This is a genomic window from Lamprocystis purpurea DSM 4197 (genome assembly GCF_000379525.1).
GTDB classification, from domain to species: domain Bacteria; phylum Pseudomonadota; class Gammaproteobacteria; order Chromatiales; family Chromatiaceae; genus Thiodictyon; species Thiodictyon purpureum.
The window spans coordinates 1-57,671 of sequence record NZ_KB902499.1; the positions used below are offsets into that span (position 1 = coordinate 1).

Consider the following 57,671-nt stretch of genomic DNA (forward strand, 5'->3'; position numbering starts at 1 on the left):
GGGAAGCCGGCCTCGAGATAGGCTGAAGCCCGCTCGGCCAAGGCTTCGACCTGGGGTGTGGCCACGAAGGTGTCGCTCGCCTCGGGCTGCACATTATCACTGTTCATCGCGGGGACCTGGCCGGCAGCTTCCAAGGGTTCGACGCTCATTCTGGTTATCCTGGCTTGTAGGTATGGGGTATGACGAACGCATCGCACACCCCGGCGAATGATTTGGTTTCCGTTTGGTTGTTCCTCGCTGCGTCGAGGCTCCGGTCAATCCTTTGACCTGGAAACTGCAATGCAGACCTCCGCGTCCGGTACCTGGGCGCGCCGGTCCTGGCGCGACCAGTGTCTTGACGCGAAAGGCAACCGCGATAGACCCAGGTACCCAGTCTACTCCGACTAGTCCTCGCTGACATCCTCTCGCTGCGTCCGCGACGGTGCGGCATCAGTCACGATCGGCGTCGGCGCGGGTTTCTCCGCGGGCTTTGGCGCTGGTTCCTTGTGCGCGGCAGCCTTGTGCTGGGCCTTGGGTGCGGGTTTAGCCGCGGCCTTGGGGCTGACAGCGGGTGGCGGCGGGGCCGCCGGTTTCGTCGGTTCGCCGCGCCAGGCTTGACGAGCCGCATGGCGCTCGCCGGCGAAGTCGCCGACCAATTGCTGCGTCTGCTGCTGGATGTCGGCGACGGCATGCACGATCTCGGAGACGAACGACTGGCCGGCGGCCCGGACGTCCATCGCCATCACGCCGCGGGCGTGCCGGAAACCGTCCTGCATCTGGGCGACCTCATCGCGTAATGCGGCGGCGGCTTGGTCTCGTGCGGTACGGGACTCGGCGGCAGACTGGGCAAGCGCTTCCCGGACGCTGGCCTGGCGGCTGGCGGCCGCGACGCGGATATCGGCGACAGCGCCCCCCAAGCGGGCGAGAAAGGCGTTGCGGTCGGCCCGCGCGGCCTCGGCCATATCGGCGTGTTGATCACGGAAGTTGGCCTGGAGCGACTCCACATTGCTCTTCAAATCGCTGATGAAGGCGTGCGCGGTGTCGGTGACTTCCTGGCGGGTGTCGGCAATCAGGGTTTGGCGGGCGATGCGATCGGATTGGATCTCGTCGCGCAGCCGCCCCATGTCTTCGGTAAAACGGCCCATTGTTTGCTCCTAACTATCACATTGCGGAATTGGACCTGGAGCAGGCGGGTCCCCGCGCAGCCCAATCACCAGGTTCGGCGCGGCTTGCCACCTGACCCGGTGGGAAGTGTCGCTCGGGGTCGATGCCTCATGCATCGGAGCGACACCCCCAAGGCACGAGACGCTCGATCAGGCCGGAGCGGCTGCCGGAGCGGTGAGGCCGATGGCCTCGGCATACTTCAGGTAGGTCTCGACCGACGCGATGACCACACGGGCTTCAACGGCGAGCAGCTCGATACCGACCAGGGAGACCTTCAACCACGCATCGATCACGATGCCCTTGTCGAGGATGCGGTCAACAACTTCGGCCAGGCTGGAGGAATCAGTAGAGTTGGCGACTTTTGCCATTTTCGTAGACCTCTGAACGTCGAAATAATTGCACGGGATGTGCGCCTTAAGCGATGCTGCCGGCCTTTGAGTCAACAGCGCGGGTCCGTTCGCACCAGCCCCAGCCGATCGTACCCCGTGGACCGCTGCAGACTGCTTGCGGGTTCAGGGAATGTCGGTGCGGCATCCTGCCGGTCTGTTCGCTTGTCTGTATTTAAGCATTCGCCGTGCCAAGGCTTGATACGCTCTGTCTCGGAATGTGACACATCGCTCAAGCAATGACTTAGCGGGATCTTTACAGGGAGGGGTGATGACCCGCGCCGGATTCGCAGTGCCGGGATATGGAGTGTCTTCCATAAACGGGGTGACGGTTCCATAGTGACCCGGCTAGGCCGCGACCACCCGATCGATCAGCGCGAGGATCTCCTGATGGAGGAAAGGCTTGGCGACGAAGCCCTGAATCAGCCCGCTCTTGAGGGCTTGTTCGACGACCGGATCATCGGAAAAGAAGTAACCGGAGATCAGAATCACGAACGGATCGTGCTGGACGCGTCGCAGGTGCTCGATGAGCACCGGACCTTCGATATCCGGCAGTTTCGCATCCACGAACACGGCGCAGTAGCGATTATGGCGGCTCAGTTCAATCGCTTCCTGACCACAGCCGGCGTGATGCGAGCGAAATCCGCGCTGCGCAATCAGTCGCCCCAGTATCCAGTTGATATCCGGTTCGTCGTCGACGGTGAGAAAGGTGGGGGTCTCCGGCGCGAATACCGGGGGCGGACCTTCTGCGACTGCCGAAGATGTGGTCATACGAAAACGCAACGGTCAGCGATCATTAAAGACGTGGCCATCCTCGAGATCATCGATGTCCTCAAGCCAATGGCAAATGAACGCAGAAGCAGGTGCCGATCCCGGGTTCGCTTTCCACCTCGATGCGTCCGTGGTGTTGTTGGATGATCGAGTAGCAGATGGAGAGGCCGAGCCCGGTGCCTTTGCCGACGGGTGAGCGGGTGTAGAACGGGTCGAAGATCTTGCCGATATCCGCGGGATCGATGCCGACGCCGGTGTCGACGATGCGCACCAGGACTTCCTCACCCTCACCGTCCAGCGACAGGCTCAGCAGACCGCCGTTGGGCATGGCGGCGATGGCATTGAGCAGGATATTGATGAAGGCCTGTTCGAGCAGGCTGGGTACGCCGCGTACCGCCAGGGATTGAGGGCAGAATTCGGTCTCGATGTCGAGCTGGTTGAGATGCGCCTGGTGACTGACGACGGACAGCGCCTGGGTAAGCAAGGCCATCGGGTCGATCCGGGTCATTTTCTCAGCGGCCGACGAGCGGGCGAAACGCAGCAGGTTCTCGATGATCTCGGACGCCTTATGGATGCCGGCGATGGTCTTTTCGACACATTCGCGGCGCAGTTCCGGGTCCAGGTCGTCATCACGCAGGAACTGGGCCGCGGATGAGCACACCGCCAGCGGGTTGCGGATCTCGTGGGCGATGCCGCCGGCCATGACCCCCAGGGCGGCGAGTTTCTGGGATTGGAGTAACTGGGTTTCCAAACGATGGCGCTCGCTGAGATCCCGTCCGGCGGCCACCATGCCGGTGGTCTCACCGTCGGCGTTGCGCATCGGCGCGAGCGTCCAGGATACCGCGATGCGCTCCTCGGACAGGGTGATCAGTGCCCACTCGGCCATCCGGCTGGCCGTCAGCGTGGGACTTTCCGCGAGCGCCTGTTCGATCTCCCGGCGGTCCGTCGGGGCGAAGAACTCCGACAGGCCGCGACCGATCACCTCGGCGGCCAGATAGCCCGTGAGCCGTTCCGCGGCCTTGTTCCAACTGAGGATGTGGCCGCGGTTGTCGGTTGAGACGAGGATATCGCTGGCGCTTTCCACCACGCTGGCAAGATGGCGCTCCACGCGTTGGATGTCCTGGCTGAGCCGCACCTGCTCGGTGATGTCCTCCATGAGAAACAGGGCGTACTGGACCTGATCGTTCCAATTGAAGGGCAAGGCACGGAAATGGTAGGTCCGCATCGGCACGCCGGGGGCGCGGAAAGTCATCCGCTGGGAGCGGCTTTGCTCGTTGCGTTCAAACACCCGCCGCACGCAGTCGAGGATGCGGGTGCGCTCGACGATCGTCGGTGGGAAGACGTCCTCGAAGCGGTGGCCGATCGTGTCCTTGGGCGTGCGATTGCCTTTTTGCAGGAAATTGCGATTTGCCATGACGATGCGCAGTCGGCTGTCCACCAGCAGGATCGAGGATGGAATCGCATCGAACAGTGTGCGAAACAGATTCTCGTAGGGTTCCCGGGCACCGTCCGCGTAGGCGCGGCCCGGATCAAGTGAAGGATCGGAGATCATCGTCGATCGCTCCCACGAAATTGTAGGGCGGCCAGGGGCCGGTGATCAGACCGGTACCCGGGACCGCCGACTGATCCTGCTGTAAGCCCGCGACAAAGCGGGCGCTGACCTCGCGCGGCACGAGGAAATAGAGCGATAACAAGGAGTGCCCACCAATTTGTCCGAACTCTTCGCGCAGTTCACGGAAGAGCCCGGGCACGGCCCGTTCGAGCGTGCCCTTGGCGGCTTGTGCCCGCGCGATGGCTTGGGCCTCGCCGTTCAGGCGCTGGCGGATGGCGGCCAAGTGGCCGTGGCCGGGGCGCGGGTCCTGATCCGGCCGGGCCTGAGCGCCGGAGTGAGGGGGCGCAGGACGGGAACCGGTCGCCGCCAGAGTGGTGGCCGGCGGGTCAGGAAGCATCAGCCGGACGCCGAACTCAACGCAATCGGCGAGATGATCGAGCAGTGTGAGTAGCCGATCGCGGTGTTTGTCCAGGAGTGTCAGAATCGCCTGATCGCTCGCCAGGACGCAGCCGAAGCGCATGGGGATCAGGGTCTCGGTCTGGTGAATGCGCGCGATCAGGTCGGCATAGGCGGTCAGCCGGTCACTGTCGGCGCGGCGGATCGCGTCGGGTTCCACGTCGGCGACCAGCGCGCCCAAGTGATCCAGCGCGAGCATCCGCAGCCCCGCGGGTAGCGCCGGCGCGCGCGGCGGGTCACGCAGGATGCAGTGAAGCATCGGACGGGTGGTGGTCGTCATGGTGCAACGCAGAAACTATAGAGGGGCCAGGGGCCGGAGCAATGCAGTTCGAGACCGTGCTCCGCGTAATCGATGCTGATCCGCGCGATTTCGGCATGGAGTGCCGGGGCGTTCACCGCGTCCACCAGACAGGCCCGATTGGCCACTGCCGGGTCGCGCGCCGGACGTTTGAGGACCGACGCGCAGTGTTGGAGCAGGCGTGGGTCGAGGTCGGCGATGAGTTGATTGAGCCAGGGGCCGATCGCCTGTTCGGCTTGGACCTTCTGGCGCTGACGTAAGAGGTAACCCCGCCCGCCGGAGGGTGCATCCGTAGTCTCGGGAAACAGCGCGCGCATCCGTCCGGCCAGTGCCCGGTCCTGGTCCAGCAGGACCTTGATGGCCCATTCTTCGCGCCCGGCCATGCGTGCGAAAAAATCGAGCAAGGTCCGCCGCCGGTGCGCGACCTCGATGGCGAGGGCCTGATCGGATGAGAAGAGGGTGGCGAACCGCAGGGGAAAGACGGTGGCGTGCGCCATGACCTGGGTGATCACGCGGTCGTGGGCCTCCAGGCGCGGCATCAGCCATTGCAGGTCCGCCAGCCGCCGTTCGGCAGCGTCGCCGGTGTAGCGATCCTGCGGGACCTCGCACAGGACAGCGTTCAGACCGGCGAGGGGGCGAACGACGATCGGGTCCTCCCAACCGCAGGCTGCGAAATCCAGATCAGTCGGCAGTGCGGCGGGAGCGAAACAGAAGCAATAAATGGCGCCCATGGCGCTCCCTTAGGCGCTCAACCCGTAGGTCTTGAGCTTGGTATGAACCGTCTTGTAGTCCACCTGGAGCAGCCGGGCGACCGCCGCCTTGTTGCCGTGGAGACGCTGCAGCGCCTCGAACAACACCTGACGCTCCACGTCCGCCATGCGTTTATGCACGATATCCTTGAGGGACATGCCGGCATGGAACAGGTTGGCCACGGCGGACTCGGGCCGGTCGGAGTCAGTCTCCGGCAATGCCAGGTGCTCGATGTCGATGGTATGGTTGGCAATCAGCACCGCCCGCCGGACGACGCTGCGCAACTGGCGCACGTTCCCCGGCCAGCGGAAGGCGAGCAGGGCCGCCGCGGCCTCGTCGCTGAACTTGCTGACCTGCTTGTCCAGTTCGCGGTTGGCCTCGGCCAGAAAATCGTGCGCAATGTGCATGATATCGTCGGTGCGGGCGCGCAGCGGCGGGAGCGTGATGCGATAGTCGCACAGCCGATAGAGCAAGTCCTCGCGGAAGGTCCCCTTGGTGACCGCATCCGCCAGGTCCCGGTTGCTGGCCGATACCAGGCGCACGTCGACCGGGATCGATTTGGTCCCGCCGACCCGGTAGATGACCCGCTCCTGCAACACCCGTAACAGCCGCGCCTGGGCGGACCAGGAGAGGTTGCCGATCTCGTCCAGGAAGAGGGTTCCGCCCTGGGCCGCCTCGAATTTGCCGGGCTGCTGCCGCTCCGCGCCGGTGAAGGCACCGCGCTCGTGACCGAACAGTTCGTTTTCGATCAGGGTGTCGGGAATGCTGCCGCAATCTACTGCAATGAAGGGAAATTTGCCGCGTGGGCTCAGGTCGTGGACCGCTCGCGCCACGACCTCCTTGCCGGCGCCGGTCTCGCCGAAAATGCTCACCGAGAAATCGGTGGGCGCCACCCGCTCGACGTCTTCGATGGTGCGGGTGATCGCCGGACTCGGTCCCATCCGTGCGCGCAAGCTGCCCGGTGCGCCCAGTCGGGGTGAGGGTCGCGGACAGCAGGTCAGCGCTTCCCGCACCTTGGACAACAGTCCTTGATTATCGAAGGGTTTGGCGAGATAGTCGAAGGCGCCTTCCTTGATTGCCACCACCGCGTTGGCAAGATCGGCAAAGCCGGTCAGCAGGATCACCGGGAGCCGTGCATCCGCGGTCTTGAGTCGGCGCAACAAATCGAGCCCGGTCATATCCGGCAGACAATAGTCGAGGATCGCGAGCCGCGGCCCACAGGTGCGGGCCAGAGAGATCGCTTCCTCGGCACTGCCGGCGGCGATGACCTGATAGCCGCCGCGCTGGAGCACCAACTGCAGCATCCGGCGTATGCCCTCCTCGTCATCGACCACCAGGACGACATCGCCTGGACCGCTACTGGAACTGTTCATGCTGTACTTCTCGCCGCGTGCTTATGAGCACTCCCGCTGGTGGGGAGGCCGACCGGTCTTACGCCGGCATCATCAGGTCCAAAGAGTCGTGCGGGACCGCTTTGGACGGGCAAGGGATCGATCCTGTAGACCTGAGCCCTGGGCTCGGCCTGAGCCCCGGCCGTGGATCGCCGCCGCCATCCCGATGCTTCCGGGTTTGCCGACGCTTCCATGATTTGAAACAAGCGATCTTTCTGTAGCTGATCGGCCTGTCTTTGCTCTAGTCTAGCAAGATCCGCCCCCGACCGCCCGCACTCCCTGTCACGCTCGGCCGGCAGCCAGGGCCGCCCGGTCCCTGGATAGGGGGCGTGCGCGTGCCGCCCCGGGCGACTTGGCCGCGGGACAGCCGACAGAACGCCGGAGGCGCTCTCGCCAGGGCGGGTGACCCCAGGGGACGTGGTTGGGCGCCTCGGGGCAAAGGCGGTCTGCGGATCAACCGCTCGCTACCGTGCCCGAGCGAGTCACGACGCGACGCCGCCGACGGCATCTGTCGAGTCGTGTTGCGGTCTGGTTGGCGCCGATATCGTCCCTGTCGATTTCAAGGCTAAGTGCCGCAATCCCGGAGGTCAAGACGAATCGCATGGCCTGAGCGATAGCCGTTGCGCGATGTGACGGACATCACACTATGCTGTTAAGCGCGCGTAACAAGCCGTAAGGCGTCACGTGTATCCACCGACTCGGCGCGGTGCGGGCATGGTGTTAGCGGCACGGGCTGGCCGTATCGATGATGACGCGATTGCGGCCGTCCTTTTTGGCCTGGTACAGGCAGGCATCCGCCCGATCGATCATGGTTTGCAGGCTGTCGGACGGTTCCAGGGTGGCGCCTAGACTGATCGTGACGGACAGGTCCTGCCCCTCGTGGCCAATGCGGGTTGCCGCGACGGTCGCCCGCAAGCCCTCGAGCTTGTCCCCGAGCGCGGATGGCTCGATTCCCGGCAGCAGGATGCAGAATTCCTCGCCACCGTAGCGTCCGATCAGGTCGGCGCGGCGCAGCCCCTTGCCGAGCACCCTGGCGACCTGCTTGAGCACGCGGTCTCCGGCCAAGTGTCCATATGTATCATTGACCTTCTTGAAGTGATCGATGTCGAGCATCACCGCCGCCAGGGGTTGGCGTTGACGCGTGGCGTTGGCGTAGAGCACCTCACCGGCCTCGAACAGGTGGCGGCGGTTGTAGAGCCCGGTGAGATAGTCGCGCACCGCGGCTTCCCGGATGGCGCGCATCTGCTCGATGAGCTCCAGATTCAGGGTGACGCGGCAGTAGAACTCCTCCACCAGGAACGGCTTGGTGATGAAGTCGTTGGCGCCGTTCTTGAGCAGGCGCGCCGGCAGCGTCGGCGTCGCGGTATCCGAGACCCCGATGATGGCGAGTTCGTCGCGTCCGCGCCGCTGGCGCAGGGCGCCGATCAGTGCCAGACCGTCCATCTCCGGCATGTTGTAGTCGGTGACCACCAGTTCGATGGTCGGCTCATGATCCATCACCCGCAGCGCCTCGCGGCCGTTCTCCGCATAAAGCACCTGCAGGTGTTGCAGTTCGAGGAGTCCGCCGATGTACTGGCGGAAGGCCCGCGAGTCGTCAACCACCAGGGTCTTGATGTCGCGGTTGCGGCGGATGCGCCGGACCAGGGCGGCCGCGTGTTCGATCTCGTGCACACTGGTCTTGAGCAGATAATCAACGACGTTCTTGGCCAGGATGCGCTCGCGCATGGCGTCGTCGTAGTGGCCGGTGAGCACCACCACCGGGATGTCGTGCGCGAGGATATAGTCTACGACCTCACCGTCCGGGGCATCCGGCAGATTGAGGTCGACGACCGCCAGAAAGAAACGATCGGGGTCGGATTCAATACTGGCCATCACCTCGGCCAGTGACCCGGCGCTCTCGGTGGTGACGCCCGCGACCGCCTCGCAGCGGGCACGCAAGAGCGCGGTGATGGCCTGACTGTCGTCGACCAGTAAGACCTTTTCGCCGTAGCTGGGCTGCATGGGTGTCCGACCTTCAGTAGCGGCGAGCGTGCAGCGAGAACCAAGCACGCGGTGCGACCGGATAGACAGCGCCCCGGGGTCGAGGGTTGGGGGAGAGTCCCGGGGCGCCGATGGGCCGTGCGGTGCCGGCGGGGGGTCCGGCGCCGTATGGCCTGTCTCTGACTGTAGTTCGCCGCGCGCGGCCAACCTGCGTCGTCCGTCACAAGAACGGTCGCACCGGTCGCCGGCCCCCGATAGAATTGCGTTAAACCCGTCACCAAGGACGCCGATCATGCCGCTTCGCCCGACGCCGTTACCGACCCTGGCCTGTCCCGACCATCACGCCCTCGCCGCGACTGTTCGGGGCGCGGCGCGTGTCCTGATCCTCGGCATCCTCGGCATCCTTGCCGGCTGCGGCACTGAGGATGCGGCGGCGCCGGCGGTCGCCGGACCGCCGCCGGCGGTGGTCGTGGTCCAGGCCAAGCGCGAATCGGTGGAGGAGCAGACACAGTTCGTCGGCCGGGTGGTGGCGATGGATCGGGTGGAACTGCAGGCACGCGTGCAGGGCTTTCTGAAAGAGCGCAAGTTCACGGAGGGGCAGCAGGTCAAGGTCGGGGAGGTCCTGTTCCTGATCGAGCCGGAGCAGTACCAGGCGGTGGTGGTGCAGCGCGAGGCCGATCTCGCCAAGGCGACGGCCGACACGGAGAACGCCCGCGCCCAGTTGGCCCGCGGACGCGAGCTGCTCAAGCAGAAGAATATCGCCCAGTCGGAGGTGGATAAGCTCCAGGCGGCGGAGGCAATCGCCCAGGCCGGCATCGCCCAGGCGAAGGCGGCCCTGGATGCGGCCAAGCTCGACCTCAGCTACACCCAGATCATCGCGCCGATCGCCGGGCGCATCGGCCTGTCTAAATACACCGTTGGTAACCTGGTGGGCCCGACCAGCGGCACCCTGGCCACGATCGTGAGCCGTGACCCCATCGACGTGCAGTTCCCGGTCACCCAGCGCGACCTGCTGGAGGCGCGTCAGGACATCGAGGAGCAGGGCGGTGACCCCGGCAACGTGGTGGTGCTGGCGCGCCTGTCGGACGATTCGATCTATGACCATCGCGGCAAGCTCGATTTCATCGACGTGACGACCGACCGGGGCACCGACACCGTGACCGTGCGGGCACGCTTTCCGAATCCGGAGGGCTATCTGGTGGACGGTCAGTATGTCGGCGTCCTGGTGCAGGACGCGACCCCGACCATGGAGATCCTGGTGCCCCAGGCGGCGCTGCAGATCGACCAGCAGGGGACTTCGGTCTTGATCGTCAGCACCGAGAACAAGGTGGAGGTCAGGCGCATCCAGACCGGTCCCACGGTGGGCGCGAACGTGACGGTGCGCAGCGGACTCACCGAAGGTGACCTGGTGATCACCGAGGGGATCCAGAAGGTGCGGCCCGGCATGGTGGTGAGCGCCGTGCCGGCGCCTGCTGCGACCGCGGAGACGCCGGCCAAGGGAGCGGCGGCGCCATGATCTCCGACGTCTTCATCGACCGGCCGCGGCTGTCGATCGTCATCTCGATCGTCATCTTCCTCGCCGGGATCATCGCCATCGGCGCCATCCCGGTGGCCCAGCTTCCCGACATCGTGCCGCCCCAGGTCGCGGTGAGCGGTTCCTATCCAGGCGCCAGTGCCAGCGTTGTGGAGTCGACCGTCGCCCAGCCGGTGGAGGCCAAGGTCAACGGCGTCGACAACATGCTCTACATGAAGTCGACCAGCGGCAACGACGGCAGCTATTCGCTCAATATCACCTTCGCCCTGGGAACTGATCCCGATCTGAACACGGTCAATGTGCAGAACCGGGTCAGCCTGGCCACGCCCCAGCTTCCCGAGGAGATCAAACGCCAGGGGCTGACGGTGCAGAAGCAGTCTTCCGCCATGCTCCAGGTGATCGCCCTGAGTTCACCGACCGGGGTCTATGACGGGCTCTTTCTGAGCAACTACGCGAGCATCAACGTCACCGACACGCTGGCGCGGGTGCCGGGCGTGGGGAGCGTGTCGCAGTTCGGTCCGCTCGATTACAGCATGCGCATCTGGTTGTCCTCCGATCGCCTGACCGCGCTCGGGCTGACTCCCTCCGACGTCATGACCGCCATCCAGAGCCAGAACATCCAGGCCGCGGTGGGGCGCATCGGCGCCCAGCCGATGCATTCGGATGCGCAGTTTCAGATCACCCTTCAGACCAAGGGGCGCCTGTCGGACGTCGCCGAGTTCGAGCGCATCGTGGTGCGCGCGAATCCGGACGGTTCCACCGTGCGGGTCAAGGATGTGGGACGGGTCGAACTGGGGTCGCGCCAGTCCGATTCGATCAGCCGGCTGAACGGCCACGACACGGCCGGGATCGCCATCTACCTGGCGCCCGGCGCCAATGCCGTCAAGGTGGCGGATGGCGTCTCCGCGGCCATGGAGCGGCTGGCCACCCGCTTCCCGGACGGTCTGACCTACAGCGTCGTCTATGACACCACCGAGTTCGTCACGGCGAGCCTGGAGAAGGTGATCCACACCCTGATCGAGGCCTTCGTGCTGGTCATCATTGTGGTCTTTCTGTTTCTCGGCAGTTGGCGCGCCACCATCATTCCACTGGTCGCCGTGCCGGTCGCCTTGGTGGGCACCTTCGCCTTCCTGCTGCTGATCGGCTTCTCGGCCAATACGGTCTCGCTGCTCGCCGTGGTGCTTGCCATCGGGATTGTGGTCGACGACGCCATCGTGGTGGTGGAGAACGTCGAGCGGATCATGGAAGAGGAGCACCTGCCGCCGCGCGAGGCGGCCAAGAAAGCGATGGCGCAGATCACCGGGCCTATCCTGGCCATCACCCTGGTTTTGCTCTCGGTGTTTTTGCCGGTCGCGTTCATCCCCGGGATCACCGGCCAGTTGTTTCAGCAGTTCGCGGCCGTGGTCGCCTTCTCCATGTTGATCTCGGCGGTCAATGCACTCACCCTGTCGCCGGCACTGTGTGCGGTGCTCCTGAAGCCCAGCCAGGAACGGCGCGGCATCATGGGCCGGGTGATGAACGGGATCGACTGGGTGCGCGACGGCTATGCCGGCATCGTCGCCCGGCTGGTGCGGGTCTCGATGGTCGTGGTGGTGCTGATCATCGGCATCGGGCTGGCTACCGGTGCGCTGTTCAAGGCCACGCCGACCGGGTTCCTGCCGTCGGAGGATCAGGGCGCCTTCATGGCTGAAATCCAACTGCCGCAGGGGGCCTCGCTCAATCGAACCCTGGAGGTGGTGAAGCAAGTGGAGACCATTTTTTCCGCCGACCCGGCGATGGCCTCCGTCCTCACCATTCCCGGCTTCAGCCTGATGGACGGGGTGGTGCAATCCAACAGTGCCGCCGTTATCGGCCGGCTCAAACCCTTCGCGGAGCGCACCACCCCGGATCTCAAAGTCGACGCGGTCATCAACCGGATGCGCGCCCAGACCGCCGGGATCGCCAGCGCCATGATCATCCCCTTCAACCTGCCCCCCATCATCGGCCTGGGCACGGGCAGCGGTTTCGAATACCAACTCGAGGACCTGCAGGGCCGCACCCCGGAGGAGTTGGCCGGGGTCATGCGCGCCCTGGTGGTGGCCGGCAATGACGATCCGGCGCTGCAAGCGGTGTTCTCCACCTGGTCGACCAACAACCCCCAGGTCTTCCTCGACATCGACCGCGAAAAGGCCCAGACCCTGGGCGTGCAGATCAGCGATATCTTTACCGCGCTCCAGGCCACGCTGGGCGGCTATTACGTCAACGACTTCAATAAATTCGGTCGGGTCTGGCAGGTCAATATCCAGGGTGAGATGGGGGACCGCCAGCGGTTCGATGATGTCTATCGCATCCATGTGCGCAACAGCAAGGGCGACATGGTGCCGATCCGCGCCCTGATGGCGCCCAAGCTGATTCTGGGTCCTCAGTTGATTCAGCGCTACAACAACTATCGCAGTGTCACCATCAGCGGTGGTCCGGCCCCCGGGCGCAGCTCCGGTGAGGCGCTCACCGCCATGGAGGCGGTCTCGGCGCGGGTCTTGCCGGCCGGGTTCGGCTTTGAATGGACCGGTACCGCCCTGCAGGAACGCGAGGCGGGCGGCAAGACCACGGTCGTCCTCGGGCTGGCGGTGTTATTCGCCTATCTGTTCCTGGTCGGGCTCTATGAATCCTGGTCCATGCCCGCGGCCGTGCTGCTATCGGTCACGATTGGTGTTCTTGGCGCCATGATTGCGCTCTGGTTCACGGGGTTGCCCAACGATCTCTATGCCCAGGTCGGCCTGGTGGTGCTGATCGGTTTGGCGAGCAAAAACGCCATCCTGATCGTGGAGTTCGCCATGGTGCAGCGCCGCCACGGCAAGTCGATCCTGGAGGCGGCCTCCACCGCCGCCCACATGCGAATCCGCGCCGTGCTGATGACCAGCTTCGCCTTCATCCTCGGCCTGATTCCGCTGGTGCTCGCCAGCGGGGCCGGCGAGGCGAGCCAGCGGGCGGTCGGTACCGCCGTGTTCGGCGGTATGTTGGCCGCGTCCATGCTCGGTGTCTTCCTGATTCCCATGCTCTATGTCGTGTTCCAGCGGTTCAGGGAACTGGTGCATGGCACGCCGCCGGCGGCGGCGGATGGCGCTCCGGCGCCGGTGCAAGCGGGGGTGAAGTCCTGACCTGGCAAACCGGGATGCGGCCTTGGTCATTGTTTCGGCCGGCCGGCTTGTCAACTGCTGGAGTCGGGCGAGTGCCTGTTCCGCTTCCTGCGCGCGCTGCTCAGCCTGACGCTGGGCTCGCCGGGTGCGTAGTCAGGCCATCCTGGCCCGACACCATCAGGGCTGGAAGCCCTGACTACGCACGCCGCTGGCCGGGATTACGATCAAGGCCGCCCCTAGGGTGTGCCGCTGCCCTGACGTTGCCGCTCGTCTTGCCCGATGCCCGGCAGTCCGTCTATGATCGGCGCACTGCCCGTCGTTTCGGGAGTCCGCGTTGCCGTTCCGCGCCCCTATTGCTTTGCCCGAGTCTCACACCGCATGCCCGCCACGTCCGATCTTTACCATCAAGACTATCACGCCTGGATTGCCGGCCAGGCCGCGCTCCTGCGTCAGGGTCGCACGCACGAGATCGACCCGGAATTGCTCGCTGAGGAACTCGAAGCCATGGGTCGTCGTGAACGAAACGAGCTCGTCAGCCGTCTGATCATCCTGATCGCCCATCTGCTGAAGTGGCAGTACCAGCCCGAGCACCGCACCTCAAGCTGGCGCGGCTCCATCGTTGAACAGCGGGTTCAGGTGAGTCGGGAACTGCGGCTCAGCCCCAGCCTCAAGGCCTTTCTTGCCGATGCAATCAACGAGTCCTATCCGGACGCCCGCCATATTGCGAGCCAGGAGACCGGCATCCGCGCCGCCGGGTTTCCCGCTGACTGTCCTTACCGCGACAGCGACATCCTCAATGAGAGCTATTGGCCCGGCGACTCGCGGGGGTGACGGCCGAGGTCCTGGTCGGCGGGAGACGGCTGCGGCGGTTTTTCCGGGTCCGCTTTCGACCCGGAGCGGACGCTGGCCCTGTGAACAAGAACGGCGGCAATCCAACGGATAGCGGACACCGTGCCCATCGTCGCCTTCAGCACCGAGGCCGCCGGCCTGGGACGACCCGCCGGTCGCTCTCGTATCGGACTGGGAGGCTCTGGCGCAACCGTCACCCGAGTATGTCTTCGGCCAGGAAGTGCAGCGGGAGCCCCTTGCGCCGTCGCCACCCGCCAGCGACGCGCTCCTCCCTGCACCCAGGCCCCGGCACACCATCACGCCCGCTCGGCTCGGCGCCCTGCGAGTTGGCTCCCTCATTCCCGTAGATGGCCCGAAATGGCGACCTCATCCCCGTCCCGCCCCGTCGGCTCGCGCGCGGCGCTTGCCACGCGCCTCCCAGCGATGGTATGGCCCGGCCGGCGCCAGCCGCCTGTGCGGTCGGATTTCCTGTCCTTAAGGTTAGATTAAGGGCGGCGCACTAGACTGCCTTCATGCGCTATGAGGGGAGGCGCGTTCTCTCGACCAAGCTCGGCGTTCCTATGGCATCTATCTTGCCTACTCGCCTTGTTGCCGGTCTTGCTATGGGCTCGTGCAGTAGTCTTCACGCCGATGCCGACGAGGTTATCGATGTTCCGTCCCCGCGCTCCCGCCGGAAAGCACCCACGACAATCCTCCGGACCAGCGCGCGCGGGTCATTGTGCTTCGCGCCGCTGACGTGATGCTTCCCGCGCTCATTTGAGTTCGAAGTGATTTGCCTTTGCTGACCAGGCATTTCGTTATCCCGGGCGTGCCCCGGAGAATTAGAGAAACAATTTCTTGAGGTCCAATCATGAAAAAAGCCCTGATCGCCGCTCGGCATGACACTACGCCCATAAGAATGAGATCCGTCTCTGTGGGGTTGCTCTCTGCGGCTTGCCTATTCGGTCACACCGCAACCCAGGCCGGTGGCTGGACGCCAATGCGCACATTGCAGGGTCCGTTCGCCGCCTCCTCACTGCCGTCGTCCCCGGTGGTGGCGATGAACAGCAACGGCCACGCATTGCTCGCCTGGAATGCCACCGGTAACGCCCGGTTCGCGGAACGCGTCAAGGGCGCGGCCTGGCAAGCCTCGCAAGCCGTGCCCGGCGCAAGCACAGGCGCCGGCCCAGTGGCCGCGGCGATCGGCAACAACGAAGTCGCCGCGATCGCGTTCACCACCGCGCCGACCCGCTTGGTGCCATCGAAATTGTTGGTCACGCTGCGCGCGCCGGGGGGGTCGTTCGGCACCGCCGTCGAGCCTGTGCCCGGCACCAGAGCGGGCGACATGAAGCTCGGCATTGCCTGCGATGGCACGGTGACACTGTTATGGACCGACGCCGCAGGCATCAAGGTGAGTTCCCTCCCAGGTACCGGTACAACGGCGCTGGCCTGTGATGGCACACCCGGAACCGGAGCCTGGACGCCCGCGACACTCGTTTCGACCCCCGGTGCCGGAGCGAGCCTCGCGGAACTGGCGGTCAACGATGCCGGCGCCGCGCTCGCGGTGTGGCAGGAAGGCGCGCCGGGCAACCCCAGCTCGATCGCTGCGGCTTACCAGCCTGCAAGCCAAGCCTGGGAGTTGCCGCAGACGGTATCGTTACCGACCGGGCAATCCACCTGGAACCCGAAGCCCGGCCTTGACGCGGCCGGAAATGCCGCGGTCGGTTACCTTGATGGGAATAGCATGGTCGTCGCCAGGCGGCCGGCGGCTGGCCCTTGGGACCCATCAATGCCCGTACCGGGCGCACAGTCCGTCTACTACCCAGCACTGGCGATGAGCGCGGGGGGCGACCTGCTGGCCTCGTGGCTCTCGCTCGATGTTTCAAACATCGGGTCGGTGTGGGCGAGCATTGCACCCGCCGGCGGGGCCTGGACCCGGCGGACGCGCCTGTCGGCCCGCGCCGAGTCAGCCGACTGGCCGAGTGCCGCCTTTGCGGGTGACGGCTCGGTCGCCATCGTCGGCTGGACCGACAACAACGCCAATACCGCCAAAGCCGCAGTGCGCTCAGCCGGCGCCTGGACGCGTAGCAGCCTGGGTACGGGCTACTGGTCCGGTGCGGTCCCGGTGGCGGCCGGGGGCAGCACGGCGGTCGCCGGCTGGACGATGCCGAACCTCGCCAATCCCAACGCCGGCAAGCTGGTCGCTCGCACCTGGCAGTAGCGATGCCAGCCCGCGATGAGGGCCCGGTCGTGCAGCGCCGGCTCATCGCGCAGATCCCTCGCGCTGCCATGGTGGCCGTTCGTGATGCTGAAGCCTCCCCTGGACAATGCCGGGCGCTTCCTTCGAGGCGCCATGAATCAACGCGACGGCTTATGTCGATCGGTACAATCTACCCGCGAGGCAAGGGCATCCGGACTTCGCGACCACCCAGCATGTCTGAATGACCGGGCTGGTATCGACGATGATCACCGGCAGCCTCGGCGGCAGCGAGGTCCACGTCCAACTCCCCAGCGCCCACCTGGATGGGGTGGATACCCCCAGGCGGCCAAGCTCGGCGAGAAAGGCCCCCCGCCCCATCCCGATCAGGCCGGCAGCCTGCCCGGAGCTGAACCTGCCGGTCTCGAACAATTTGGCGGTCGGGGACAGGAATTCCGGGCAGGGAGTTTGGCGACAGTATGTGTGATTCTTGGACCTGGCGAATGTCTGCTGTCCACGCGACTGCGGACCCCGGGCGGCAAAGCACCAGTGTCTGGTGCTGGCCGAATTGCGCCCGTCTCCAGCGGGCGCCGCTCCTAAGTCATCAAGGTCAGCATTCCGTCTGCTCTGCCATCTTCCAAGGGGTAGTCCTGTAATGTGTAGGGGAGGCCCCGCAACATCGAACCGCTCCAATCCGAGGCGGATTGTCGCAAAGCGACGCCCGGTGATCGCTGCGCAATGTAAAATGATGTGTGTCCAACCTGAGGAGCCGACACCTTGGTGAATCCCCCATGATCCCAGCCACCGTTGCACTCGACCGTCTGCGCGAGGGGAATGCCCGTTTCGCGGCCAATATTCGCAGCCGGGACAGCCTTGCCACGCAGACGCGCCGGCTCGAATTGACCGCGGGTCAGCGGCCGTTCGCCATCATTCTGGGGTGTTCGGACTCGCGGGTGCCGGCGGAGATTGTCTTCGATCAAGGGCTGGGCGATCTGTTCGTGATTCGGGTGGCCGGCAACATCGTCGCGTCGTCGCAGGTCGGTAGCGTGGAGTTTGCGGCGTCACGCTACGGTACGCGATTGGTCGTGGTGCTGGGTCATACGCAGTGCGGGGCGATCCTGGCGACGCTGGAGGAGTTGCAGCAGCCGACCGCGGGTCAGTCGCCGAATCTGCGCGCCATTGTCGACCGGCTGCGGCCGGCGGTGGTCGGGTTGTTGGAGACCGAGTTACGGCATGATCTGGGCGCTCTGGTTCGTCAGGCGGTGCGGGCGAACATTCGTTCCTCGGTCGACCATCTGCGGCACGGTTCGCCGATTCTGGAGCGCCTGTGCGAGGAAGAGGGGTTGGTCATCGTCGGGGCCGAGTATTCGCTGGAAACCGGGGTGGTCGATTTCTTCGATGGGGTATCAGGCGGTTAGCCGATCGGGATCGAGACTCTGATCAGCGTCGGGATTTCCCTTTGAAATTCTGCTTGGCAGACCCCACTCCCCTCGCCAAACATCCCACCCGGTGCAAGCCGCTTGAGAATTGACCCGGAGTCTTTGATGCGTCCACTGTTCGCCGCCCTGCTGCTCGCCCTCCCGCTCACTCAGCCGCTCCCGGCCTGGGCCGATGAGCAACAACTGCCTGGTTCGATCGAGGTGGTGGCTGAGTTGCCCGTCAATCCCGGCAACCTGGCGGTGACTCCCGACGGGCGGGTCTTCGCCACGGTGCATCAGTTCCGCCGCGGGACTGCCCAACTGATCGAGATCACGGGGCCAGCGAGTTACCGTCCCTGGCCGGATGCGGCCTGGAACGGGTCCTTTGGTTCGGGGCCGGATGTGCTCAACAGCGCGCTCGGTATCCGGGTTGATCGCCAGGGGCGCCTGTGGGTGCTCGACAATGGCCTGGGCGATCCGCCGTTGATGCCGCACCAAACGCCCAAACTGCTGGCTTTTGCACTCGCCGACGGCAAGCCGGTCTATCGCTATGATTTTCCTCCGGAGACGGGGCCGGCGGGGAGTTTTCTGAACGACCTGGCAGTGGATGACGCGCGGGGCTTCGTGTACATCGCGGACGTGGGCGGCAGTCAGTCGCCCGCGCTGGTGGTCCTGGATCTCAATCAACGACGTTCACGGCGCTTCACCGCTTCGCCGGCATTACAGGCGGAAGACGTGGACCTGGTAGTCGAGGGCCGGGTGATCGGACCGCGGGGGGAGGACGGGAAGGTGAAGCCGGCCCGGATCGCGCTGAATCCCATCACCTTATCGGCAGACGGCGAGACGCTGTTTTTCGGGGCGATGAACGGGGAAACCTGGTACCAGGTCCCGGCCCGGTTGCTGCGGGAGGGTGCGACGGATGCGGTGATCGCCGCGGCGATCACCAAGGCTGGACCCAAGCCGGTCTCGGACGGGGCCGCGACTGATGCCGCGGGACATCACTATTTCACTGACCTGGGGAGCAACGCCATCACCGTGCTGGGTCCTGACGGCCGCCTGGAGACCCTGGTCCAGGACGATCGGCTGCTGTGGCCGGACGCGCTGAGCTTTGGCGAACCCGGTTGGCTTTACATTGCCGTCAACCAGTTGCATCGCGCGCCCTTCCTCAATGGCGGGGTCGAGGGTGCGGTGCCGCCGTTTCGGATCATGCGCGTTTATACCGGGCAGGATTAGGATGCGGCTTTGGCGTGCCGATCGTTGTCGTTGTCGTTGTCGTAATCGGAGAAGCGCCTCAATGTGGGCATGAGCAGCTCGCTGTCGATCGCGATTCGACTCGCTACCAAGAGCGCATTCCGCACCGGTTCAGTCGGCGTTCAGGAACCCCGGCCTAAGATGGCGCTCAAGGGTCGAGGCACGGGGCCTTGAGCCGACCTGAAGAGCGAAGCAACCATGACGAAAATACACACTGGGTTCAAGATTGCGCTGGCCGTGGCGTTGACAGTGGCGCTCGGGCTTCCGGGGCTGGCGGCGGCGCGTGGGGGCGATGACCGGGGCGACGGACACCGGCGCGATTGGGATCGGGATCGTGGTGAACGGAGCTGGCACGACCGCAAGCCGCGGCATCATCATGACCATCGTCCGCGGCACCGATGCGACGACCGGCGCCCGGTGGCTATCCGCCAGCCGATCTACATGGAACCTCGCGCGCCGGTGATCATGCCGGGCCTCGGCTTGGGGAATGGTGTGACCCTGATGTTGCGCAGTGATTGGTAACACCGGCCCTGGTCAGGTTGAGGGTGCGGCGTGTCGACGCGGGTCACGGCTCGGCGGAGGCTATGCTACATTCCCGGTCATCCGGCCGGCACCCGAACTCGACCTACCCATGCAGCCCACTCCCATCCTGTTCGTCGTCCTCTCCCTGGCGGCCCTGGCCGGGCCGGTCGGCGTCTGCGCGGCGCCGCCGGTGGCCGCGGTCGTGAATCCGCTGCCACTCCTGGTCGGCCGGGGCGGTGGCGCCTCCTCAGCCGCGGAGGCTGCCGAGGCGGCGCGGCGCCAGACCGGCGGCAAGGTGCTCTCGGTCCGTGAAACCAGCGGCGGCTATGAGGTCAAGGTCCTCACCCCATCGGGTGAGGTCCGGATGGTCTTCATCTCCGGTTCCGGGAGCTGAGGTGATTTCCGGGAATGAACACCCCCAACAGCGCATGTCTGCAAGATCCATAGGGCTATAGGGGCGCCTGTAGGGGCGACATGAGTCGCCCGATCACGTCGGAAAAATTCTTTCCCGGAAATCACCTGAGTCTGCCCGATGTCAACCGCCGCGAGAACCCGATGCGTATCCTGGTGATCGAGGACGAGGCGGCGCTGCGTACGCAGTTGACTGACCGACTGCTCCGCGAGGGCTTTCGGGTGGACGACAGCGGGAACGGCGACGAGGGATTCTATCTGGCGACCGAGTACCCGTTCGATGCGGCGGTGGTGGACCTGGGTCTGCCGGGGATGCCGGGCATCGAGATCATTCGCCGCTTGCGCGCGGCCGGCAACCGTCTTCCGGTGCTGGTGCTCACTGCCCGCGGCCGCTGGCAGGAGAAGGTCGAGGGATTGGAGGCGGGGGCGGACGACTATCTGGCCAAGCCGTTCGAGATGGAGGAGTTGCTGGCCCGGCTGCGCGCCCTGCTGCGTCGCGCCGCGGGCGCGGCGACTGCCGAGTTGATCGCGGGTCCGGTGCGCCTGGACCGCGCCGGGCAGCGGGTGGCGGTGGACGGCCGGCCGGTCGACCTGACCGACTTCGAGTTCCGCCTCCTGGAGCGGCTGATGACGGAACGCGGACGCGTATTATCCAAGCGTGAGTTGGCTGACTATCTCTATCCCCATGACGAGGACCGGGACAGCAATGTGCTGGAGGTGCTGCTCGGGCGCTTGCGGCGCAAGCTGGATCCGGACGGCCGCCTGGCGCCGATCGAGACCTTGCGCGGCCGGGGCTATCGCTTCGTCCTGGGGCATGACCCGGCGTGAGATCGCTGCAGACGCGGGTCACGGCGGTTGCCGCCCTGGTGCTGGTGGTGTTCATGGTGCTCGCCGGCCTGGCCTTGGAGCGCGCCTTTCAGGCCAGTGCCCGCTCGGCACGCGAGGAGCGACTGCTGGGGCAGGTCTATCTGCTGATGGCGGCGGCGGATGCTGACGATGTTGGTCTGACTCTGCCCCGCGCGTTGGCCGAGGCCCGCTTCAGTCTGCCTGATTCGGGGCTTTATGGGCAGGTGAGTGACGCCGCGGGTCGGACGGTGTGGCGTTCGGTCTCGGCCATTGATCAGCGGATTCCGTTCGCGACCGGGCTGGCGCCGGGTGAGCGCCGCTTCCACGAGGCGCACGACGGGCACGGCAACGCTTATTTCGTCGAGGGCTACGGGGTCCTCTGGACGATTGGTCCGGCCCCCCGCGCCTACACTTTCAGCGTGGCCGAGGATCTCACCGAGTACCGGCGCGAGTTGGCCGGATTTCGCGGCAGCCTGACCGGCTGGCTGGGGGCCATGTCGATCATCTTGCTCGCGGCCCTGCTGTCGGCGCTGCGCTGGGGGCTGGCGCCGTTGCGGCGGGTGGCGAACGAGGTCGCCGCGTGCGAGGCCGGAGCGCAGGATCGCCTGCATGGTGTCTATCCGCGGGAACTCCGCGCACTCACCGACAATCTCAATGCATTGTTGGCTCATGAGTCGGCCCGCCAGACCCGGCTCGGCAATGCCCTGGCAGACTTGGCCCATAGCCTGAAGACCCCGCTGGCGGTGCTGCGCGGGGCGCTTGGCGAGGCGTCGCTGCAGCCCGCGCTGGCCGCGCGGCTCGTGGAGCAAATCCACCGGATGGACGCGATCGTCGCCTATCAGTTGGAACGCGCCCGCGCGCGACCCCTGGCCGCGCTGGCCGCGCCGGTGCCGGTCGCGCAGGTCGTGGAGCGGCTGATCGCGACGCTGACCAAGCTGCACGCCGGGCGCGCCGTTGCCGTCACCCTGGATCTGGAACCCGGGCTCATCTTCCGCGGGGTCGAGGGCGACCTGCTGGAGGTGCTCGGCAACCTGCTCGATAATGCCTGCAAGTGGTGCCGCACTCAGGTTGACATTGGCGGTCGGCGGGAGGGGGGAACGCTGGTGCTGTGGGTCAGGGACGATGGCCCCGGTATCCCGCCGGACCAAGTGCGTGCGGTGATCGAGCGCGGCGCGCGCGCGGATTTGTCCACCCCCGGACACGGCATCGGATTGGCCGTGGTTCACGAGATCTGCCGCGCCTATGGGGGTGATCTGGTGCTCACCGACAGCCCCGTCGGTGGTACCTTGGCACGGGTCCGGTTAGCGGCTTGATGGTTCCGTAACGGGTTCGTCACTGCCGGGATCAGGCGATTGCCGGAAATCGCCTCATTCCATCAACGCCGTTGCCTCCCTGTCATTGCAGCTACGCGGGTCAGTCCGGACAGCGCCTGACGACGCCGATTTTTGCTGGCTCATCTATTCGACCTAAGGACCCTTCATGCCCACATCGAACCATACCCTGCTCCCGAACCAGGATCTGATCGTCGGCTGCGAATGCCCCGCAGGTTGGGCCGAACCCCTCTATATCCATTGGTGGGACGGCGCGCCTGGCGGCGGGGGCAGCGGGTGGCCGGGCGTGCCGATGCAGCCCGACCCCGAGCGGGCGGGCTGGTACCTGCACCGGTTTCCGAATACCCGCGTGATGCATCTGATTTTCAACGATGGTCAAGGTCACCAGACCCCGGATCATGTGCGCGAGCGCAACGGTTGGCTGGATGCCCGGGGGCACTGGCACAATCAGGCGCCGGCCGTCAGCGCGGTCGCGCCGCCGCCCGCGGAGCCGGCCGCCGCGCACCAGTCGGCACCCGTGGTCGCCTGGACCGCGGAGGCCCCGTTGGCGCCGGTCGGGGAACGCACTGATTTTCGCGAAGAGACGATCTATTTCTTGATCACCACGCGGTTCTACGACGGCGACCCGTCGAACAATTTCTTCTGCCGCGACCGCATCCGTTTCGACGCGGCGGGTCAGGCGGTCGATCCGCATTGGCGCGGGGACTTCAAGGGGTTGATCGCGCGGCTGGACTACATCCGTGATCTGGGTTTCACGGCGATCTGGATCACCCCGCCGGTCGAGAACCGCTCCGGGCTCGACTACCACGGCTATCACCCCTATGACTGGACCCGGGTCGACCCGCGCCTGGAGTCTCCCGGCGCCACCTATCGGGACCTGATCGACGCGGCCCACGCCCAGGGGATCAAGATCATCCAGGACGTCGTGCTGAACCATTCCTGTCAGTACGGCATCCGCGGCCAGGTCCACATCGACCATCTGCCGATCAAATACTATGTGCCGCAGGGTTCCGCGCCGGGGCGGGTGAATCACGGACCCTATCAGGGCAACCTGGGCAACTATGCCTGGCCGAACCGGGACGATATCGACAACCCGCTGGCTCCCGACTGGTGGCGTGAGCGCCATCTATCCGACCCCGAGGGGTGCGAGCCCCTGGTCGACCCCAAGACCGGCGAGACCGTTCCCAAGGCCGGCTATAACCCCGGACGCTTCTTCGGGGTGGATGCCAACCAGTTGGATCCGGAGTGGTTCCACCAGGAAGGCTTCATTTGCGGCGGCGATTGGGAGAGCACCCATCCGCTGCAGCACAAACACCTGGCGGGTGACTGCATCGACCTGGCCACCAATCGGCAGAACGTGAAGGACTACCTGATCGGGGCCATCAACGGTTATCTGGACCTGGGTGTGGATGCGCTGCGCATCGATACCGTGAAGCATGTGGAACGCGACAACCTGCTCGAGTACGTCAATGCCTGGAAGGCCCACAAGCCGGGGCTGTTCGTCTTCGGCGAGAATCTGGTCAAAGGCTATGGTTGGGGCGACCTGGGCGGCGGCGACAACGGCCCGAGCCAGATCCGCCCCTGGTGGTACACGCGCCTGGGTCATGACCCGCGTGACCCCAACGCGGGCGGCGACTCGGGCTTCTCGGTGCTCGATTTCGGGCTCTTCTCCACCTTCCGCGACACGGTGAGCAAGGGAACCTACGGCGGCACGGCACAGATTCTGTCGATGGACTGGATCTATGGCGATGTGACCAGCCTGGTGACCTTCCTGCAGAACCACGACGTGGGTCCGGACAATGACTTCAAGTTCCGTTTCAAGGGCGATGACTGGATGGCCGCGGCGGCCTATAACCTGATCTGGACGGCGCGGGGCATTCCCTGCCTCTACTACGGCGAGGAGATCGCGTTCATGCGGGGCGCTCCCCAGGATGTCGAGGGTGAAAAAGATACCCTGGATCAGACCGGCCGCGCCTATTTTGGCGACCACCTGATCGATGAGCGGATCGGCCAGACCCAGTCCCACCCGCTCTACCAGCACATCAAGCGGCTCAACCAGATTCGCCGTGCCGTCCCCGCGCTGCAGAAAGCGCAGATGACCCAGGTGAGCGAGTGGGGCAGCGGCATGCGTTTCGTCCGCGACCTGTCGGGCGAGGGCAGCTATGCCGTGATCGGGCTCGCCATCGGCTCCGACCAGTCGGTGACGGTCGAGGGGGTGCGCGACGGCATCTACCGCGATGCGGTGACCGGTCGCGAAGTTCAGGTCCACGACGGGCGGCTGAGCTTCAGCGTGCATGCCAATTCCGCCGGAATCTACGTCCTGGACGGACCCGGCAAAGTGGGGGTGGACGGCGTCTACCTGCGCTGAGCGAATCGCCCCTTGGAGTCCAAGGCTTCAGCCTTGGCGCGGCGCCGTTCCAGGGCTGAAGCCCTGGACTCCGCGTCGCTCCGACTACAGGAGTTTCACCAGCGCCGCGATGGCTCCCACCTGCGCGAACATCAGCGGGATCAACCACAGCAACAGGCTGTTGCGGCTCCGTTCGATCCCGGTCTTGACCTCGCCGCGCAGTTGCTCGATATCGGTCTTGACCGCGCCGCGCAGTTGCTCGATCTGCACCGTCAGGTCCGCGCGCACCTGGGCGATTTCCTTCTGCAACCGCAGTTCGGTTTCGCTCAAGTCGGCGCGCACTTGGGCGATTTCTTTCTGCAACCGTAGCTCGCTCTCGCGCAGATGCCCTTGGGTGACCAGGTCCGGCAGGTGCGGATAGCGTTCCTCCAGCCGCTCGAAGGCCTCCGCGATCACGCGCGCGCGGGCCCGTTCGTCCGGCGCAGTGGCCAGTGCTTCGTACAGTTGTACCACCGAGGTGGCCATGCGCAATGCTCCTGATCAAGAAACCGCCCACCTTGCCCCCGCCAATGGTATCAAAGTGCGGGCAGCCCTGGGGAAGCGCATGGTCGCCGAATTGCGGGCGTACATCACCCCGCTGGTTGGACCAACCAGTCGAGTGCGCGGTTGGCGAACGGCCCCCGGCAGCTGATCGGCGCGGGCCTAGCGCGAGAGGTGCGCCGGGTGGTCGGAGTCGAGCAGGCGCGTGTTGGCGTCTGGGCCTCAATGGAGCCGAGGGCGCTCAGGTTCCCCCAGACTCCTGGCGCGGGGTTTCCTTAGGGCTCCGTGCCCGTCCCCGGCTATACTCGCGCCCCAAGTCCTTCGGCCCGGTAGCACCCGTATGGAAGAAACCCCAGTTCCTCGTAAACGTCCCCGCGGCATCTATCTGCTGCCCAATCTGTTCACCACCGCGGCACTGTTCGCCGGGTTCTACGCCGTGCTCGCGGCCACCCAGGGGCGGTTCGAAGCCTCCGCCATCGCCATCTTCGCGGCCATGCTGCTCGACGGGTTCGATGGGCGCGTGGCCCGCATGACCCACACCCAGACCGCCTTCGGGGCCGAGTACGACAGCCTGTCGGACATGGTGGCCTTCGGGGTCGCCCCGGCCCTGGTCGCCTACCACTGGGCCTTGGGCGGGCTCGGCAAGGTGGGTTGGCTGGCCGCTTTCGTTTACTGCGCCGCCGCGGCCTTGCGCCTGGCCCGGTTCAACACGCAGGTGGGAACGGCGGACAAACGCTTCTTCCAGGGGCTCCCCAGCCCCTCGGCCGCCGCCATCGTGGCGGGCGGTGTCTGGATCGGTGCCGACCAGGGAATCGATCCCTCCTATGTTTCCTGGCTCGCGGCCTTCCTGACGGCCGGGGCCGGACTGCTGATGGTCAGCAACTTCCGCTATTGGAGCTTCAAGCAGCTCGATGTTCAGGGGCGGGTGTCCTTTCTGCTGGCCGTGGTGGTGATGCTGGCGGTCGCCCTGATCCTGATCCATCCCCCCGTGGTGCTGTTCCTGGGCTTCTTGGGGTATGCCGTCTCGGGTCCGGTCTGGACCCTGCTCCAGTTGCGCGAACGGCGCGCCAGCCGCCGCCACGGCCGCCCGGCCGGCGGGGGCTGAACGGACTGACCGTCGACGGCCGTGACGATTTCCGAGATCGATATATACTCTGTAGGTGCGTGACGACGCGGCCATCCGCCGCGTCTTCTTCCCGCGGACCATCGACGCCCTCCTGGCCGACCCAGGGTGGTTCGTCGAAGGACGCGGGGATCAGTGGCTGATCTATCGACTGTCGGAGCGGGTGGCGTCACGCCGGATAGCCGCGTTCCTGGACCATGCCATCGCGTTGATCGAGCGGCTTGCCGGCCGCGCCGAGGGTGTCAGAACGGAGGAGTCATCGTGCATTGCCCTGAGTTGTTGAGTGCCATGCCTGAGTCAGCCCTTGCAGCGATTTTTCGAACCAGGTTCTACAGGGTTTCGGTCGATTGGTTCCGGCAGGTTCCGGCGACGCCCCGCACGATGAACCCGCCGGGCGGCCGACCGTGGTGGGCCGGGTGGCTGGACCGTATCGGTCGCGGATCGATCCGAAACCTTCCGGCGGTCTTGGCGTTGCTCGGTGCGGGCCAGTTGCTGGCCGCGGAGGTCCAGGACGACGCGCAGATAGCCGCCGAGCGCAAGGCCTGTCTGGTGTGTCACCAGATGGAGACCATCGCGTATCGGGACCCGACGACCGGTGAGATCCGGGATCTCCACATCGATCGCGACCGCTTCGCCCAATCCAACCATGCCGCGCTGGCCTGTACCCGTTGTCATGACAAGGACTATGTGCGTTACCCCCACCGCCAGGGGTCCGCGGATGAGGCCCTGACCTGCGCGGGCTGCCACGACGATGATCCCAAGTTCGAGCGGTATCGCTTCAAAGCCGTCGAGGCCGAGTTCGACCGCAGCGTCCACGTGCGCGAGAACCCGGACCGGCAACACCCGGGGCTGAAAGAGCAAAAGCTGACCTGTTTTTCCTGTCACAACGCGCACGTGTTCCGCGCCACCCAGCCCGGTGAAGCCATCGAACAGATCGTGCAGGGGCACAATCGGGTCTGCATGTCCTGCCACACGGCGTTCCAGGACCCGACCCAGGTCAGCCATGCCTGGCTGCCGAATCGGGAAGCCCACTGGAAGGCGGTGCGCTGCCTCGATTGCCATACCCAGCAGTCCGCGTTGCCTTCCCATGAGATCCTCCCCGCCGGACAGGGGGTGCGCAGTTGCGACGATTGCCATTCCAAGGGATCGACCCTGCTCAATCAGTTGTATTCCTACCGCTCCGAACAGGCGATGGCCAGCCAGGGGCTGCTGTCAACGGCGGTGTTCAATCAAGCCTATGTGGTCGGCATGAGTCGCAACGTCCTGATCGACCGACTGGCGCTGGGCCTGCTTGGACTCACCCTGCTGGGGCTGATCGCCCATGGCGTGGGTCGCTACCGGGCCTATCTGGCCAAGAGGAGTCAAGCATGAACGCGCTCTATCTCTATTCGCTGTGGGTCCGGGCCTGGCATTGGATCAATGCGCTGTTGTTCCTGGTGTTGATCCTGTCCGGGGCCAGTATGCATTTCTCCGGCGTCACCTGGCTGCTCGCCTTCGAAACCGCCCGGCCGGTGCACAATATCGCCGGAATTCTGCTCACCATCGGATGGATCGTCTTTGTGGTGGGGAATCTGGTGACCGCTAATGGCCGTTTCTATCGTATCCACTGGCGGGGCTGGCTGACGCGTATGACCGAGCAGTCCTGGTACTATGCCGTCGGCATCTTTCGCAACGCGCCACATCCGTTCCACCCCAGTGAGTCCGAAAAGTTCAACGAGCTGCAGAAGCTCACTTATCTTGGCGTGATGTACGCCCTGATGCCGCTCTTGATCGTCAGCGGCTGGGCCTTCCTGCTGGTCCCCTATCTGCCGGAGACCCTGTTCGGTATCGGCAGCGTTTGGGTCGTCGCGATGACGCATCTGACGGTGGCCTACCTGCTGGTGCTCTTCCTGCTGACCCACCTCTACATCATTACCACCGGCACCACCCTGTTCTCCAACCATCGGGCGATGATCACCGGTTGGCATCGGGAGGACGTATGACAGGTTCATTGTCGCAGGTCGTGTCACGGGCCGCGCGCAAGCGTCTGCTGATCGGTCTGGCGGTGCTGCTGGCCGGCTGGCTGGCCTACCAGTTCCTTTATCCGGTCATGTTCCAATGGTATGTCGGCGAGTCCAATCCCCGGCTGAATTTTGCCAGCAGTCAGGAGGTCAGTCCGGAGCAGTTCGAGACGCTCGCCCGCGCGCTCACCCTGGCCGCGCGCGAGGCCAAGGCCGCGGAGCAGGTCTCGGATCAACAGGATCCCTTTGCCCGCAAGGTCAAGATGGAGATCCTGATGAATACGGACTCCTTCCTGCGTGACACCGACTATCCGCATATCAAGTATTTCCGCGACGCCGGCATCCGCCGCTACGCCGGACCCGAGACCTGTCTGCGCTGTCATGCGCGGATGCCGGTGGAGCATGCAGACGGCATCCGCACGGAGGTCGACACCCTGCAGAACCTGGTCGACTCGGTGCATTTCAAGTTCCAGAGCGACTCGGGCGGCTTCTCGACCTATGGTTATGACGGCCGTCAGGTCAATGGTCCGGGGTCGCGCAAAATCCCGGTGGGTAAGATCAACCGCGCCTGCGGTATCCCCGGCAGCTTCTCCTGGACCGGTTGGGCCGCCCTGGTCAAGAGCCGGCCGGAAGACAAGCCTGGCGAGGTCGAACTGCGCAGCGAAGGCTGTGGCCAATGCCATATCGGCGGCAACTACCAGCCCGCTACCGAGAAGATGATGCCCGTGGGGGATGTGCCGACCCATGCCAAGGAGGGGATCGACTGTCTGATCTGTCATGCCGCGCAGTATGATATGAATGAGCGCTATGTCATCCAGGATCAGGGCGGGCGGCGCTGGAATCAGGACCGCAGTCTCGCCGCCGCGCTCACCGTGCGGCCGGTGACCAACGCCAACTGTTTGCGCTGTCATCAGCACAATATGGGCGGCGATGCCTATGTCCACAATCAGGCCGCCCAGGCTCTGGGCCATGAGAACCGGCGCCTGCTGCATCGCGGGGCCAAGCGCGGCAATCCGTTCAGCCCGGAGGATGATGTCCACGCCGCGGCCAAGATTCAATGCACTGACTGCCACGTTCCGGAAGGGCACCGGATTCCGCGCGGCCGCAAGGGCGTCGATCTGGTGGCCAATGATCTTCCCGGCAAGGACGTTTCCTGTGAGTCCTGCCATTCGCGCGCACCGCACAACAACGCCGATTACAAGGCCCTGCTGAACGGCCATATCGCCCGGCTGGCGTGCGAAACCTGCCACATCAAATCACTGCAAGACAACAATGTCGTGCTGCGCGATTGGGTCCATCCCACCTGGGACGCGGAGGAGGGGGTCTATATCCCGACCGACATCTACCGTTCGGGTCAGACCGGCAAGGGCTTTACCTATCTATGGTTCAACGGCAACGGCACCTTCCTCGCCAATGCCCTGGGAAATAATCCCAATGGTTCATTGGACTACAACCCATTGATGAATCAACTGGTGCGCATCACCGATCCGGAGTCGCTCGCGGCGGTCCGTGCCAATGTTGAGCAACTCAAGAAGGCATATCCGGACATTGATGTCGATGCCTATGTGAAAATGGCGACCGATCCGCTGTCCCAACTCTCGCCGGCCATGCTCGCCAGGCGTCAGGAGATGATCCAGCAGAACCTGCGCCGGGCGATGAACGAGGGGGAGAGCCGGATCTACCCATTCAAGATCTTCAACGCCATGATGTATGAGGATATGGGGAATCAGGGACCTTTCGGGGCTATGATCCTGCCGTTCGATTACGCGACCTACTATGAAACGGGTGACAGTGCGGCGGCAGTCATCCAATCCATCAAGGACCCCATCGTGGTGCGCATGTATCAGACGCCGTTCAAGCTCTACATGATGGATGAGTTCATGTCCTACTTCGGCGTGACTCAGGGTTGGGACGCCAGGTACCCGCTGGTGGACGGAAAACTGGTCAATGTCGAGCCGCACTGGATGCGTCAGATGGGCAGCCTGATGATCAACCACGGGATCAAGAAAGACGCCTGGCAGTGCGTCGACTGCCATGCGCCGAACGGCATTATGGACTACGCCGGATTGGGTTACACGCCCGAGCGGGTGGCTGAGTTAGAGACCCTGGATGTCTCGCGGATCGGAGAGATCAAATAAACAACGAATACAATCGTTGTCGCAATCGGAGAAACGATTCTATTTGGCATTAGCAGCCCGATGTCTATCGGGTTTCGATTTGCTACGTCGCCTGGGCGTACCAGGCCGCCAACGTTTGAAAGGCTTCTATCGCCACGCACGGAACCAACGAATCGTTGCGATGCTTGCAACGCTCGGACAGCGAAACAATGGAGTTTGTGTGCTAGCGCGAGCGCTGTGGAGCGCGCTCGCGTAAGCTATTGTTCCTATTAATCCTCCCGCTAAACTTAGGGCCATTCTCCTCTGACCTCTTTTCCTCTCCAGGGGTTCGGTCTCACTGCGTCAACTCCGTGGCCCGCTTTATTACGAAATCCATGAAGTTTGGATGCGCGGCAAAACTCCGCAGATCGTCTCTGTCATGGAATCGCTGCATACACGCAGCAGTTACCGATGCCGCTCTTCGTTGTCCTTCTGGCAAACAAAAACTATGTTCTCCGGAAGAAGCGAACCGAGGCGCCTGGACGCAGCAAGAGCGGATACTTCGCAGCGCTCGCATATTCGCTTGTGCGCCGTGCTGAGATTTGGAGTGGATTCAATGAGCTCGCCGAGCCAAGGTGAGGGCATCAGGAGTTCTGCGGCGAACTGATTGGCTTCTTCCTCGAACACCCAGTAGTCATCACTTGACTCGACATGCTCCGGGTCTAGGTGATCGACGATAGTACCCATATGCCAGGGAATGATTATGTGGCCTAACTCGTGCGCCTCTGTGAATCTCCTCCGGAGCCGTGAGTTAGAAGAGTTGATAATGACACGAGGCTTCTTCCCGGGAACCTTGAGGTTCAAACAGACGCCATCGATTCCTCTGATTGGAATACGGGTTTCGACGACATCTGCATAGCGCTCCAGCATGGAGCGCACGTCTACCGGCAGCGTAAGTCCATACTTTGCTGTCAGGCGCTGAGCGAATCCGACTGGCGCACTAATTGTTAGTCCCACAGTCCCTGACCCTTTAGCCAGCGCGCCAACTCTCGGGCTTTCCCCGACGATTCGGCTCGCGCGGCCATTGGTAGTGCGCTGAATTGCTCAATCAAATCCGCCGCATCTCCGCAGCCGTCAAGGATTGAGGGCTTTGGTATTGGGATTGGTGGCACGAAGGAGCGTCTTGTTGTGAGACCTAACGACTAAGCGCTGATCCGTCGTGCGCGCCACGCTGATCCCCGGTCGTGGCACGACGCCTGGCGCGCACGAAGGATAAACGTTTGTTGGACCAGTCCGATCCATCCTGGCACGATGCCCGCTGCGGTCGCCGCCGTCTTTCGAGAGGCGATTGTATCCCCGCGCCCCGGGTCGCCGGCCGCTGACGGGCGGCGTCTGTCCACCCGGGCGGCCGTTCGATGCGGCACCAACCGGGCATCCGTGGGGGTCCGCACGGCGCCCGAGAGCGCTATTGGGGTGAATTGTAGATCATTTTTCGAAGTGTTGGCGAGCGTGAACGCAGGCCGCGGGCGGCCTGTCCGCACCGCCTCAAGGACTCGGCGAGCGACTCAAGCGGCGATTCGCCGATGTCACGGACCCGGCGCAGCATCACGCGGGCACGAACTCGACCTTATCGTAGACCTCCGCCAAGTCCAGGGTGCAGTCCAGACTGGCCAGATGAATGGAGTCGCTCAGGTCGGAAAAATCCGTGAGGGTCCAACGGCCGTCCTCGCCGCGGGTAAAGAGATCCACCGCGACCTGATGTTGGGAGACCAGGAGGTATTCCCGCAGACTCGGGATTTGGCGGTAGAGGGCGAACTTGTCGCCACGGTCATAGGCTTCGGTGGAGCCGGAGAGGACCTCGACGATCAGGCTGGGGTTGAGCAGGATATCGCGGCGGTTGTCCTGGAATTCGTGTTCGGCGCAAAAGGCGACCAGGTCCGGATAGGTCCCTATATTGGAGGTTCGGACACGCACCTTCATGTCGTTGGCATAGACCTGGCAGGGGCGGCCTTTCATCTGCATCCAAAGCAGACCGCTGATATTTCTCACGATCGCGTTGTGGGCCGCGCTCGCCCCGGTCATCGCGAAGACTTCGCCGTCGATATATTCGCTGCGGCCTTCCAGGGATGCGCGCTCGGCTTCCAGCCAGTCCTCGAAGGTCAGATGGGGTTTGGGTTGCGGTAACATGGCGTGTCTCCGGTATGGGGGCCGAGTCAAACAGCCGTCAGTGTTCCTCACGCATGGAGTTTCCGCAAGATGACGATCTGCGGTGGGAGCGGCCCGCGGCCGCGACGGGTGACGCCGATGCTCAGGATCCCGCGAGCCCCATCGCGGCCGGAGGCCGCTCCCACAAAGTCTTCGTGCGCTCCAGGCGCCTAACCCCCGCGATGGCGCAGTGTCTCGACCAGAATTTCCCGATTGCGGAAGCGCACGTCCTTGCCCTCGGCCACGTAGATGACCTGTTCGGCAATGGCGCAGGCGTGCTTGCCGACGTGCTCCAGGGTATGGGCGACGATGACGAGCGGGGCGAGCTTGATCGCCGGCAGCGACGCAGTGGCTGGCGCGATCAGCGTCTGGTGCAACGTGCCGGCCGCGGAGCGCATCTCGGCCTCGTCCTCGAAGACGGCGACCGCCAGGTCGATGTCGAACCGCGAGACAGCCGCGACGCCGCGCTCGAAGGCACAGCAGATCACCTCGTCCAAGGCCCGCAAGGCGTCCTGGATCGGGGGTGGTAACCGGGTGTCGTCCGCGCGGAACTCCAGCGCGCGGCTGGCGATGCGCGCGGCCTTGTCGGCGGCCCGTTCGGCCTCGGCGGCGATCCGTGCCAACGCGAGGACGATGCGCAGATCCACCGCCGTGGGCTGACGGCGCGCGATGAGCCGGAACACTTCCTCGTCCGCGTCCAGCGCCAGGAAGTCGATCTGGGGCTCGCGGTCCAGCACCCGGTAGGCCGGGCTCAGGTCCGGGCCCAGCAGGGCACTGACCGCGCCCTGGATCTGCTCGACGGTCCGCTCCCCCATCTCCAGGATCAGGCCGCGCAGGCGGGTCAACTCCTCATCATAGGCGCGCACCCGATGCGGGTGTTCGATCGTCTTGGCGCCTCCCTGGAGAGACCCCCCGGACGGCGCAGCGCCCATCAGCCGAACCGTCCGGTGATATAGTCCTCGGTCAGTTTATGCCGGGGATTGGTGAAGACCTGGGTGGTCTCGCCGACCTCCACCAGATCGCCCAGATGGAAATAGGCGGTGCGCTGGGAGACGCGGGCGGCCTGCTGCATGGAGTGGGTGACGATGGCGATGCTGTACTGCTCACGCAGTTCGTCGATCAGTTCCTCGATGATGGCGGTGGCGATCGGGTCCAGGGCCGAGCAGGGCTCGTCCATCAGGATCACTTCCGGCGACACGGCGATGGTGCGGGCGATGCACAGGCGCTGCTGCTGACCGCCGGAAAGGCCGGTGCCGGGCTGGTCCAGACGGTCTTTGACCTCGTTCCACAGACCGGCTTTGCGCAAACTGGTTTCCACCAGCGCGTCCAGCTCGGCCTTGGAGTTGGTCAGACCGTGGATGCGCGCTCCATAGGCGACGTTCTCGTAGATGGACTTGGGGAACGGATTCGGTTTCTGGAAGACCATGCCGACCTGGGCACGCAAGGGCACCGGATCCAGTCCCTTGTCGTAGATCTCCTGGCCGTCCAGGGTGATCGAGCCCCGCACCCGGCACCCGTCGATGGTGTCGTTCATCCGGTTTAGGCAGCGCAGGAAGGTGGACTTGCCGCAGCCCGAGGGGCCGATCATGGCCACCACCTGATGGTTGCCGATGTCCAGGCTCACGTCTTTGATGGCGTGCTTGTCACCGTACCAGACGTTCACCTCGCGGCAGACCATGCGTGGGTCGGGGGTCGTGATGTCGCCGATGGTCCCGCTGAAGTGGCCGCCCCGGGCCAAATCGGCGGCACTCACGGCGCCGGTATCACGGACGATCTCACTGGCTAGAGCATTCATAACGGATCTCGAATTGGGTGGGTGGGACGCATCCGGTGTCACCAGCGCCGCTCGAAGCGGCGGCGCAGCAGGACGGCGGCCAGGTTCATCACGACCATGAAACCCAGCAAGACCAGGATGGCCGCGGAGGTGCGCTCGACGAAGCCGCGCTCCGGGCTGTCCGCCCACAGATAGATTTGTACCGGCAACACCGTGGCGGAGTCGGTGACGCCCTGGGGAATGTCGACGATGAAGGCGATCATGCCGATCATCAGCAGCGGCGCGCTCTCGCCGAGCGCGCGGGCCATGCCGATGATGGCGCCGGTCATGATGCCGGGCAGGGCGAGCGGCAGGACGTGGTGAAATTGGGTCTGCAAGGGGGACGCACCGACGCCGAGCGCGGCCTCGCGGATGGAGGGCGGCACCGACTGCAGGGCGGCCCGGCTGGCGATGATGATGGTCGGCAGGGTCATCAGGGCCAGCACCAGGGCGCCCACCAGCGGGGTCGAGCGCGGCACGCCGAAGACGTTGATGAAGACCGCGAGCCCGAGCAGACCGAAGACGATGGACGGCACCGCCGCCAGGTTGTTGATATTGACCTCGATCAGGTCCGTCCAGCGGTTCTTGGGGGCGAACTCCTGAAGGTAGAGCGCGGCCCCGACGCCGATGGGGAAAGACAGCAGGAGCGTCAGCGCCAGGGTATAAAAGGTTCCGGCGAGGGCGCCGGCGATGCCCGCCAATTCGGGCTCACGCGAGGTGCCGTTGGTGAAGAAACCGGTGTTGAAACGCTGCTCGATGCGTCCCTCCGTCTTGAGTTGATCCACCAGGGTCAGGGTGCTGTCCTTGATGCGGCGGTCCGCCTCCGGCAGCTCGCGGTCGATCTGACCCTTGACCAGCATATCCACATCGGCCCCGGCGATCAGCCAGACATCCCGCGTGGTCCCCAGGACCGAGGGGTACTGGCGGACCATGGTCTGGATCTGCTGGGGTGCCCCGGCGCTGATCAGGGCATAGAGTTCGCGCTGTTGGGGGCGCCCGGTCACCCGCGGAAAGAGGGTCCGCAGCGACGCTTTCACCAGGCCCAGGTAGTCCGCGTTGGCCAGGGTCTGTGGGTCGCGGTTGCCGTCCGGGTCCAGTGTAGCCGGGTCGAAATAGACCGGCACCTGGATATAGGTCTGGGCGAAGGCCGTATAGCCTTTCGATACGATATCCCCGAACAGGACAGCCACGAACAGCAGTCCCAGGAACACCGCGGAGGCACCCATGAAGCGGAAGCGCGCCTCGCGGGCATAGCGGCGCTTCAGGCTGGCATTGACGATATCGATCGTGCGCCGGGCGGGAGCGGGCGGCGGCGCACTCGCGGCAGGAGCCGGATTATTCATATTGCTCTCGATACTTCCGCACGATGTGCAGCGCGATGATGTTCAGCGTCAGGGTGACCAGGAACAGGGTCAGGCCTAGGGCGAACGCGGCCAGCGTCTTGGCGCTGTCAAATTCCTGGTCGCCGGTCAGCAGGGTGACGATCTGCACCGTGACCGTGGTGACGCTGGCCAGCGGGTTGGCGGTCAGGTTGGCCGTGAGCCCGGCGGCCATGACCACGATCATGGTCTCGCCGATGGCGCGGGACACCGCCAGCAGCACACCGCCGACGATGCCGGGCAGGGCGGCGGGGATCACGACCCGCCGGATCGTCTCCGATTGGGTGGCGCCCAGGGCATAGGATCCGTCGCGCATGGCCTGGGGTACGGCGTTGATCACGTCATCCGAGAGCGATGAAACGAAGGGGATGATCATGATGCCCATCACCAGACCGGCCGCCAGTGCGCTCTCGGAGGCGACCGCGAAGCCCAGTTGTTCGCCCAGGTCGCGGATCACCGGCGCCAGGGTCAGCGCCGCGAAGAAGCCGTACACCACGGTCGGGATGCCGGCCAGAATCTCGAGCAGCGGCTTGGCCACCGAGCGCACCTTGCGCGGGGCGTATTCGGAGAGGTAGATGGCGGCCATCAGCCCGATGGGCACAGCCACCATCATGGCGATGAATGACACCAGCAAGGTGCCGGTGAACAGCGGCACCGCGCCGAAGGCGCCGTCCGCCGCGACCTGATCGGCGCGCATGGCGGTTTGGGGGCTCCACAGGGTGCCCAGGAAGAACTCCGAAGGGGCGATCTTCTGAAAGAACTGCCAGGACTCGAAGACCACCGACAGAACGATCCCCAGCGTCGTCAGCACCGCAATCGACGAGAACAGGATCAGCACGCCGAGCACCACGGACTCGACCCGGTTGCGGGCGCGCATGGTCGGGCGGGTCTGGCTCCATGCGAAGGACATGCCGGCGACAGAGATGGCCAGCACCAGCAGCCACTGGGTCCAGCGTGCCAGGTGCTGCAGGCGGGCGTAATGATCGGCGGCGGTCTGGATGGCCGGAGTCACGGCCCCTGAGGCGATGTTGCCGGATGCGACGTTCTTGACGTCGTTCATCAGGAGTCCGAGCGCTCCCGGAGTCAGTTCCGCCACGCTCTGCGGCGGCAGGCTGGCCTTCACCAGTGTGGTGATCACCTGATCCTGAACACCCAACCACAGACCGAGCAGCAACAGCGCTGGGATGGCCGCCCACATCGCGGCATAAAAGCCGTAATACGCGGGCAGCGAGTGCAGCGTGTTGATGCGTCCGCTGCCGCCCGCGGTGGCGATGGCGCGCTTGCGGCCGACGTGATACGCCAGGGCCGCGGCGGCGAGCAGCGCGACTAAGAGAGTCCAGGTGTGCATCAGGGTCCTGTTGGTTCGGTAACGCGGACGGCGCCCCGCAGGGCGCCGCCGATGGTCTGTCTGCCGACGGGGTCAGCGCTGTTCGCGCGCCCCGCGGGGTTCGGAATGGTTTTTACTTCGCCGGTTTTTCCATCGGCGTCAGTGCCTTGGCGCTCTGTGCCTCGGCCTTGCGTTCCGCATCGGGCAGGGCGATCAGGCCCTTGTCGGCCAGGTAGCCATCAGGTCCCCAGGCCTTGTCGCTGGTGAACTCGGTCACGAACTCCTTGATGCCGGGGATGGTGCCGACATGGGCGTTCTTGACGTAGAAGTAGATCGACCGGGAGATCGGATAATCACCGCTGGCGATACTGTCGTACTCGGGCGCGACGCCGCCAACTTTCACGCCGCGGATCTTATCGGCGTTCTGTTCGAGGAAGCTGTAACCGAAGATGCCCAGCGCCTTGGGGTTCGCCACCAGCTTCTGGACGATCAAGTTGTCGTTCTCGCCAGCCTCAATGAAGGCGCCGTCCTCACGGACGCCCTGGCACACCGCCTTGTGCTTTTTCTCGTCGGTCTTTTTCAGATCCTTGATCGACGGATAGGCGTTGCAGCCCCCTTCCATGGCCAATTCGACGAAGGCATCGCGGGTACCGGAGGTGGGCGGCGGCCCGAGCACCTCGATCTTGGCGTCCGGCAGGGACGGGTTCACGTCTTTCCAGGTCTTGTTCGGGTTGGGGATCAGTTTCCCCGAGGCGTCCGGTACATCCTTGGCCAGAGCGGTAAAGATATCCTTGAGGGTGAGGGTCATGTCCAGACCGGACTTGGATTCGGCGATCACGATGCCGTCGTAGCCGATCTTGACTTCCGTGATGCCCTTGACGCCGTTCTTCTCGCAGGATTCGAACTCGGAGGCCTTCATCGCGCGCGAGGCGTTGGTGATGTCCGGGTGGTCGACGCCGGTGCCGCCGCAAAACAGCTTCATGCCGCCGCCGGTGCCGGTGGACTCGACCTTGGGGGTCTTGAATTTTCCGCCGCGGCCGAAGTTCTCAGCCACCGCGGTGGAAAAGGGGAACACCGTGGAGGAGCCGACGATCGTGATGGCATCGCGCGCCGCGGCCTGGGCGGACAGAGCGGCAGCGGCGAGGGTCATGGCGGTGACAAGCAAAGTCTTGTTCATAGGTTACGACTCGTGTGACAAAAAAGACGGGTGAACTCATCGCTCGCCAGTCTAGCGACTCCGGCTGACGCCCCCGTGACGTTCTGATGAACAGTATATGTCGCAAATATGACGACAGGATGACAGCTGAGGGCCTTGATCACGGTTCCGGCCACGCGGGTCTCGTAGCCTTGTAGGGTGGACAAGCGCAGCGCAGTCCACCAGCGAAGGCGCGGGATTGGGTGGACTGCTGAGACCCCAACGGAAGCGGGCCGGCGGTGGTTTCAAGCAAAGATCGGGTCAGTCCTGCTCGGGTATACTCAACCCCCAGCAGCACGAGCGCCCGCCGCCACCTGAAGGCCCGATGAACACCCACGAATCCCTGCAAATCCTCGATAGCGACGCGCTGAGCGGTCTGCGCAGTCTGCCCGACGGCTCGGCTCAGGTCGCACTGACGTCGCCGCCCTTCTATCTGCTCCGACGCTACGGCACCACCGCGACCTGGCCGGACGGCTGGGAAGGTGAGCTCGGCCACGAGGCCCATCCCAACCAGTTCGTGCGTCATCTGCTCGATGTCTTCGATCAGGTCTGGCGGGTACTAAAGGACGATGGCTGTCTGTGGGTCAACCTGGCAGACACCTACAACAATCGGCAGGGCAAAAAGGGAACGACCAATGCCCCCGACGGGTCCAATGGCCGCTTCGCCGCGGGTGGCAAAGGCTATGCAGACGCACTGCGTCGGCAACCCGAATTCTTCAAGCATTATGTCCCAACGATCGGACACAAGTCGGAGATGGGGGTGCCGTTCCGGTTCCACTTGGCGATGACCGACTCGGAATTCAGGCGTTTTGTCGGCGCCGGTGACGGTCCTCAGTGGATCTGCCGGCGCACTATCGTGTGGGCCAAGTCGCTGGTCAATATCGAGACACAAACGGCCCGGGGCAATGCCATGCCCGAGCCGACCCTGGACCGCCCCTCCCGCAATTACGAGTTTCTTTTTCTTTTCTCCAAACGGCCGGACTATCGCTTTGACCGCCGGGCGATCGACATCCCCGCCCGCTCCAGTCTCCGGCGCGGCGATCGGACGAATGCCGGCTCGGTGTGGCAGACGCAGGCGCGCATCTTGTCGGACGACGACGAGTCCCCGGATGGCGTCTGGCAGATCAACCCCGAGGCGTCCCCTTACCGGCACGTGGCCATGTGGCCGCGCTCGCTGGTCAGACAGATGTTGCTCCCCACGGCCCGGCCTGGCGACACGGTGCTCGACCCCTTCGCCGGGAGCGGTACCACTGGGCAGGTGGCTTTGGAGTTGGGGCTGAATGCGGTGCTCATTGAGCCGTCGCCGATGGCTAAGGATGCGCTTGCGGATCGGCTCTACGCAGTGAACATGGCGCTGCCGCTGTGAGAACTTGACCATGACCGTCGTACACATCAATCCTCAAGGCGTATTGGCAGCCTACGCCGAGTCAGGCCGCGGAGCCGCACTGCAGATCCGTACGCTTATCGAGAACGGAAGGTTGATGGATCTGACCACTTGGCTGGGAATCGTTATTGCCCAGTGAGTCACGAATAATCTGGAGAGTGCAGCCAGCCTCCAGCCCGTGGGAGCGGCCTCCGGCCGCGACGCGGTGCCGCGGTGAATCTCGATGGTCGCAATCCCGCGCGGCCCCATCGCGGCCGGAGGCCGCTCCCACGGGGTTACTGCGTAACCTTCACTCCCCACTCACCACCCCCTGACTCTGCACCATGCGCTGCAGCAGTTCGATGAAGTGCTGCTGAAAGCGCCGCAGGTATTTGTCGCGGCGGTAGGCGATGAAGGTGGTCTCCCAGGGAAAGAGATGACTCAGATCGCGGACCGCCAGGTCGGTGTCGGTGCGCGCCGAATAGGCGACGGTGGCGATCAGTCCCACGCCCAGACCTTCACGCACATAGGTCTTGATCACGTCGGTATCCGCGGCGCTCAACACGACGTCCGGCTCCAGGGCCATGCGGGCGAAGGTGGAGCGCAGGCGGCTGGAGCCGGTGAAGCCGAAGACATAGGTGATCAATGGGTATTCGCAGATCAGTTCCAGGCTCAGGGGGTGACGTTCCAGGATCGGGTGGCCGAGCGGGGTGATGAGGCTGCGGTTCCAGCGATAGCAGGGCAGGGTGGTCAGCGCCGGATGGGCGGCCAGGGCCTCGGTGCAGATGGCGAAGTCGACCGTGTCGGCCGCGGCCAGATCAGCCAACTGCGGGGGCGTGCCCTGATGGATCTGTAAGGCGACGTGCGGATAAGTGTGCCGGAAGGCGCGGATCACCGGGGGCAGCACATAGCGGGCCTGGGTATGGGTGGTGCCGATGCGCAGCACCCCGGTGGCTTCATCCACATGATCACGCCCGACGGTCAGGATATCCTCGCGGATGGCCAGGACCCGGCGTGCATAGTCCAGGACCCGTGCGCCGGCCGGGGTGAGTGCCGCCAGGCGTTTGCCCTGGCGCACGAAGAGTCGGGTGCCCAACTCCGCTTCAAGGCGCGCGAGGTGTTGCGACACCGCCGACTGTACCAGGTGCAGCCGCTCCGCGGCCTGGCTGACATTGAGTCCGCAGTCCACCGCGGCGACGAAGGATTTCAGCTCGCGCAGTTCCATGGCGGGTTTTGATATCTCATTTCGTAATAACTTTTCAAGAAACGTCATTTTACAAGATATCTGCCCCACACCAAGATGGCGACCCAAGGGACCTCGTGTCCGTCCACAGTCTTGAAGGTGGCCCCATGCAGACCAATCGCGCCGTTTCAGCCCAGCCGGCCGCCGTCGGCCCGTCCACGGCGCTGCCGGCAGCGCCCGTCAACGGGCTCCAACTCCAACGCCTGACGCAGGCGATCCGCGGCCTGACCGGCGAGCAATTGACCTGGGCCAGCGGTTATCTGGCGGGCCTGGCGGTTGGCCGGCCGGCGCTTGCCGCAGCCCCGGTCGCGGCTGCCGGGACGGCCCGTCTGACCATCCTTTATGCCTCTCAGACCGGCAACGCCCGCTCCGTGGCGGAAGCACTGGGGCGTCAGGCGGCGGCCCGGCAACTGGCACACCGGGTGGTTTCGGTCGCCGACTTCCGGCCCCGCGATCTGGCCAAGGAGCAATTCGTGCTGCTGGTCATCAGCACCCAGGGCGAGGGTGAACCCCCGGAAGCCGCCCTGGAGCTGCACCGTGTGCTCTTCGGCCAGGGTGCGCCGAAACTTACGGATCTGAGCTACGGTGTCTTCGGTCTGGGTGATTCCAGTTATGCGCAGTTCTGCCAGGCGGCCAAAGTCTTCGATACGCGTCTGGCGGAGCTGGGTGCCCGCCGGGTAATCGACCGGGTGGATGCCGATCTGGATTTCCGGCTGGTCTCGGAAGGCTGGTTCCCCGTGGTGCTGGAGCGGGTCGAGGCGGAACTCGCCGCGGCGTCGCCGGGCGTCGCGGCGCACCGGGATGCGGAGGTGGTGCCGCTGCGTGTTGCGGCTCCGGTGCGGCCTGACCGGGACCACCCCTTCCGTGCCACCGTGCTTGATAACCGTCCCATCACGACCCGCGATGCGGTGGCCGAGGTGCGGCATCTGGCCCTGGAGATCGATCCCCAGGCCATCGACTATGCCCCAGGGGATTCGCTTGGGGTCTGGTTCCGGAATGCCCCCGCCCTGGTCGGTGCTGTCCTCGCCGCTGCCGGGCTGGCCGAGGATGCGCCGGTGGAGATCGCCGGAGACACCCTGGCTCTGGCCGAGGCCCTGACCGCACGTCTGGAATTGACCCGGCTCCACCCGACGGTGGCGGCCGCCTGGGCGCGGCTCAGCGGCGCTGCGGAACTCGCGGGCCTGGCCCAGGACCGCGAGGCATTGCGTGCCTGGTGCCGGTCGCGCCAGGTGATCGACCTCATCACCCGGTACCCGGCACGCCCCCAGGCCGCTGATTTCGCCGGGCTGCTGCAACCGCTGGCGCCGCGACTCTATTCGATCGCCTCGGCCCCGGCGGAGACCGCGGACGAGGTCCATCTGACGGTCAGCACCCTGCGCTATCAATGCAACGGCCAGGACCGGCTGGGCGGCGCCTCCGGATTCCTGGCCGAGCGGCTGGCGGCGGGCGGCGACCTGGAGTGCTATGTGCTCGAGAACCCCGGCTTCCACCTCCCCGTGGATGGGAGCACGCCGATCATCCTGGTGGGTGCCGGAACCGGCATCGCGCCCTTCCGCGCCTTCCTCCAGCAGCGCGCCGCCGTGGGCGACTCTGGCCGCAACTGGCTGGTCTTCGGCAATCGGCATTTTCAGCGGGACTTTCTCTATCAGGCCGACTGGCTGCGGCTGCGTAAGGCCGGCGTGCTGCACCGCTTCAGCCCCGCGTTCTCCCGCGACACCGCGCAACGGGTCTATGTGCAGGACCGCCTGCGTGCCGAGGGGGCCGAGCTGTGGCGCTGGCTCGATGCGGGGGCGCGGATCTATTCCATCGGCGGCTGCGGGGACGTCAATCGCAACGTCCTGTGCAACCCCAACCCGGTCGTGTCCGCGCTGCACGCGCAGGTCCATGACTGGGCGCGGCGCATCAGCGAGCACTTGTTGCCGCGCACCCGCGCCTATCACGAGATCTGGCTCGACGGGGAGCCGGTCGACGGCGCCGAGTCCGAGCCGCTCTATGGCGAGACCTACCTGCCGCGCAAGTTCAAGACCGCGGTCGCGGTGCCGCCCCACAACGATGTGGATGTCTATACCAATGATCTCGGCTTCATCGCCATCGCGGACGGCGATCGGTTGAGCGGATTCAACTGCCTGGCCGGCGGCGGCATGGGCACGACCCATGGTGATGCGAGCACCTATCCGCGGCTGGCCGACACCCTGGGCTTCGTTGCACCCGATCAGGTGCCGGCGGTGGCGGAAGCGGTGCTCACTACCCAGCGTGACTTCGGCAACCGCATCAGCCGGCGTCACGCCCGGCTCAAGTACACCATCGATCGGATGGGACTGGACGCCTTCAAGGCCGAGGTGGAGCAGCGCGCCGGGCAGCGTTTTGCGCCGGCCCGCCCGGCGGTCTTTACCGACCAGGGGGATCGGTACGGTTGGGTGCAGGGGGTCGACGGCAGCAGTTCCAAATTTGGGTGGCCGTCGCCAACAGCGTGCCGGCCGCGAGGCTGATGGTGGATGCGCTGCGCTTATCCACCCTACAAAACCGGCTCCGCTGTAGGGTGGATAAGGCGCGCCGCTCGGTGTCAGGGGCCCGGCACGGCGGTCGCGCGCGCCGCATCCACCAGGGATCGCGCGATGCCGCCCAAATTTGGAATTGCTGCTCGGGGGTGACGGCACGGGGCTGCGGCTCAACCGGCCATATCGCGAAAATCTCAACGAGTCCGAAATCCTGGCCGTCCTGGATGCGCTTTTCCGGCGCTTCGCCGCCGAACGTGGGCCGGGCGAGCGTCTCGGCGATTTCAGTCTGCGGGTCGGGTTGATCACGCCGCCCGTTCCGAATCCAGTGGAGGTTCCCCATGGTACGCACTGACCTCGATCCGATGCTCGGCGACGATGCCGAGTCCATCGCCCGGATGAACACTCAACTGGAGGGGTTGGACGCGACCGCTCGTGTGGAGTGGGCCTTGCAGCACCTGCCCGGACGCCATCTGCTCTCGTCCAGCTTCGGTATCCAGGCGGCGGTGATGCTGCATCTGGTGACGCGGGTCGCGCCGGGCATCCCGGTGGTGCTGGTGGACACCGGCCATCTCTTCCCGGAGACCTACCAATTCATCGACGAACTGACCGCGCGCCTGGGACTCAACCTGCACATCTACCGGGCCGCGACCTCCCCGGCCTGGCAGGAGGCGCGCCACGGCCGGCTCTGGGAGCAGGGGCTGGAGGGGATTTCGCTCTACAACCGGCTGAACAAGGTGGAGCCCATGCAGCGGGCACTGAAGGAACTGGACGTCGGCACCTGGTTCGCCGGGCTGCGCCGGTCTCAGGCCGACAGCCGCTCGGGCTTGTCGGTGCTGCGCGTCCAGGATGTGCGTTTCAAGGTCCATCCGGTCATCGACTGGAACAACCGCGATGTCTATCGGTATCTGCAGCACCACAATCTGCCCTATCATCCACTATGGGAGCATGGTTATGTCTCGGTGGGTGACACCCATACCAGTCGTCCACTGGAGCCGGGGATGCATGAGCAGGAGACGCGGTTCTTCGGGCTCAAACGGGAATGTGGGCTGCACGACTAAACCGCGCCGAGCGTGGTATGCAATGTTTTTGGATGGGATCGGCCCCGGCAGACTCGACGATTGCTGGAGCTGGCGCGGTTCTTCACCGTCACGGCTCTGCCCATCGTATGAGCGGCAGGCGTCCGGTCTTGGAATCGCAGGGATCAAGCCTGGCACGAATCGGGCGGCGCGGGCGGGTCGTCGCCGTCATGCCAGGTCCTGCCATCGCGGATAGACAGCGACCCCCGATTCCAGGTAAAAGACCAGGTTGGCGGGGCGCGACGGGACGCACTGGCTCGCTGCCCCCGTCCGTCCGTCATCGACCTACATTTGCAATCGAAGGAGTCAACTCCATGGCCGATAACATCGTCTGGCACAGCCACCCGGTGGACCAAGCGACCCGTGCTGATCAAAAGTCCCAGCATCCGCTGCTGATCTGGTTCACGGGTCTGAGCGCGTCGGGCAAGTCCACCATTGCCGGGGCCTTGGAGCAGGTCCTGACTGCCCAGGGGTACCATACCTATCTGCTCGATGGGGACAATGTGCGCCATGGCCTCTGCAAAGACCTGGGGTTCAGCGATCAGGACCGCAAGGAGAACATCCGGCGGGTCGGTGAGGTTGCCCGGCTGATGGTCGACGGCGGGCTCATCGTGCTGGCCGCCTTCATCTCGCCGTTCCGGGCCGATCGCCAGATCGTCCGCGATATCCTGCCCGCGGGTCAGTTCGTCGAAGTCTTCATCGATACCGACATCAACGTCTGCCGCAAGCGTGATCCCAAGGGGCTCTATGCCAAGGCGGACCGCGGTGAGATCAAGCAGTTCACCGGCATCGACAGCCCCTATGAGCCGCCGGAGACCCCGGAGGTTCACGTCGCTGCAGATCGACTGTCGGTAGCCGAGTCGGTCAACCAGCTCCTCGCCTATCTCCATCACGCGGGCGCCCTGCGCGCCGGCTATGTCCCATTGGCCGTCGAGGAAGGTGGGCCGGAGGAGTGATCTCTCCTTAGATTAGCGGGCCGTCTCCCGTGGGAGCGGCCTCCGGCCGCGATGGGGTCGCGCGGGATTTTGCAGCATCAATTACCGCGCGCCAACCGCCGCCGCCATGGCCCTGCGCCAGGCCGCAAGGATGTCCTCGATCTGCTGGTCGAGCCGGGGATTGACTTGCTGTCTGGCGGGGTCCGCCAGCAGCCAGTCGACTGATTCGCGCACCCCCTGGTGGAGCGGGATGGTCGCGCGAAATCCGGGAACCAAGCGCTTGAGTTTGGTGCAGTCGAAGAGGGCGCTGTAGGTCTTGTCGCCGAGAAAGTGCTCGCCCAAGTCCGGGTCGACCGCGGCGATGAAGTCCGAGGGCACATGGACGATGCGCGCTTCCACCCCCAGAGCGCGGGCCACGGTATGGTGGATGACATCCCAGGTCAGGACCTCCTCGCCCATGATCTGCACGGCTTCGCCGAGCGCTCCGGGATGGCCCAGCAGCCCTACCAGACCGGCGGCGAAGTCACGTGCATGAGTCAGTGTCCAGAGCGACTGGCCGTCGCCGTGGACGATGATCTCTCGGCCCGCCAGCATCCGCGCGGCGATGGTGAAGTCCGATGAACCGCAGGCCAGCGGCAGCCAGCCGCGCCCGTAGGTGTGGGAGGGGCGCACGATGGTGTAGGGCAGACCATGGTCGCGCCCTTCGGCCTGCAACAGCCGCTCGGCGGCGATTTTCGCGCGCGAGTAAGCCCAGTAGGGATTATCGAGCGGCGTGCCCTCCGTGATCACAGGATGCACCGGCGGCTTGCGATAGGCCGAGGCCGTGCTGATGAAGCAAAACTGATCGGTCCGGTCGCGCAGCAGGTCGAGACCCGCCTGCAACTGTTCCGGTGTGTAGGAAATGAAGTCGACCACGGCGTCGAAGCGTCGGTCGCCGAGCACGGTACGCGCTGCATCCCCATCCCGGATATCCGCTGTGAGGGTGATCACCCCCGGAGCGGACTGTTCCGGTTGGCGCCCCCGGTTCAGGTTGAAGACCTCGAACCCTGCCTCCAGGGCCGCTACCGAGCAGGCGTAGGAGAGGTTGCCGGTACCGCCGATGATGAGGACACGCATCAACATTCCCCATGCGGTCGAGTTGCCGCAGTGATCAATTGGACCAAGCTCCGGCCGCGAGTCTAACGCGGCGTTACCCGGTCTGCACCAAACGCCCGTTTTCGCTTACCCTAGTCGGCGACGCTCGATGGCTGCCCTGGCGCTTCCGTGCCGCGATGGCCTGATTGACCATCCCGACTGGACTTGAATCCCCATGCAGGTTGAGATCCCGCTCGCACTGACCGCTGTCGCCGCCATCCTGGTCCTGCTCGCGGGTCGGGCCTTGATCACCCGCATCGGGGTGCTGCAAACCTACAGTATTCCGGAGCCGGTGATCGGCGGGCTGGCGGCGGCGCTCCTGCTCACTCTGGCGCGGGTGAGCGGTGACCTGGAGCTGCAATTCGACACCCGCGCCCAGGCGCCCCTGCTGCTGGTGTTCTTCTCGACCATCGGGCTGGGTGCCGACCTGCGCATGTTGGCGCGGGGTGGGCGCAAGCTGGTGATCCTGTTCACCGTCGTCGTGCTGGCCCTGCTGCTGCAAAATGGGCTGGGGATCGCGCTTGCCTCTATGCTCGATCTGCACCCGTTGATGGGCATCCTGGGCGGTTCCGCGACCCTGTCCGGCGGCCACGGCACCGGGGCGGCTTACGGTCAGCTTTTCGGTGAGGTCAACAATTTGCAGGGAGCGGTGGAGGTGGCCATGGCCTGCGCCACCTTTGGCCTGGTGCTCGGCGGCGTCCTGGGCGGCCCGGTTGCCCAATGGCTGATTCGCCGTCATGGGCTGAAGCCGCTCGCGGTGACGGCCGAGGATGTGGGTCCCGGCTCACTGACCACGGATGAGCGTCGGCCCTTGAGTCCGGAGTCGCTGATGGAGTCGGTCCTGCTCCTGATGGTCTGCTTGGGTCTGGGGACGCTGCTGGCGGAGCATGTCGTCGTGCCGGGCATTCACCTGCCGACCTTCGTGTGGTGTCTGCTCATCGGTATTCTGTTGCGCAACACTCTGGGATTGCGCGGCTTCTATCAGGTCGACGGGCCCACGGTGGAACTGATCGGCACGGTCTGTCTGTCGCTGTTTCTGGCGATGGCCCTGATGACGCTGCGTCTGTGGGAACTGGTCAGTCTGGCCCTGCCGATCCTGATCATCTTGACGCTTCAGGCCCTGCTGGTGGTCGGTTTGGCGATCACCCTGACCTTCCGCGTCATGGGCCGGGACTATGATGCGGCGGTCATCGCCGCCGGCCAGTGCGGCTTCCAACTCGGCGCCACCCCGACCGCCATCGCCAACATGCAGGCCATCACCAGCCGCTATGGTCCCTCGCCGCTCGCCTTCCTGCTGGTTCCGGTGATCGGCGCCTTCCTGATCGATATCACCAACGCCGTTGTGATTCAGGGCTTCCTCGCACTGCCCTGGTTCGGGTTCTGATCATGCATCGCCCATCGCTTCAGATTGCTGCCCGTTGGCTGGCCGTCGTGCTGGCCGCTGTCGTGCTCGCTGCCTGTGAGGTCGCGCCGGATGCGTCGGCGGTGACTCAGACAGTGCAGGAGCGACTGACGCAGGCCCTCGGGCCGGACACCATCGCCCTGACCAGCCTGCGCCGCATGGGCAGCGGGCCCTTGAGCGCGGATGCGCAGGGCCGGCCGCGGCGCATTGTCTACTTCAACACCGTGCTTACGCTCGAACGCGATCTGGATTTCTCCTCCTGGGACGCTTTGAGCGTCGCCAGCTTCGCGAATCTCCTGGGGGCGACCGAGAAGGGTGTCGGCGGACTCAAGACCGCCGGCAACCAGCGCGGCGATCGGGTCACCGTGCACGGCAGCGCGAGTTTCGTCAGCGACGGCGACGGATGGGCGCCGGTGGTCACGGTGTTGCCCGAGGTGGGGACCCCCTCGGCGCCCCTGAGTCCGGCCACCAGCGCCCAGTCCCAGCAGTTGTTCGCGCGCCTGATGCAACTCTATGAGCGCAAGACGGCCGATCCCCCGCGGCAGCGGCAGATCATTGTCGAGGAGGTCGGCGAGGCCGTGGACTCGATCGTCGAACGGCTGGGTCGTCTGGATCAGGCGCTGATCCTGGCCGGCGGCCCAGCCGGCGGTGAGTATCTGGGGGTGGCGCAACTGCTCGCCCAGACCCTGGTCGAACAAGGAACCGCCGCCGATGCGCTCAAGACGGCCGGCAGCCGGGAGAACCTCGATCGGCTGCGCAACCGGCGGGCGGATCTCGCCCTGGTGCAGAACAACCTGGCTGCCGCGTCCCTGCTGGGCACCGACCCGTTCGCTCAGGCCGGTCCTGATCACGGGCTGCGCGCCCTGGCGAGCCTGTTTCCGGAGCCCGTGCATGTCATGGTCGCGAGCGCTTCGCCGATCGCGGACTTGCGGGATCTCGCCGGCAAGCGGGTCGCGATCGGCCTGCCTGATTCGGGCAGTCGGGAGAACGCGCTCCTGCTGCTGCAGGGCAGCGGCTTCGCGCTGGGGCACCTCGGGGCGGTTCACGAGACCAGCCTGGAGCAAGGGCTCGATGACCTTGCGGCCGGTCGGGCCGACGCGGTCATCGCCACCATCAATGCCCCGGCACGGCTCATCCAGGACGCGGCGGCCCGCGGCCGGATCCGGTTCCTGTCACTGTCACCCGAGGTCCAGCGCGCGCTCGCCGGTTCCGCCTCCGGACTGGTCCCCCTGGACTTGCCGCCGCTCACCTACCCAGGCCAACTGACTGAAGTCCGCACGCTCGCGGTGACCGCCCTGCTAGCCGCCCCCGCCAGCCTACCGGCGGCGGATGTCAACCGGGTGCTCGCGACCCTGTTCGATCGTATCGACTTCATGGGCGCCGGATCGGCCGCCGGGTCGCAGATCAACCGCCACACCGCGGCCACCGGGCTGACCGTGCCGCTGCATCCGGCGGCGGCCGCATATTTTTCGACGGCGCCCGCGGACCGCCCGCGGTAGCCGCCAACCCGCTTGCCCGGCGCCAGCCGCGCGCCTAACATCAGGGCCATGTCCGGTCGCCGGTCGTTGAATTTTATACCCATCTATCCGCACAGGGGATTCGATCAGTGCATGAGCAGCGCGTGACCGGTGGAACCGGTTTTCCGGAAACCGTCGAGGTTGGTACTCTCGCGCACGCACCAACCGGTCTGCGGCTTCCCGCCAAGGTACCGACGGCGGCGGGCGGACTCCTGCTTGCCATCGGCGCCGGCTGCGACGACTTGGCCGTTGTGCTTATGGAGCATGCGGCCCTGTCCCTGGCGGAGCACCTGCCGCTGGGGCTGCTGAACATTCTGGTCGTCGATTACAGCGTACACAACCGTTTCAAGGTCCTGTCCAGCCTGCGCACCCAGGGTCTCTACCGGATCGCCTACAAAGACGCTGAGGCCCGCGCCCTGCTCGACGAACTCATGGACGCCGCGCGCGAGCGTCATCACCACCTGCTCAACGACCGCTGCCCGACCCTGACGGACTACAACCGTGCCCACCCCGACTATGCGCAGCCCTATACCCTGGTTCTGCTGAACCTGGACGACTACCTCAAGCGCGCCGAGCGCCACGACAGCACCCGCGAAGGGCACCTGCGGGACTTTCTGACCGCCCACTTCGCGGCCGGCATTTATCTCATTGCCTATGGGCAAGACCTGGGCTCACTCGACTGGGCCGAAGCGCTGCTCAAGGTGACGATGCAGGCCGCTCCCAGCGCCTCAGACGCACCGCCAACGGCGACGATCCTGCTCGCGGAAACCGGCTCAGACCTCGCGGGGCTGCGCGCCATCATCGCCGACTACGGACTGGTCCATGCCTGCCAGGCATCCGACAGCGCCCGGCAGCGGGCCGAAACCCTCATTGCACAGCACGCGCAAGCAAACACCGCGGAAGCAGACGCGGTGTGCGTGGCCGTCGGTTTCACCCCGGACGGCCGGGAGGCCATCGATTTCGCCCTCGGACGGCGCAGCGGCTGCTATCACGCACTCATCGTCGGCGCCGCCGGCTCGGGCAAGACGACCCTGCTCAATAACCTGATCCTGGGCATCGGCGAACAGTACGGCGCCGACCAGATCCGCCTCTATCTGATGGACTACAAGGCCGGCGTCGAATTCAACGCCTTCGCCGAACACCCCAACTGCGAACAGATCTATCTCGACAACACCGACACCGGTGCGGCCGAGCGGTTACTGGAGAACTTCGCGCAAGAGATCGCCCGCCGCGGCGAGCGATTCCGCGATCAGGGCGTCAACGACATCGACGCCTACAACAAGCGCCAGTCGGCGGACCCACTGCCGCGCCTCATCCTCATCATCGACGAGGTTCAACGCCTGTTCGCGGGGCCGGGCGCCTATCGATTCAACGCCTTGCTCAAGGACATCACGCGGCGGGGACGCGCCTTCGGGCTCCACATCATCCTCGCCACCCAGACGTTGATGGGCGCCGACCTGGACCGGGAACTGCTGACCCAGATCAACCTGCGCATCGCCTTTCGACTGACCAGCGAGGCCGATGCGGAGCGCGTCCTGGCCTTCGGCAACCATACCCCGCTGAAATTGCCGAACTATCACTTTGTTTACAACCCACATGCCGGCGACCGCACCAAGAACATCCAGGTGCGGGGCACGCCGCCGCGCTCCATTGCCGAGGGTCTCGCCAAGATCAACGCAGACCGGCCGGAGTCCCAAAGCATCAAGCCCGCCATCATCGCCAGCCAAGGCGGAGGCCAATCCGTTGGCGAGACCGGAGCCCCCGGCCCCGTCGCAACGGCCCCCGATTGGCTCGCGCGGGCAACCGATCAAGACCGGCAGACAGAGCAGGACCAACAACGGCGGCTATTGGCGCAGGCCCGCAATCGGCCGGCACCAGGTCAAGCCGATCCGTTGCGTGACCAAGGAGCCGGCACATGACCGACCAACTGGGTCCGGCAGTTCGATCAGGCAGTCGAGACCTAAACCGACGGCTATAAAATCGGCTACCTGGATGGCCAGCGCAAGCAGCACGACCTTTATGGAATCAAAACCCCCAGCGGGAGCGGACCGGCCATGAACGAGAGCTTTGAGAGCCAACTACACTTGCTTGAAGACCACCGCAGCCATCTGCAAGCGATGGCCTCTTTCCTCGAGAACAACCGCGAAAGCTACCGTCACCAGATCGCCACCCTGGCTGGACACGGCTTCGCCAAGGAATACATCGAGCGGCTGCGCGAAAAATACGCCGACTACAGCCGCATGATCGACGGCCTGGCCGACCAGCTCAAACGCAGCGAAAACGAACTGGCCCTGCAGGAAGGCCAGTTGCGCGCGCTCATCCAGAGCGCCCGTGCCGGTTGAGTCTTGTAGGGTGGATAAGCGCAGCGCATCCACCACCAGCACCGCGGTTGGTGGATGCGGCGCGCCGACCGCCCGTGCCTGATTCCCGGCAATATCACGCGCGCCTTATCCACCCTACGCAATACGCTTTCCGCCATCGCCGGATTGATCATCAAACCGCATTGGTGCCGAAACCCCAACCAAACCAGGAGCCCCCATGGAAACCCAGAAACTGGCGGATCAACTCGGCTGGTGCATCACCAGCCGCGACTATCTGCAACAACTCGACAGCGAGTTGCGCCATGTCACCCGCCAACACTTCGAGTCACTCCAAGCCTTGCGCAGCCAGAACTACATGGACGAATACTTGCAACGCCTGACCCGCCTCGCCCACGAATTCTCCGACCAGGCGGAGACCACCGTCCGGCATATCGAGCAGGAGCACATGACCTATATCGATCAGCAGGCACGGATGATCTCAAGCGTACTGTCCGATTTGCGTTAAGCAACCAGCACCCTGCCTGCCATCATCGCCGCTTGACCTGCGCACAGCCCATCCCCAACGGAATTCGACCATGACCGCCATTGCCCCCGCCGACCATGCCGCGTACCTCGACTGGCTGAGGGCGCAACTGGACCAGGCCATTATTCCGCTTGACGATGCAGCTTGGAATAGAGCCGCCGCTCAAGATAGCATCGACTCCTACCGAGTCTATTTGGCCGATTTCCCGAGTGGGCGACACAGTGGTGATGCCAAAGAGGTTTCGCGGCGACTTGAAGCCGATAAAGCGGCATGGGTCAAGGCAATAACAGCGAACTGCAGGACCGGTTTCGAGGGATACCTTGCCGCTGAATCCAATGGGAAATACTGCGCAGAGGCCCGCAAGTTGCTTGATCAGTTGGTCCAGTGTGACCAGCATGCCTGGGTAGAAGCGAAAAAACACGGGACTCTCCTCGCCTATCGCGATTATCTGACTGCCTTTCCCGAAGCTTTACACCGTGAGGACGCTTATGTACAGGCATGGGGCATTGCTAGCAAACGCGATTCACTATCCGGCTATAAGGATTATTTGAGTTGGTTTCCCCAGGCGCCAAGCCGAACCCTGGCGCAGCAGGCGAGCACAAGACTCCAGCGGGATCAAACCGCTTGGGATTGCGCTACAAATACCAATACTATCGCTGCTTACAATGCGTATCTTGAAACCCCGACCGCGGGGAAGTTCCATGCCAAAGCCAAGGCCGCGCGTGATCACCTTGTTTCGATCGACGAGACGAACTGGCAGGAAATAGATGGACGGCTTTCTTTAAGAGCGTATCGGGATTACTTGAAAACGTTTCCCGAAGCGCTTCACCGCACTGAAGCAATTGACCAAGCCTGGGCTAGCGCGAAAAAGACCGACTCGGCATCAGCCTACCGAAATTTTGTTGCTTGGTTCCCGAATGCGTCACAACAAGCGCTGGCGCAACAGGTGGCAACCGCATTGCAGAGCGACCACTCCGCGTACAAAACGGCCACTAGGCAAAATACTATTGCTGCCTTTGAGGCTTATCTGAGGACCCAGACCGAAGGTCGATTCCGCACCGAGGCGCAGGCCAAGCTTGATCGCCTCGTTACAGACGACGAGACAGCTTGGCGAGCGGCGGCGGCACGGCTCACGCGGTGGGGTTACCGCACCTATTTGGATGCCCAACCGAATGGGCGCTACGTCCAGCATGCCAGCACAGCGATCATCACGTTGGACGACGCGACATGGGCACGGACGAGCGGACACCAGAGCCACGAGAGCTATGCTGCCTATCTGTACGCACATCCCGATGGCCGGCATCGGGACGAGGCGATCCAGGCGCGCGACCAGCAGTTGTTGGAACTGCAGCAAGCCTACCTAACGCGTGTGCATTCGCCAGGACGTTTGCACCTTTTCTTGCGGCGACTGCACCGCGAGTTTATCGGTACCAGACCAATTTATACGATCCCTGCTGGCGAGTTTGGAGTGCGAGCGGTAGCGATAGATCAGGGTGGACAGTATGCGTTTGGCGCCAACCGTGCGAGCATCAAAGTTTGGAAGCTTGGGACCGGTGAAATGATCCATGAGATGAAAGGCGACTACTGGGATTGGATCACTCTGGTTCCCGGAGATGTCGCTGGACCCCGGGCACTCCTCGGTACACCGGATAAACGCTTTCGACTCTTGGATCTTGAGACCGGAGAGACAATTCAGATTTTCAGTGGCCATTCCGACTGGGTTCATCATTGCGTTGTCAGTCCCGATGGCTGCCATGCCCTCACTGGCAGTACCGACACGACCTTGCGGCTCTGGGATCTAAATGCGGGCAAAACAATACAAGTCTTTGAGGGACATTCAGAGTCTATTTCGTTTATCACCATCAGTCCTGACGGATGCCATATCCTCTCAATCGCGCAAAACGCCGTCCATGAACCAATACGGCTGTGGTCCATCGCAACCGGTGAGACCGTTCGAGTGTTTGAGCAGGGCGGTTATGTAGACTCGGTAGCCATTACCCCGGATGGACGTTACGGATTCTCTCGTATACCGCGGGAAGGCGGCTTGCACCTCTGGGATCTGGAGACGGGTCGCACACTCCGGAAATTTGAAGGCGACAGAAACTGGCGCGTCTCCATCGCGTCAAATGGTGTTTACGGGGTCTCGGCTTGGAACGATAGGAATACACTGCAAGTATGGAATCTGAAATCCGGAGTTGAGGCTGCGAGATTGAGCCGCTTTTCTCGGTGGGGGCCGGGTCCGAATCGGAACCCAGGAGTATATCGCTTCGTCATTAGCCCAGATGGAAGCTATGTACTCTCAGCAAACTGGGATAACACCTTCAGCGTGTGGCCGTTACCCAAGCCCGCAGCCCCAACCCGGAAGGCGCAACAGCGCAGGGTATTGCGACGCACTACGCTCTCTCCACGGTAGGGGTTCTTCGGTATAGGTCCACGCCCAGAGCCGTCCCCGAGAAGGAAGTCGCCAACATTACCGGACCTACCTATGCCTTCAAATATGAAATGGAATCCCGGCAAACAGCCTTTGCTGCGAGGCGACTCAAAGTCCGGGGTTGGCGTTCCTTCGCCGTCCGCGGACGACTTGATCGTCCGATACATTCTCTATCTTGAAGGCCCAGGACGAGAGACGCCTTATCTTTCGACATCCGAAGAATTCGAGGCTGCCAAGGTCTTCGCGCAAGGTGGCGCGATATGGGCGACATCGGTCAGGAAGGCGAACGACAGCGGTGTGCGTCACATCAGCAAGTCTGAACTGTTGTCATGCAAGAAAGGCAACGGCAAAGGGAAAGCTAAATGGAATAGCGCGTTTGAGGTCATGCAGGCGCGCCGTTATGTCGAGCAATGGTCGGAGCATCTTCTCGACTTCAGAACAATCGCTGAACCGGCAGCGGTCGTTGCACTGATCTTCGAGAGAACATGATGCTGCATTCGTGTCAGAATTGCTGGTTCAATGGTTTGCAATACGGCGCCTTGGGGCTCGTGGTGGGATACTGTTCGCGGCATCGAACAATTCTCAATGCCGCGGATGCGACCACCTGCGGGCTGCATGTCCGAAAGGATTTAGCGCTCGACCGGGCACGACAAGTCGCCGCTGTCCATGCGGCTAGATACGCCCCGGCCCTGATCGTAAGGATTTGTGGCAACGCAGCGGCAAAGGATGACATTTCGTCGAATGAAAGAGACTTGGATGCACTCAGAAGCGATGCGGTCGGTGACGTTGTTGTCGAGTACGGCATGCTGGATTCAAAGATCGAATCGCTTGCGCAACTCAAAGCCATGAGCGGGGCGCGGGCTGAAGTTGCCATGTTGAGCCTGGCGAGGAGCTATGTCAGTCATTGTATCGGCCGTCAGGGCAGTTGGACCAGCGGCCTGCATCTCTACTGGTGGACAAAAGAGCGTCTGACTGCAACCCCTGGCATTGCCATCACGGATATTCGCTCGACGGGTGGTCTCCAACTGGCACGCCAGATCGAGCTGACGGCTTGGTCAGTGGTCATGCTGCGCCTTACGGTCATCGACGATATCATTGAATATGCCGCGGCTCAGGATGATCCATTAGGCGAAGTACGCGGACTCCTGGACAAGTCCGCCGAGGCGGTATCGACCTTCAACCTGAGAACGCTGGCCAAGTGGATGCGGACCGAGGCGCTGCCTAGTCTGGATAGAATGCTGCCCTATGAGCGCTACGTCGAGCTGGCCAGGCAACTGCATAAGGATCAGAGCGACGAGGCCCTACCGGCGATTAAAGCGGCCCCCGCACCAGCGCCGCTCGGTTATGTCTAGCCCGTAGGGCGCAATAGCGCAGCGTATTGCGCCGAGCGTCGGTCGCTGCCGATGTCGCAGCATCCCGAACTCGGGCCGCTTGAGCGAACAGGGTTGTAGCTCCCGCGGCCTCGATCAAGATTCCGGCCACTTGGACTCGCCGGGTGCGTGGTCAGGGCTGGAAGCCCTGACGACGCACGCCGCTGGCCGAGATTACGATCAAGGCCGCTCCCACTTCGGACGCAGATGCGATTGAAGTCGCACCTACACTGACCGGTATCCAAATTGTTGGAAATCGCCCTAGTCAGTGGTAATGCTCAGCAATTCCAAATTTCGGCGGCATCGCGCGAACCCTGGTGGATGCGGCGCGCGCGACCGCCGTGCCAGGTCCCTGACACCAAAAGGGCGCGCCTTATCCACCCTACAGCGGAGCCGGTCTTGTAGGGTGGATAAGCGCAGCGCATCCACCATGAGCCTCGCGGCCGACACGCTGTTGGCGGCGGCTAACCAAATTTGGAACTGCCGGGTAATGCTGCGGCTCACGGTCATCGACGATATGATTGAATACGCCGCTGCTCAGCGTTTCTTGCTCCGTCGACTAGGCCGCCCGTCGGGCCAACGGCAGGCGCAGATCCACTTCATCCCACGGCACCCACACGCGCCCATCGGCCTGGCGCTCCAGGACCGTCCAGTCCAGAAGAACAGCGACATCACCCGCAACCTCTGCTTCATCGCGTCCCAGACCGCGCGCAAGATCGGCCAGGGTCAGCGGACCCTGAGCGCTCAGGTGGGTTAACAAGGCCCAACGCCCCAGGGAGAAGACCGCCGGCAGTTGGGGCAACGACTCAAAGCCGATGCCGAAATAGGGTTCCGGGATGACACCGGCGTCAAGCGACTCCATCGCGCCGCGTGCACGGTCGAGGTGGCGTAACGTATCCGCGATCGGTGCCGGATTGGCCTGGAGTCGTCCACGTCACGGCATACGCCGTTCATCGCAGATCATGAGGTTGCACAACATCCATGCCCACTGACCGCACCAAGCCGCTCCTGATCGCCTTGACCGCTCTGCTCGGCCTGCTGGCGTGGTCAGGCGCCCATCCGTACGACCGCCTGACCTGGATCATGGAGGTCTTTCCGATCGTCCTGGTGCTCGCCGTGCTTGGCGCAACCTATCGGCGCTTCCCACTCTCGACGCTGCTGTATGTGTGCATCTTTCTACATGCGCTGGTGCTGATGCTCGGCGGCGCCTACACGTACGCCCGAGTGCCGCTTGGCTTTGACATTGCGCAGGCGCTCGACCTGCAACGCAACCCGTACGACAAGATCGGCCATTTCTTCCAAGGCTTTGTTCCCGCGCTCGCCGCGCGCGAGCTACTGATTCGCGGCCACCATGTGAATGGACGCAAGATGCTGGCGTTCATCGTTATCTGCATCGTTCTGGCGATCAGCGCCGCCTACGAACTCATTGAGTGGGGTGCCGCTTTGGCGCTTGGTGCCGGTGCAGACGCGTTCCTCGGCACTCAGGGCGATCCGTGGGACACGCAATCCGACATGATGTTCGCACTCATCGGCGCGGTCACCGCGTTGCTCCTGCTGTCCAAACTCCATAACCAGCAAATCGAGCGACTGGAGCAGGCCGGCGCGGCCGGTGCGTCATGCGCTGGAGCTGGCAGCGACCCGACTGGCCCGCT

Annotated in this window: 51 protein-coding genes (1 of these 51 running past the window's edge); 31 read left to right on the forward strand and 20 right to left on the reverse strand. The window is 64.4% G+C overall.

What is annotated here, in order from left to right; all coding sequences use genetic code 11:
• Positions 1-383: 383 nt before the first annotated feature.
• From A39O_RS0115065 to A39O_RS0115100, 8 genes are all read right to left on the reverse strand, one after another.
• Positions 384-1,124: a hypothetical protein gene (locus A39O_RS0115065; protein WP_020505491.1), complete on the reverse strand. Its 741-nt coding sequence runs from the start codon at positions 1,122-1,124 to the stop codon at positions 384-386.
• Positions 1,125-1,292: 168 nt separating this feature from the next.
• The gene (gene gvpA, locus A39O_RS0115070) at positions 1,293-1,511 is read right to left on the reverse strand and encodes a gas vesicle structural protein GvpA (protein WP_020503491.1); all 219 of its coding nucleotides are present in this window, start codon (positions 1,509-1,511) and stop codon (positions 1,293-1,295) included.
• A 366-nt stretch (positions 1,512-1,877) separates the two neighbouring features.
• A complete protein-coding gene (locus A39O_RS0115075; RefSeq protein ID WP_020505492.1) occupies positions 1,878-2,300 on the reverse strand; it encodes a response regulator in 423 nt (140 codons plus the stop codon).
• A 61-nt stretch (positions 2,301-2,361) separates the two neighbouring features.
• The gene (locus tag A39O_RS0115080; protein WP_020505493.1) at positions 2,362-3,852 is read right to left on the reverse strand and encodes a PAS domain-containing protein; all 1,491 of its coding nucleotides are present in this window, start codon (positions 3,850-3,852) and stop codon (positions 2,362-2,364) included.
• Complete coding sequence (locus A39O_RS0115085) at positions 3,830-4,588, reverse strand: GvpL/GvpF family gas vesicle protein (RefSeq protein ID WP_020505494.1); 759 nt, start codon at positions 4,586-4,588, stop codon at positions 3,830-3,832. Before A39O_RS0115085 ends, A39O_RS0115080 begins: the two co-directional genes overlap by 23 nt.
• Positions 4,585-5,337 (reverse strand): GvpL/GvpF family gas vesicle protein, encoded by a 753-nt coding sequence (locus A39O_RS0115090; RefSeq protein ID WP_020505495.1) that lies wholly within the window; start codon positions 5,335-5,337, stop codon positions 4,585-4,587. The genes A39O_RS0115085 and A39O_RS0115090 overlap by 4 nt, the downstream gene beginning before the upstream one ends.
• 9 nt (positions 5,338-5,346) lie before the next feature.
• On the reverse strand, positions 5,347-6,729 hold the full coding sequence (locus A39O_RS0115095; RefSeq protein ID WP_026199436.1) for a sigma-54-dependent transcriptional regulator: 1,383 nt from the start codon (positions 6,727-6,729) through the stop codon (positions 5,347-5,349).
• A gap of 738 nt (positions 6,730-7,467) precedes the next feature.
• A complete protein-coding gene (locus tag A39O_RS0115100; protein ID WP_020505497.1) occupies positions 7,468-8,748 on the reverse strand; it encodes a diguanylate cyclase in 1,281 nt (426 codons plus the stop codon).
• 271 nt (positions 8,749-9,019) lie between these two features.
• Here A39O_RS0115100 and A39O_RS0115105 point away from each other — a divergent pair, with 271 nt between their 5' ends.
• The 4 genes from A39O_RS0115105 (at position 9,020) to A39O_RS0115120 (ending at position 16,426) form a co-directional block, all read left to right on the forward strand.
• A complete protein-coding gene (locus A39O_RS0115105; protein WP_020505498.1) occupies positions 9,020-10,243 on the forward strand; it encodes an efflux RND transporter periplasmic adaptor subunit in 1,224 nt (407 codons plus the stop codon).
• A complete protein-coding gene (locus A39O_RS0115110; protein WP_020505499.1) occupies positions 10,240-13,398 on the forward strand; it encodes an efflux RND transporter permease subunit in 3,159 nt (1,052 codons plus the stop codon). Before A39O_RS0115105 ends, A39O_RS0115110 begins: the two co-directional genes overlap by 4 nt.
• 357 nt (positions 13,399-13,755) lie before the next feature.
• Positions 13,756-14,208: a DUF29 domain-containing protein gene (locus A39O_RS0115115; protein WP_020505500.1), complete on the forward strand. Its 453-nt coding sequence runs from the start codon at positions 13,756-13,758 to the stop codon at positions 14,206-14,208.
• Between the two features lie 997 nt (positions 14,209-15,205).
• A complete protein-coding gene (locus A39O_RS0115120) occupies positions 15,206-16,426 on the forward strand; it encodes a hypothetical protein (protein ID WP_020505501.1) in 1,221 nt (406 codons plus the stop codon).
• Between the two features lie 150 nt (positions 16,427-16,576).
• Here the strand turns inward: A39O_RS0115120 and A39O_RS43590 are convergent, their stop codons facing one another.
• Positions 16,577-17,215: a UPF0175 family protein gene (locus tag A39O_RS43590; RefSeq protein ID WP_407635642.1), complete on the reverse strand. Its 639-nt coding sequence runs from the start codon at positions 17,213-17,215 to the stop codon at positions 16,577-16,579.
• Here A39O_RS43590 and A39O_RS0115130 point away from each other — a divergent pair.
• From A39O_RS0115130 to A39O_RS0115165, 7 genes are all read left to right on the forward strand, one after another.
• Complete coding sequence (locus A39O_RS0115130; protein WP_020505503.1) at positions 17,194-17,820, forward strand: carbonic anhydrase; 627 nt, start codon at positions 17,194-17,196, stop codon at positions 17,818-17,820. The genes A39O_RS43590 and A39O_RS0115130 overlap by 22 nt on opposite strands.
• A gap of 126 nt (positions 17,821-17,946) precedes the next feature.
• Positions 17,947-19,053 (forward strand): L-dopachrome tautomerase-related protein, encoded by a 1,107-nt coding sequence (locus tag A39O_RS0115135; protein WP_020505504.1) that lies wholly within the window; start codon positions 17,947-17,949, stop codon positions 19,051-19,053.
• 216 nt (positions 19,054-19,269) lie between these two features.
• Complete coding sequence (locus A39O_RS0115145) at positions 19,270-19,593, forward strand: hypothetical protein (RefSeq protein WP_020505506.1); 324 nt, start codon at positions 19,270-19,272, stop codon at positions 19,591-19,593.
• Positions 19,594-19,702: 109 nt separating this feature from the next.
• The gene (locus A39O_RS33675; RefSeq protein ID WP_020505507.1) at positions 19,703-19,987 is read left to right on the forward strand and encodes a hypothetical protein; all 285 of its coding nucleotides are present in this window, start codon (positions 19,703-19,705) and stop codon (positions 19,985-19,987) included.
• A 161-nt stretch (positions 19,988-20,148) separates the two neighbouring features.
• Complete coding sequence (locus A39O_RS0115155; RefSeq protein ID WP_026199438.1) at positions 20,149-20,832, forward strand: response regulator transcription factor; 684 nt, start codon at positions 20,149-20,151, stop codon at positions 20,830-20,832.
• Positions 20,829-22,163, forward strand: a complete 1,335-nt coding sequence (locus A39O_RS0115160; RefSeq protein WP_020505509.1) for an ATP-binding protein — start codon at positions 20,829-20,831, stop codon at positions 22,161-22,163. Before A39O_RS0115155 ends, A39O_RS0115160 begins: the two co-directional genes overlap by 4 nt.
• Positions 22,164-22,329: 166 nt before the next feature.
• Entirely contained in the window at positions 22,330-24,549 is a 2,220-nt protein-coding gene (locus tag A39O_RS0115165) for an alpha-amylase family glycosyl hydrolase (RefSeq protein WP_020505510.1), read from the forward strand.
• 84 nt (positions 24,550-24,633) lie between these two features.
• On the opposite strand, the gene A39O_RS0115170 is transcribed toward A39O_RS0115165, so the two are convergent.
• Positions 24,634-25,053 (reverse strand): hypothetical protein, encoded by a 420-nt coding sequence (locus tag A39O_RS0115170; RefSeq protein WP_020505511.1) that lies wholly within the window; start codon positions 25,051-25,053, stop codon positions 24,634-24,636.
• A gap of 355 nt (positions 25,054-25,408) precedes the next feature.
• Between A39O_RS0115170 and pssA the strand changes: the two genes are divergently transcribed.
• The 5 genes from pssA (at position 25,409) to A39O_RS0115195 (ending at position 30,329) form a co-directional block, all read left to right on the forward strand.
• Positions 25,409-26,173: a CDP-diacylglycerol--serine O-phosphatidyltransferase gene (gene pssA, locus A39O_RS0115175; protein ID WP_020505512.1), complete on the forward strand. Its 765-nt coding sequence runs from the start codon at positions 25,409-25,411 to the stop codon at positions 26,171-26,173.
• A 55-nt stretch (positions 26,174-26,228) separates the two neighbouring features.
• A complete protein-coding gene (locus A39O_RS0115180) occupies positions 26,229-26,474 on the forward strand; it encodes a hypothetical protein (RefSeq protein ID WP_020505513.1) in 246 nt (81 codons plus the stop codon).
• 98 nt (positions 26,475-26,572) lie between these two features.
• Entirely contained in the window at positions 26,573-27,562 is a 990-nt protein-coding gene (locus A39O_RS0115185) for a hypothetical protein (RefSeq protein ID WP_020505514.1), read from the forward strand.
• Entirely contained in the window at positions 27,559-28,173 is a 615-nt protein-coding gene (locus A39O_RS0115190) for a cytochrome b/b6 domain-containing protein (protein WP_020505515.1), read from the forward strand. The genes A39O_RS0115185 and A39O_RS0115190 overlap by 4 nt, the downstream gene beginning before the upstream one ends.
• Positions 28,170-30,329 (forward strand): multiheme c-type cytochrome, encoded by a 2,160-nt coding sequence (locus A39O_RS0115195; RefSeq protein ID WP_020505516.1) that lies wholly within the window; start codon positions 28,170-28,172, stop codon positions 30,327-30,329. The genes A39O_RS0115190 and A39O_RS0115195 overlap by 4 nt, the downstream gene beginning before the upstream one ends.
• Positions 30,330-30,752: 423 nt before the next feature.
• On the opposite strand, the gene A39O_RS38540 is transcribed toward A39O_RS0115195, so the two are convergent.
• The 7 genes from A39O_RS38540 to A39O_RS0115230 all read right to left on the reverse strand — a co-directional run bounded on the left by A39O_RS38540 (position 30,753) and on the right by A39O_RS0115230 (position 38,188).
• Complete coding sequence (locus tag A39O_RS38540; protein ID WP_020505517.1) at positions 30,753-31,217, reverse strand: ImmA/IrrE family metallo-endopeptidase; 465 nt, start codon at positions 31,215-31,217, stop codon at positions 30,753-30,755.
• Positions 31,218-31,892: 675 nt separating this feature from the next.
• Complete coding sequence (locus A39O_RS0115205; RefSeq protein WP_020505518.1) at positions 31,893-32,474, reverse strand: Uma2 family endonuclease; 582 nt, start codon at positions 32,472-32,474, stop codon at positions 31,893-31,895.
• Between the two features lie 188 nt (positions 32,475-32,662).
• A complete protein-coding gene (locus tag A39O_RS0115210) occupies positions 32,663-33,424 on the reverse strand; it encodes a phosphate signaling complex PhoU family protein (protein ID WP_020505519.1) in 762 nt (253 codons plus the stop codon).
• On the reverse strand, positions 33,424-34,287 hold the full coding sequence (gene pstB, locus A39O_RS0115215; RefSeq protein ID WP_020505520.1) for a phosphate ABC transporter ATP-binding protein PstB: 864 nt from the start codon (positions 34,285-34,287) through the stop codon (positions 33,424-33,426). The genes A39O_RS0115210 and pstB overlap by 1 nt, the downstream gene beginning before the upstream one ends.
• Before the next feature lie 38 nt (positions 34,288-34,325).
• Positions 34,326-35,648: a phosphate ABC transporter permease PstA gene (gene pstA / locus A39O_RS0115220; protein WP_020505521.1), complete on the reverse strand. Its 1,323-nt coding sequence runs from the start codon at positions 35,646-35,648 to the stop codon at positions 34,326-34,328.
• The gene (gene pstC / locus A39O_RS0115225; RefSeq protein WP_020505522.1) at positions 35,641-37,032 is read right to left on the reverse strand and encodes a phosphate ABC transporter permease subunit PstC; all 1,392 of its coding nucleotides are present in this window, start codon (positions 37,030-37,032) and stop codon (positions 35,641-35,643) included. Before pstC ends, pstA begins: the two co-directional genes overlap by 8 nt.
• 112 nt (positions 37,033-37,144) lie before the next feature.
• Entirely contained in the window at positions 37,145-38,188 is a 1,044-nt protein-coding gene (locus A39O_RS0115230; RefSeq protein WP_020505523.1) for a PstS family phosphate ABC transporter substrate-binding protein, read from the reverse strand.
• Between the two features lie 343 nt (positions 38,189-38,531).
• On the opposite strand from A39O_RS0115230, the gene A39O_RS0115235 reads away from it, so the two are divergent.
• Positions 38,532-39,572, forward strand: a complete 1,041-nt coding sequence (locus A39O_RS0115235) for a DNA-methyltransferase (protein WP_020505524.1) — start codon at positions 38,532-38,534, stop codon at positions 39,570-39,572.
• Between the two features lie 10 nt (positions 39,573-39,582).
• A complete protein-coding gene (locus A39O_RS40845; RefSeq protein ID WP_020505525.1) occupies positions 39,583-39,729 on the forward strand; it encodes a hypothetical protein in 147 nt (48 codons plus the stop codon).
• A 150-nt stretch (positions 39,730-39,879) separates the two neighbouring features.
• Here the strand turns inward: A39O_RS40845 and A39O_RS0115245 are convergent, their stop codons facing one another.
• Complete coding sequence (locus tag A39O_RS0115245; RefSeq protein WP_020505526.1) at positions 39,880-40,794, reverse strand: LysR substrate-binding domain-containing protein; 915 nt, start codon at positions 40,792-40,794, stop codon at positions 39,880-39,882.
• Positions 40,795-40,919: 125 nt separating this feature from the next.
• On the opposite strand from A39O_RS0115245, the gene A39O_RS38545 reads away from it, so the two are divergent.
• The 4 genes from A39O_RS38545 (at position 40,920) to cysC (ending at position 45,342) form a co-directional block, all read left to right on the forward strand.
• Positions 40,920-43,301 carry a flavodoxin domain-containing protein gene (locus tag A39O_RS38545; protein ID WP_020505527.1) on the forward strand — a complete coding sequence of 794 codons (2,382 nt, stop codon included), beginning with the start codon at positions 40,920-40,922 and terminating at the stop codon, positions 43,299-43,301.
• A 139-nt stretch (positions 43,302-43,440) separates the two neighbouring features.
• Positions 43,441-43,662, forward strand: a complete 222-nt coding sequence (locus A39O_RS40850; protein ID WP_020505528.1) for a hypothetical protein — start codon at positions 43,441-43,443, stop codon at positions 43,660-43,662.
• Positions 43,649-44,368 (forward strand): phosphoadenylyl-sulfate reductase, encoded by a 720-nt coding sequence (locus A39O_RS0115260; protein ID WP_020505529.1) that lies wholly within the window; start codon positions 43,649-43,651, stop codon positions 44,366-44,368. The genes A39O_RS40850 and A39O_RS0115260 overlap by 14 nt, the downstream gene beginning before the upstream one ends.
• A gap of 332 nt (positions 44,369-44,700) precedes the next feature.
• Positions 44,701-45,342 carry an adenylyl-sulfate kinase gene (gene cysC, locus A39O_RS33695; RefSeq protein WP_020505530.1) on the forward strand — a complete coding sequence of 214 codons (642 nt, stop codon included), beginning with the start codon at positions 44,701-44,703 and terminating at the stop codon, positions 45,340-45,342.
• An 81-nt stretch (positions 45,343-45,423) separates the two neighbouring features.
• Here cysC and A39O_RS0115270 read toward each other — a convergent pair whose 3' ends face one another.
• On the reverse strand, positions 45,424-46,437 hold the full coding sequence (locus tag A39O_RS0115270; RefSeq protein ID WP_040527936.1) for an NAD-dependent epimerase/dehydratase family protein: 1,014 nt from the start codon (positions 46,435-46,437) through the stop codon (positions 45,424-45,426).
• 193 nt (positions 46,438-46,630) lie between these two features.
• Between A39O_RS0115270 and gltS the strand changes: the two genes are divergently transcribed.
• The 8 genes from gltS (at position 46,631) to A39O_RS0115310 (ending at position 56,001) form a co-directional block, all read left to right on the forward strand.
• The gene (gene gltS / locus A39O_RS0115275; RefSeq protein WP_020505532.1) at positions 46,631-47,839 is read left to right on the forward strand and encodes a sodium/glutamate symporter; all 1,209 of its coding nucleotides are present in this window, start codon (positions 46,631-46,633) and stop codon (positions 47,837-47,839) included.
• A 2-nt stretch (positions 47,840-47,841) separates the two neighbouring features.
• Positions 47,842-49,356 carry a TAXI family TRAP transporter solute-binding subunit gene (locus A39O_RS0115280; protein WP_020505533.1) on the forward strand — a complete coding sequence of 505 codons (1,515 nt, stop codon included), beginning with the start codon at positions 47,842-47,844 and terminating at the stop codon, positions 49,354-49,356.
• 107 nt (positions 49,357-49,463) lie between these two features.
• Complete coding sequence (locus tag A39O_RS0115285; RefSeq protein WP_020505534.1) at positions 49,464-51,293, forward strand: FtsK/SpoIIIE domain-containing protein; 1,830 nt, start codon at positions 49,464-49,466, stop codon at positions 51,291-51,293.
• A 135-nt stretch (positions 51,294-51,428) separates the two neighbouring features.
• Positions 51,429-51,716 (forward strand): hypothetical protein, encoded by a 288-nt coding sequence (locus A39O_RS0115290; RefSeq protein ID WP_020505535.1) that lies wholly within the window; start codon positions 51,429-51,431, stop codon positions 51,714-51,716.
• A gap of 196 nt (positions 51,717-51,912) precedes the next feature.
• Complete coding sequence (locus tag A39O_RS0115295) at positions 51,913-52,200, forward strand: hypothetical protein (RefSeq protein WP_020505536.1); 288 nt, start codon at positions 51,913-51,915, stop codon at positions 52,198-52,200.
• 70 nt (positions 52,201-52,270) lie between these two features.
• Positions 52,271-54,631 carry a WD40 repeat domain-containing protein gene (locus tag A39O_RS0115300; RefSeq protein WP_020505537.1) on the forward strand — a complete coding sequence of 787 codons (2,361 nt, stop codon included), beginning with the start codon at positions 52,271-52,273 and terminating at the stop codon, positions 54,629-54,631.
• 84 nt (positions 54,632-54,715) lie between these two features.
• Complete coding sequence (locus tag A39O_RS0115305; protein ID WP_020505538.1) at positions 54,716-55,138, forward strand: hypothetical protein; 423 nt, start codon at positions 54,716-54,718, stop codon at positions 55,136-55,138.
• Positions 55,138-56,001: a hypothetical protein gene (locus A39O_RS0115310; RefSeq protein ID WP_169338450.1), complete on the forward strand. Its 864-nt coding sequence runs from the start codon at positions 55,138-55,140 to the stop codon at positions 55,999-56,001. Before A39O_RS0115305 ends, A39O_RS0115310 begins: the two co-directional genes overlap by 1 nt.
• Before the next feature lie 577 nt (positions 56,002-56,578).
• Here A39O_RS0115310 and A39O_RS0115315 read toward each other — a convergent pair.
• On the reverse strand, positions 56,579-56,881 hold the full coding sequence (locus tag A39O_RS0115315) for an HVO_A0114 family putative DNA-binding protein (RefSeq protein ID WP_020505540.1): 303 nt from the start codon (positions 56,879-56,881) through the stop codon (positions 56,579-56,581).
• Positions 56,882-57,000: 119 nt separating this feature from the next.
• Here A39O_RS0115315 and A39O_RS33700 point away from each other — a divergent pair, with 119 nt between their 5' ends.
• Positions 57,001-57,671, forward strand: partial view of a DUF2238 domain-containing protein gene (locus A39O_RS33700; protein ID WP_020505541.1) — the 5' portion only. The gene runs 4 nt beyond the window's last position; the window shows 671 of its 675 coding nt (coding positions 1-671); it begins with the start codon at positions 57,001-57,003; the stop codon falls past the right edge of the window.

Bases quoted from the DNA above. Each gene is read 5' to 3' on its own strand.
- gltS (WP_020505532.1), top strand. From the start codon at position 46,631: ATGCAGGTTGAGATCCCGCTCGCACTGACCGCTGTCGCCGCCATCCTG.
- A39O_RS0115245 (WP_020505526.1), bottom strand. From the start codon at position 40,794: ATGGAACTGCGCGAGCTGAAATCCTTCGTCGCCGCGGTGGACTGCGGA.
- A39O_RS0115095 (WP_026199436.1), bottom strand. From the start codon at position 6,729: ATGAACAGTTCCAGTAGCGGTCCAGGCGATGTCGTCCTGGTGGTCGAT.
- A39O_RS0115205 (WP_020505518.1), bottom strand. From the start codon at position 32,474: ATGTTACCGCAACCCAAACCCCATCTGACCTTCGAGGACTGGCTGGAA.
- A39O_RS0115230 (WP_020505523.1), bottom strand. From the start codon at position 38,188: ATGAACAAGACTTTGCTTGTCACCGCCATGACCCTCGCCGCTGCCGCT.
- A39O_RS38540 (WP_020505517.1), bottom strand. From the start codon at position 31,217: ATGCTGGAGCGCTATGCAGATGTCGTCGAAACCCGTATTCCAATCAGA.
- A39O_RS0115315 (WP_020505540.1), bottom strand. From the start codon at position 56,881: ATGGAGTCGCTTGACGCCGGTGTCATCCCGGAACCCTATTTCGGCATC.
- A39O_RS0115280 (WP_020505533.1), top strand. From the start codon at position 47,842: ATGCATCGCCCATCGCTTCAGATTGCTGCCCGTTGGCTGGCCGTCGTG.
- A39O_RS0115110 (WP_020505499.1), top strand. From the start codon at position 10,240: ATGATCTCCGACGTCTTCATCGACCGGCCGCGGCTGTCGATCGTCATC.
- cysC (WP_020505530.1), top strand. From the start codon at position 44,701: ATGGCCGATAACATCGTCTGGCACAGCCACCCGGTGGACCAAGCGACC.
- A39O_RS0115185 (WP_020505514.1), top strand. From the start codon at position 26,573: ATGAACCCGCCGGGCGGCCGACCGTGGTGGGCCGGGTGGCTGGACCGT.
- A39O_RS0115190 (WP_020505515.1), top strand. From the start codon at position 27,559: ATGAACGCGCTCTATCTCTATTCGCTGTGGGTCCGGGCCTGGCATTGG.
- A39O_RS38545 (WP_020505527.1), top strand. From the start codon at position 40,920: ATGCAGACCAATCGCGCCGTTTCAGCCCAGCCGGCCGCCGTCGGCCCG.
- A39O_RS0115085 (WP_020505494.1), bottom strand. From the start codon at position 4,588: ATGACGACCACCACCCGTCCGATGCTTCACTGCATCCTGCGTGACCCG.
- A39O_RS0115195 (WP_020505516.1), top strand. From the start codon at position 28,170: ATGACAGGTTCATTGTCGCAGGTCGTGTCACGGGCCGCGCGCAAGCGT.
- A39O_RS0115305 (WP_020505538.1), top strand. From the start codon at position 54,716: ATGAAATGGAATCCCGGCAAACAGCCTTTGCTGCGAGGCGACTCAAAG.
- A39O_RS0115115 (WP_020505500.1), top strand. From the start codon at position 13,756: ATGCCCGCCACGTCCGATCTTTACCATCAAGACTATCACGCCTGGATT.
- A39O_RS0115155 (WP_026199438.1), top strand. From the start codon at position 20,149: ATGCGTATCCTGGTGATCGAGGACGAGGCGGCGCTGCGTACGCAGTTG.
- A39O_RS0115065 (WP_020505491.1), bottom strand. From the start codon at position 1,124: ATGGGCCGTTTTACCGAAGACATGGGGCGGCTGCGCGACGAGATCCAA.
- gvpA (WP_020503491.1), bottom strand. From the start codon at position 1,511: ATGGCAAAAGTCGCCAACTCTACTGATTCCTCCAGCCTGGCCGAAGTT.
- A39O_RS0115295 (WP_020505536.1), top strand. From the start codon at position 51,913: ATGGAAACCCAGAAACTGGCGGATCAACTCGGCTGGTGCATCACCAGC.
- A39O_RS0115210 (WP_020505519.1), bottom strand. From the start codon at position 33,424: ATGGGCGCTGCGCCGTCCGGGGGGTCTCTCCAGGGAGGCGCCAAGACG.
- A39O_RS0115235 (WP_020505524.1), top strand. From the start codon at position 38,532: ATGAACACCCACGAATCCCTGCAAATCCTCGATAGCGACGCGCTGAGC.
- A39O_RS0115075 (WP_020505492.1), bottom strand. From the start codon at position 2,300: ATGACCACATCTTCGGCAGTCGCAGAAGGTCCGCCCCCGGTATTCGCG.
- pssA (WP_020505512.1), top strand. From the start codon at position 25,409: ATGGAAGAAACCCCAGTTCCTCGTAAACGTCCCCGCGGCATCTATCTG.
- A39O_RS0115270 (WP_040527936.1), bottom strand. From the start codon at position 46,437: ATGCGTGTCCTCATCATCGGCGGTACCGGCAACCTCTCCTACGCCTGC.
- pstB (WP_020505520.1), bottom strand. From the start codon at position 34,287: ATGAATGCTCTAGCCAGTGAGATCGTCCGTGATACCGGCGCCGTGAGT.
- pstC (WP_020505522.1), bottom strand. From the start codon at position 37,032: ATGCACACCTGGACTCTCTTAGTCGCGCTGCTCGCCGCCGCGGCCCTG.
- A39O_RS40845 (WP_020505525.1), top strand. From the start codon at position 39,583: ATGACCGTCGTACACATCAATCCTCAAGGCGTATTGGCAGCCTACGCC.
- pstA (WP_020505521.1), bottom strand. From the start codon at position 35,648: ATGAATAATCCGGCTCCTGCCGCGAGTGCGCCGCCGCCCGCTCCCGCC.
- A39O_RS0115130 (WP_020505503.1), top strand. From the start codon at position 17,194: ATGATCCCAGCCACCGTTGCACTCGACCGTCTGCGCGAGGGGAATGCC.
- A39O_RS0115135 (WP_020505504.1), top strand. From the start codon at position 17,947: ATGCGTCCACTGTTCGCCGCCCTGCTGCTCGCCCTCCCGCTCACTCAG.
- A39O_RS0115080 (WP_020505493.1), bottom strand. From the start codon at position 3,852: ATGATCTCCGATCCTTCACTTGATCCGGGCCGCGCCTACGCGGACGGT.
- A39O_RS0115260 (WP_020505529.1), top strand. From the start codon at position 43,649: ATGGTACGCACTGACCTCGATCCGATGCTCGGCGACGATGCCGAGTCC.
- A39O_RS0115165 (WP_020505510.1), top strand. From the start codon at position 22,330: ATGCCCACATCGAACCATACCCTGCTCCCGAACCAGGATCTGATCGTC.
- A39O_RS0115120 (WP_020505501.1), top strand. From the start codon at position 15,206: ATGCGCACATTGCAGGGTCCGTTCGCCGCCTCCTCACTGCCGTCGTCC.
- A39O_RS0115090 (WP_020505495.1), bottom strand. From the start codon at position 5,337: ATGGGCGCCATTTATTGCTTCTGTTTCGCTCCCGCCGCACTGCCGACT.
- A39O_RS0115170 (WP_020505511.1), bottom strand. From the start codon at position 25,053: ATGGCCACCTCGGTGGTACAACTGTACGAAGCACTGGCCACTGCGCCG.
- A39O_RS0115145 (WP_020505506.1), top strand. From the start codon at position 19,270: ATGACGAAAATACACACTGGGTTCAAGATTGCGCTGGCCGTGGCGTTG.
- A39O_RS0115100 (WP_020505497.1), bottom strand. From the start codon at position 8,748: ATGCAGCCCAGCTACGGCGAAAAGGTCTTACTGGTCGACGACAGTCAG.
- A39O_RS0115300 (WP_020505537.1), top strand. From the start codon at position 52,271: ATGACCGCCATTGCCCCCGCCGACCATGCCGCGTACCTCGACTGGCTG.
- A39O_RS33675 (WP_020505507.1), top strand. From the start codon at position 19,703: ATGCAGCCCACTCCCATCCTGTTCGTCGTCCTCTCCCTGGCGGCCCTG.
- A39O_RS0115290 (WP_020505535.1), top strand. From the start codon at position 51,429: ATGAACGAGAGCTTTGAGAGCCAACTACACTTGCTTGAAGACCACCGC.
- A39O_RS0115310 (WP_169338450.1), top strand. From the start codon at position 55,138: ATGCTGCATTCGTGTCAGAATTGCTGGTTCAATGGTTTGCAATACGGC.
- A39O_RS0115105 (WP_020505498.1), top strand. From the start codon at position 9,020: ATGCCGCTTCGCCCGACGCCGTTACCGACCCTGGCCTGTCCCGACCAT.